We start from the raw sequence: 56667 nt of genomic DNA, 5'->3' as shown, positions 1-56667 counted from the left end.
GGGTTGGCGACAACAGCCTGTTCCAGCGCATGCTGGCCGAGAACGCGCTGCGCCAGAAACCACCGCTCGGCGGCCTGTTCCGCGACTTCAGCGTGGCGCGCAAGGGGGCGGAAAAGGACACCCTGGATCTCAAGGTGCAGGGCCTCACCCCTTTCGTCGACGGTGCCCGCCTGCTCGCCCTGGCGCATGGCGTAGAGGCCATCAGCACCCTCGAGCGCCTGCGCCAGCTGACCCAGCGCGGCATCATCGAGGCGCAGGACGGCGCAGCCTATGAGGAGGCCTATCACTACATCCAGCTGATCCGCATGCAGCACCACCAGGCCCAGGCGCGTGCCGCTCAGGCGTACTCCAACCGCATCGACCCGGACGACCTCAACCATCTGGACAGGCGCATCCTGCGCGAATCCTTTCGCCAGGCACAACGCCTGCAAAGCAGCCTGGCCTTGCGCTACCAGCTATGAAACAGTTCTTCGACTGGCTCAGCGGGCGCCAGGGCGCCGACCTCGACGAGCAGCAGCGTGCCCGCCGCGACGCCCTGCCGCCAGCCCAGGCGGCTGATCGGCGGCCTCTGCGCGAGCAGCGTCTGGTGGTACTTGATCTGGAAACCACCGGGCTGAATACCCAGCGCGACCAGGTACTGTCGATCGGCGCGGTGGTCATCGAAGATGGCGCCATCGACCTCGGTTGCCAGTACGCCAGCACCCTGCAACAGGACCACAAGGTCAGCGAAAGCATCCTCATCCATGGCCTGGCACCCAGCACCATCGCCGCCGGCCTGCAGCCCTGCGAGGCGCTGCTGGACTTCATGGAGTTCCTCGGCGACAGCCCCGTACTGGGCTTCCATGCGCCCTTCGACCAGCGCATGCTGGCCCGCGCCCTCAAACAAAGCCTGGGCTACACGTTGCGCCATCACTTTATCGACTTGGCCGAGCTGGCGCCCATCCTCTGCCCGCAGGCACAAGTGGGGCGTGGCGGTCTGGACGACTGGATCAGCCATTTCGGCCTGCAGGTCCTGCAACGCCACAGTGCCAGCGCCGACGCGCTGGTCACCGCCGAACTGGCGCTGATCCTGTTCAGCAAGGCGCGCCAGCAAGGCTGGGACAACCTGCTGGAGCTGGAAACGCAGATCGCCAGCCGGCGCCGGCGCCAGCGCGCCTATTCGCTCTAGAAGGTATCCACGCAAGGCCGCTTCTTGCCGGTACGCACGGTCGGCTGACCGGCTGCCTGCAGACCACGGCGCAACCAGGCGCGGGTTTCCGCCGGGTCGATCACCGCATCGATCTCCAGGTAACTGGCCATGTTCAGTCCTTTGCCGTTTGCGTAGGCCTTGGCCACCAGCGTGTCGAACAGTGCCTGTTGTGCCGCGGCGTCTGGCTGAGCCGCCAGTTCCTTGGCAAAGCCCAGACGCACCGCGCCTTCCAGGCCCATGGCGCCGAATTCGCCGCTGGGCCAGGCGATGGTGAACAGCGGCGAGTGGAAGCTGCCTGCGGCCATGGCCTGCGCACCCAGGCCATAGCCCTTGCGCAGTACCACGCTGAAAAACGGCACGCTGAGGCTGGCGGCGGCGACGAACATGCGCGCGACATGGCGCACCGTACCCTGTTGCTCCGCCTGCGGTCCGACCATGAAGCCGGGCGTGTCACACAGGGACAGGATCGGCAGGTCATGGGCGTCACACAGCTGCATAAAGCGCGCGGCCTTGTCGCCGGCCACCGCGTCGATGGCCCCGCCCAGGTGCGCGGGGTTGTTGGCGATCAGGCCGAATGGCTGCCCTTCGATGCGGATCAGCGCGGTAATCAGCCCCGGGGCGAACTGGCGGCGCAGCTCCAGCAGCGAGTCGCGGTCGGCCAGCAGCTCGATCACCCGGCGGATGTCGTAGACGCGCAGGCGGTTTTCCGGGATCACCTGGCGCAGCTCGCGCTGGTCGGCGCACGCCCAGTCGGCCAGCGGCCCCTGAAAGTAGGACAAGTACTGCTTGGCTACAGCGACGGCTTCAGCCTCGTCGGCCACCTGCACATCGATCACCCCGTTGGGCCCCTGCACCGACACCGGCCCCACCTCCTCGGGCCTGAAACTGCCGAGGCCGCCGCCTTCGATCATCGCCGGACCGGCCATGCCGATACTGGCGTTATCCGTGGCGATGATCACGTCGCAACAGCCCAGCAATGCGGCATTACCGGCAAAGCAGCGCCCGGAAGCGATGCCCACCGTAGGCACCAACCCCGACAGGCGGGCCATGGCCACGAAGGTGTGGCAGTCCAGCCCGGCCACGCCGACGAAGTCGCTATCACCCGGGCGACCGCCGCCGCCCTCGGCAAACAGCACCAGCGGCAGGCGCCACTGTTCGGCCAGCTGCAGCATGCGGTCGGTCTTCTTGTGGTTGATCACGCCCTGGGTGCCGGCAAACACCGTGTAGTCGTAGGCCAGGGCCATGCAGCGCGCCCTGTGCGTGCCGAACTGGGCGGCGTTGATCGTGCCGATGCCAGCGACCAGACCGTCGGCCGGGCTGAGCTCCATGAGTTCCTCGGCCGAACGCCGGCGGCGTTGTGCGGCCAGGGCCAGGGCGCCGTATTCGCTGAAGCTGCCGTCATCCAGCAAATCGGCGAGGTTCTCGCGCGCCGTGCGCTGGCCGGTCTTGCGCCGCTTGGCCACGGCTTGCGGGCGGCGTTGGTCGGTGAGACGCGCGTGGCGCTCGAGCACCTCCGCCAGGTCGGCGCGGATATGCGCCAGGTCCAGGCTCTGCTCGCTGAGGCCTTGCTCGGCGGCCACCTCGGCCGGCTCAAGGAACAACAGCACCTGGCCTTCGGCCAGGGTATCGCCCGGCTGGGCGGCCAAGGCGCGGACGATGCCGCTGTGGTTGGCGCGCACCTCGAACTCCATCTTCATCGCTTCCAGCACGGCGACGATCTGGCCGACAGCCACCGCATCGCCCTCGGCCACTTCAAGGCACACCAGCACGCCGCTGCTCGACGTGTTCAGCGGCTGGCTACCAGGCGGCGCGTCGACCGCCCGCAGGCCGGCCGTGGCCGGTGCCTGGCTGGCGGCGAAATAGTGGTGGGCGTGCGCCTCGGGCTGGGCAGCGAGCAGCTCGTCCAGGCGGCTCTCGACAAAGCGGGTGCTGACCTGATTGCCCTGCACCTCGGGCAGACGCAGCAGGTTTTGCAGCAGATGCAGGTTGCTCGCCACACCATCCAGGCGGAACTCGCACAGCGCGCGGTAGGCGCGGCGCAGGGCGGCCGGGTAGTCGGGCGCAGTGGCGATCAGCTTGGCCAGCAGCGAGTCGTAGCTGGGGCTGACCGGGTAACCGGCGTAGCCGTAGCCGTCCACGCGCAGGCCGGGGCCGCTGGGCGGCTGGTAAGCGCTGAGGGTGCCGACAGCCGGGCGCGTGCTGCCGTCGGGGTGCAGGGTTTCCAGGTTGATGCGTAGCTGCACGGCACAACCCTGCACGGCCGGCGGCTGGCGCAGGCCCAGCTGGTCGAGGGAAGCGCCGGCCAGCAAGCGGATTTGCGCATGCAGCAGGTCGACGCCGGTGACCTGCTCGGTCACCGTATGCTCCACCTGTACCCGTGGGTTGGCTTCCATAAAGTAGAACGTGCCGGGCTGACGCTCATCGAGGAGAAATTCGAAGGTGCCAATACCGCGGTAGTTCACCGCGCCGGCCAGCTGCAGGGCGCAGTCGATGATCGCCTTACGCAGCTCGGCATCGAGGTCGGGGCTGGGGACGATTTCCAGCAGCTTCTGGTTGCGCCGTTGCAGGCTGCAGTCACGCTCCCACAGATGGCTGACCGTGCTGCCGTCGCCGAGCACCTGCACCTCGATATGCCGCGCCTGGCCTACCAATTGCTCGACATACAGGGCACCGTTGCCGAACGCCGCCTGCGCCTCCGACTGGCAGCGCGCATAGGCCGCGTCCAGCTCGGCCGGCTCGAAGACCGCACGCATGCCACGCCCGCCGCCGCCGGCCAGGGCCTTGAGCATCACCGCACCATGCTCGGCGAGAAAGGCCTGCGCCTCGCTGAGGGTCACCGCACGGTTGATTCCGCCAACCAGCGGCACGCCGCAGCGTTCGGCCAACGCGCGGGCGGCGGCCTTGTCGCCGAACAGTTCGAGCACCTCCGGCGGCGGACCGATAAAGGTCAGGCCGGCAGCCTGGCAGCGCCTGGCGAACTCGGCATTCTCGGCGAGAAAGCCGTAGCCGGGATGGATCGCCTCGCAACCCTGGGCACGGGCCACGTCGATCAGCTGCTGCATGTCCAGGTAGGCCGCTACGCCACGCCCGCGCAGCGGCACGGCGAGATCGGCCTGACGCGTATGCAGGCTGGCGCTGTCGTCTTCGGCGAATACCGCCACCGAGCGAATGCCCAAGTCGGCGCAGGCGCGGGCGATACGAATGGCGATCTCGCCGCGGTTGGCAATCAGCATGGCTTGAAAGGGCGCACTCACAGCAGGCTCTCCAGTTCGTTCTTCTTCACCTTGCCAGTGGCGGTCATCGGCAGCGCCGCGACCACGCGGATTTCCGGCACCTTGTAGCTGGCCATGGCCTCCCTGCACCACGCGGTCAGGGTCTCGGCATCTTCGCTGCGGCCGGGCTTGAGCACGACGAAGGCCACCGGCTGTTGGCCGCGCAGCGCGTCAGGGCGGCCGATCACCGCGCTGGCCAGCAGGGCCGGGTGCTGGCCAAGCAGGGCCTCCAGCTCGCTGGGGAACACGCTCATGCCGTTGACCTTGAGCATTTCCTTGCGCCGGCCGAGGTAGCGGATGAAACCCTGCGTGGTGATCTGGCCGAGGTCGCCGGTGTGCAGCCAGCCTTCCCTCAGCGCGGCGGCGGATTCTTCCGGGCGTTGCCAGTAGCCGTGCATCAGCGCCGGGCTGCGCAGGCACAGCTCGCCTTCGCTGCCCAACGGCAGCAGCTCGCCCGTGGTGAAGTCGCAGACCTTGAACTGGGTGCCGGGCACCGGCAGGCCGACGAAGGTCGGCGCGCTGGTGAGGTCGAAGTCGGCGTCCTGCAGGCCCCAGGTAAAGGTGTCGCAGGTGTGGGTTTCGGTCATGCCAAAGCTGAACTCGAACAGCGTGCAGCCGGTCAGTGCGCGCCAGCGCGCGCGGTAGTCGCGGGTCAGTTTCTTGATGAAGGAAATGCTCCCGGTGCGCTGCAGCGAGCGCAGGTCGTAGTCAGCCACCTGCGGGTGGTCGAGCACCTCGGCGGCGCTGTCGACCAGCAGACCACAGTGGCTGACCCGGTAGTGCTGCACGGCGGCCATGAAGGCCGTGGCATCCCAGCGTGCCAGCAACACCAGGCGGCAACCGGCGAATACCGGGAACAGCAGGCCGGCGTTTTCCCCGGCGATCCAGAATTCCGGGAGGAAATTCAGCAATACGCTATCGGCCTGCAAGTGCATGGCCGTCGGCACAAAGCTGGCGCAGGTGTAGAGCATGTCGCGATGGCTGTGCATGCAGCCCTTGGGCAGGCCGGTGGTGCCGCCGGTGTAGTTCAGCGCGGCGAGATCATCCAGCTGCACACGGTGCGTCGGTGCTGCTGCCGTGCAGGCGGCCAGCGCCGCGTAGAAGTCGAGAAAGTCATCGCCGCTGACTTTCGCTGCCAGCAGCAGATCGGGTACGGGAATGCTCGGCTGCTCCGGGCGCAGTTCGCTGAGGCTGGTGGCCAGCACATGGCGCAGCGCGCAGTCCTCGCGCACCGCACGCACCACCGGCAGCAGCTGATCGAAACAGAGAATGACCCGGGCGCCGCTGTCCTTGAGCTGATAACTCAGCTCCAGCGCCTTGCTCAGCGGACTGACCGGCGCATATACCGCGCCACACTTGAGCAGCCCGTAAAAGGCGATGTGCAGCTGCGGGCAGTTGGGCATGAACAGGGCGACGCGGTCACCCGGCTGCACGCCCAGCTCGACCAGTAGCGCCGCGCAGCGGTCGGAGAGGTGGTCCAGCTCGGCCCAGCTCAGGCTGTACCCGTAGAAGTCCAGGGCGATGGCCTCGGGCTGCTGGCGCGCCCAGGTGCGCAGGTAGTCGCAGAGCGGCTGCTCACCCAGCGGGTAATGCACCTGACGCGGCACCCCGGCCGGCCAGTGAGCCTGCTGGAGCTGGTCGAGTTGGGCAAGGTAGGTCTGTTCGTCCATGGCAAGGGCTCCGCCTGTTGTTGTTTGCCGCCATGCTAGGCAGCCAGGCGCCCTGGGAGAACTGATGCTTATGCATTGCTATCCATGCAGCTGATGCATGATTACCAAGGCATGCCTGGCTGATAGCGTGAGGTTTCCGTGAGCTGCGAGCCAGACCATGAAAACTGCGCATGAAAGCGGCCTGCTCGGCCGCCTCGACCTTAACCTGTTCCGCGTATTCGCGATGATCTATCAGCAGCGCAACCTGACGCGTGCCGCCCAGCTGCTGCACCTCAGCCAGTCGGCGGTAAGCCACGCCCTGGCCCGCCTGCGCGAGCAGCTCGGCGACCCGCTGTTCATTCGCGAAGGGCGTGGCGTACTGCCTACCCCGCTGGCCGAGCAGCTGGCCCCGGGCATTCTCGACGCCCTGGACAGCCTGCAAGACAGCCTGCGCACCCTGCAAAGCTTCGACCCAGCTCAGGCGCGCCGGCGCGTACGCCTGAACATGCCGGAACAGATGGAACCGCTGCTGCTGCCGCAGGCCATCGCCTGCCTCGCCGAGCAAGCCCCGTTGCTCCAGGTGCATAGCAGCAGCCTGCACTGGGCCGAGCTGCGCCGCGAACTGGAACTGGGACGGATCGACCTGGCCGTGGAAATCGCCCGCCCCACCGACACCGAGCTGCGCCAGTGCCAGTTGCTGCAGGAGCCGCTGTGTGTGATGGCCCCCGCCGGGTTTGCCGGCGAGCTGGATGCCGCGCGCTACCTGCAGGCCGAGCATGTCGCCGTCACCTCGCGGCGCCGCGGCCTCTGCGTGGAAGACCTGGCCCTCGCCCAGCAGGGCCTGCAACGCCAGGTGCGGCAACGCTGCCAGCACTACCTGTCAGCCGCCCTGCTGGTCCGCCAGCGCGGCTGGCTGCTCAGCCTGCCACGACGCTATGCCGAACTGCTCAACGCCGGACTGGGCAACCGCCTGCTGGACATGCCCATCGCCCTGCCCGCGGTAACCCTCAACCTGTACTGGGCACGTCGCCTGGACAACGATCCGGCGCATCGCTGGCTGCGCCAAACCCTGCTGGAGCTGGCGCAGCGCCAGGCCGTGGATGAATAACTTTCACCCTCTTCGGTAAAAGCACCCATTTGGTGCGCGGCGCAACATCTGGCAGACTGCGCCCCTTTGCCGGAAACCCTTCACGTGCCACGCCTGTTTGACATTCTCCAGGTCAGCAACCTGCGCCACGCCCTGCGTGCCAGCCTCGGCTGCGCTGCCAGCCTGGCCCTGTGCAGTCTGTTGGGTAGCTACTGGCTGGACAACCTGAGCCTGCTGCATCTGCTCGGCCCACTGGCTGCGTCGGCCCTGCTGCTGTTTGCCGTCCCCTCCGGCGCCCTGGCGCAGCCCTGGGCGCTGCTCGGCAGCTACCTGTGCAGCGCGCCGCTGGCACTGTTGCTGAACAGCCTGCAACTACCCAGCCTATGGCTGGCTGGGCTGGCACTGGGCATGAGCCTGCTGTTGATGAGCCTGCTGCGTTGCGTACACCCACCCGCCGGCGCGCTGGCGGTGGTGCTGGCCCTGGCCGAACCACCCATGGCCGGTCAGGGCCCAGGCGTGCTGCTAGCGCTGCTAGTGATGTTGGCCTGCCTGCTGGGCTGTGCATTGTGCTATCTCAACCTCAGCGGTTCGCCCTATCCGCTGCGCCGCACCAACGAGCCGCGCCACGCTACGCAGGACCCGCCACCGCAAGGCAGGGCGGGTATTTCCAGTGACGACCTGGAGCAGGTACTCGCCGAATTCGATGCCTTCGTGGACATCACCCCGGAGGAGCTGGCCCGCCTGCTGCAGGCTGGCGAGCAGCTGGCCTTGCGCCGCCGGGTCGGCGACCTGCAGGCCCGCCACATCATGTCCCGCGACCTGCGCTGGATCAGCCCGCAGGCCAGCCGCACGCAAGCCATGGCGATGTTGCGTCGGCATCGTATCCGCAGCCTGCCGGTGCTCGACGAACAGGCCCGGCTGGTCGGTGTGGTCAGCCTGGTCGACCTGCTCAGCCGGCCGCGTGGCGTGCGCCGACAGCTGGCCTGGGGACTGCGCCAGCCATTGCGTGTGGCCGAGCTGATGAGTACCCCGGTGCGCAGCGTGCAGGAGACGCAGTCAGTCAGCGCAATGATCGGCCTGCTGTCCAGCCAGGGACTGCACAGCCTGCCGGTGCTCGACGACCAGCAGCGCCTGGTCGGCATCGTCAGTCAGAGCGACCTGATCGGCGCCCTGCAGGAGCAACTGCTGCGCTGAAACGCCTCAGTGACGGCGCGCGATGATGTAGCGCGCCAGCTCGCGCAAGGCATCCGCCTCGCCGGAGAAGGCAGCCAGCGCCTGCAGCGCCTCGTCGCACAGGCTCGCCGCATAGGCCTTGGCGCCGGCCAGACCAAGCAGCGCCGGGTAGGTCGGCTTGTCATGGGCCTGGTCCTTGCCCTGGGTCTTGCCCAGGGTGGCGGTGTCGCTTTCCACGTCGAGGATGTCGTCCTGCACCTGGAAAGCCAGGCCGATCGCCGCGGCATAGCGCTGCAAGGCCTGCAGCTGCTCCGCCCCGGCCTGGCCGCTGGCTAGCGCCCCCAGGCACACACTGGCCTCGATCAGCGCCCCGGTCTTGTGCCGGTGCATCAGCTCCAGTCCGGCCTGATCGAGCTGCACGCCCACCGCACCGAGGTCGATGGCCTGGCCGCCGACCATGCCGGCCGGGCCGGCAGCACGCGCCAGCTCGGCGACCATCTGCAAGCGCAGTTCAGCCGGCTGCGGGTTGTGCGCGGCATCGGCGAGCACGGCAAAGGCCAGGCTCTGCAAGCCGTCACCGGCGAGAATCGCCGCGGCCTCGTCAAACGCCCGGTGGGTAGTCGGCTGGCCACGTCGCAAGTCGTCATCGTCCATCGCCGGCAGGTCATCGTGCACCAGCGAATAGGCATGGATCAGCTCCACCGCGCAGGCGCCGGCATCAGCCTGTGCGGCCTGCCCGCCCAGCGCCTCGCAGGCGGCATACACCAACAGCGGACGGACACGCTTGCCACCATTGACCACGCTGTAGCGCATGGCGGCATACAGGCGCTCCAACTCACCGAGAGGCGCCTGCAGCAACGCCTGCAGGGCCGCATCGACACGCGCCTGGCAGCGCGCCTGATACTGCTGCAAGGCCTCGCTCATGGCTCGACCTCGAAGGGGCTGAGCTGCACCTCGCCATCGCGCTCGAGCAGTTGCTGAACCTTCTGCTCCGCCTGATTCAGCGCATCCTGGCAGTCACGGGTCAGCCGCACCCCCTGTTCGAAGGCCGTCAGCGACTCTTCCAGCGGCAACTCGCCACTTTCCAGGCGCTCGACCAGCGTTTGCAGTTCGGCAAGCGCCGTTTCGAAATCCAGCGGGGCTTTTTTACGGGCCATGGGGCAATACTCGGCAGGGCGAAAACCGGCGCGACACTAGCAGAGGCCGGCATGCCGGGCAAACCGCCGCGGTCAATCGACGGTGAAATAGTAGCCCGTCATCAGGCTGCCGATCAGCAGGACCAGAGCCCGCAGCAGGCGTGGCGACAGGCGCTCGCCAAGGCGCCCGCCCAGGTATCCTCCCAGCGTGGCGCCGCCCAGCAGCAGCAGGAAGGGATACAGGCTGACCCGCCCGGCGAACAGGAACGTCAGGCTGGCAACGCTATAGATCACCGCCGACAGCAGATTCTTCAGGGCATTGGCACGCGCCAGCGGGTGGCCCTCGATGCTCAACGCGGCCAATTGCAGGATCCCCATGCCGGCGCCGAAGTAGCCGCCATACAGGGACACCAGCAGATGACCGGTCAATGATCCTGGGCCATGCGCCGGCACGTCGCTAGCGCCGGCACGCCAGCGACTCAGCCAGGGACTGGCAGCAAACAGCAGGGTAGCCAGCAACAGCAACCAGGGGATCAGCCCGGCGAACAGTTCATCCCCACCAGCCAGCAGCAGCAAGCCACCGCCCAAACCGCCGAGCAGGGCCGCCAGCAGCAGAGGCCAGAGATAGTCGCGCAGTTCGGCCAGCCGCGCGCGTGCCGCCCAGGCACCGGCCATACTCGCCGGCCACAGGGCCACGGCATTGGTGGCATTGGCGGTGATCGGCGGCAAGCCGATGGCCAACAGCGCCGGGAAGGAAAAGAAAGTACCACCACCGGCCAGGGCGTTCATCGCACCGGCCAGCAGGCCGGCGCCCAGCAACAGGGCAATCTCGAACACGCGCTACGACCCCTGCACCCCAACCAGGCATCCCTGAGCCTGGCACTGCGCCGCTGGCAGCGGTCGCGCGTAATAGAAGCCCTGTAGCTGGTTACAGCCATTGAGGCGCAGGAAGGCCGCCTGACGTTCGTTTTCCACGCCTTCGGCGACGACCTGCAGGCCCAACTGGTGAGCCATGGTCAGCATGCCACGCACCAGCGCCACCGATTGCGTACAGTCGGGCAGGCCACTGACGAACTGACGATCGATCTTGATGCCATCGAAGGGGAAGCGACGCAGGTAGCTGAGCGAGGCATAACCGGTACCGAAATCATCGAGAAACAGCGGCAGCCCCGCTGCACGCAGACGCTGCAGGCAACTGAGCACACTGGCATCGGCATCCAGCAGGGCGCTTTCGGTGACTTCCAGCTCCAGCCAGTCGCTCTCTGCGCCTTCCTCGGCAAGGATCTGCAGCAGGCTGCCGGCCAGATCGCCCTGGCGAAAGTCCAGCGGCGACAGGTTGACCGCCACGCGCAGGCTAGCGCCCTGCTCGGCCCAGAGGCGCGCCTGTCGGCAGGCCTGACGGAACACCCAGCGTGTCGCCTCGATGATCAGGCCGCTTTCTTCGAGCACCGGGATGAACTGGTTGGGTGGCACCAGACCGCGACCGGGCGACTGCCAGCGCAGCAACGCTTCCATGGCTTTGACCCGCCCCTGGCCATCGACCTTGGCCTGATAGTGCAGCACCAGTTCATCATGCTGCAGGGCCTGGCGCAGCTCTTCTTCGAGCTGCTGGCGATCCTCGACGGCCTCGGCCAGCTGCGGCGTGAAACAGGCCACCCGGTTGCGACCGGCATCCTTGGCCGCGTACAGCGCCAGGTCGACCTGCTTGAGCAACTCACTGGCGCTACCCGGCTGACCGCTGGCCACCGCCAGGCCGATACTCGCGGATACCCGGCACTGGTACTGACGCACTCGGAACGGCTGCTCGAACAGCAGGCAGAGACGCTCGGCCAGTTGCATAGCCGGCTCCTCCGCGAAGCCTTCCAGGAGCAGGACAAACTCGTCGCCGCCAGAGCGGGCCAGCAAGGCACGCTCGGGTAGCAAAGTGCCCAGGCGCTCGGCAATTTCCACCAGCAGGCGGTCACCAATCTCGTGGCCCAGGCTGTCATTGATGCGTTTGAAATGGTCGATATCGAGAAACAGCAGACTCAGCGGACAACGCGCATCCAGCAACTGCTCCAGACGCTGCTGGACATAGTTGCGATTGGCCAGGCGGGTCAGCGGATCGAAATGCGCCAGAAAACGCAGGCGCTGCTCAGCCTGCAGACGCTCGCTGATATCGCGCAACAACACCAGGCGCAGCGACTGGCCATGCCGCTGGAAGGGCGTCAGGCTGATTTCCAGCGGCACCTGCTCGTCACCACGCCAGGCATTGAGCTGCACGGCACGACTGGGCGGCGCCTGCAGCAGGCGTTGACGGGCATTGCTCTGCACCAGGCGGTCTTCCGGGATCTGCCCGAGCAGCTCCTCGGCCGCACAGCCAAACAGCGCCGCCGCGGCGGGATTGGCCTGGATCACGCGCAGCTCGTCATCCACCACCAGCATGCCCACCGGCGCGGCATCAATCAGCTTGCGCAGCAGCTCCTCGCTTTCCTGCAAGGCGGCCTGACGCGCCTGCAGCTGCACCATCATCTGGTTGAAGGTTGCCGCCAGCTGGCCAATCTCGTCTGTCCCGTCGACATCCGCCGGCTGTTGCAACTGGCCACTGGCCAAGCGCCGTGCCGCATGCTCCAGGCGCGCCAGGCGGCGGGTTACCAGGCGGCTGTACAGGTAATTGAGCAATAGGCCCAGCAACAGCAAGAGCAACAGGGTCTGCCCGAGGTAGAGCCAGGCATTGCTCCGGGTATGCTGCAACACCGGGGCAAAGTCCAGGGAGACCAGCAGCACCTCGCCGCTTGGTGCGCCCTGTAGATCGACACGCCCCAGTGGATAGATGGCCAGGAAGCGCTGCTCGCCATGCGCCAGCCAGTCGCTGCGATTGTCCACCGCGTAACCGGCCAGCGTGACCTGATCCGGTATGCCCAGTTGGCCAGGGCGCAAACCCAGGCGGGTCGCCGCGATCACCTGCTGGCGGCCATCCAGGACCATGGCCCAGCGCACATCGGCCAGGCTGGCCAGATCGGCCAGATCGTTCTCCAGTTCGGCCTGGCGGCCCTGGCGCAGGTGATCGGCCAGGCTGCTCTGCAGCAGGATCAGACTCTGGTTGACGTGGTTGCGCCAGGTACGCTGCGCTTCATCCAGGCTACGCGGCAGCAGTGTGGTGACCAGCAATACGCTGAACAGCAAGGCTCCCAAGCCCAGCAACAGCGGCAGCGAACGACGCAGCGACAGGTGGGTCAGCATGGCGAGTCCTCGCGGCACTGGGGCAGTAGCGCGTCGGGATTACCTGGCTTGCGCAACAGGCCGATGCGCAGCAGGTAGTCGTGCAACTGCTGCAGGTTGTCTCGCAGCTGGCCCTGTTCGAGCCATTGCCTATTGAGTGCCGCATCGCCCAGCAACAGCCCTTCGCGGGTCAGCTGCAGGCCGGCAGCGTCCAGGCCGAGACGACGCTGCAGACGCTCCCCGCTGTTCTGCGGATTTTCCCGCCAGATGCGCAGGCTGTCATACCACAGCGCCTGCAAGGCCTTGCGCCGGGCCGGAGAGACCCGGTCGCGGCGCACTACCAGCACATCGATGATTTCATAAGGCAGCTCGCGGCTGTCGAAGATGCGCCGTGCGCCCAACGCCTGCAGGGCCGGCCCTTGCGAAGCAAAGCTGACCACCGCATCGATACGCCCGGCCGCCATGGCACTGACATGCTCATGCACCGGCAAGTCGACAATCCTGACCTGATCACGGCGCAGCTCGGCCAACTCCAGTACGCGGCTGAGAATGAACGCGCCCAACGCGGTGTTCTCCACTCCGATGCGCCGGTTACGTAAATCCGCCAGGTTGCGCAGCGGCGCACGGGCATACAGGGCATCGGCGCCCAGGGAGATATCCGTCACCAGCAGCAGTTCCAGGTCATGCCCTTCACTCTGCAGCTTGAAGGCTTCATCCAGGGTCAGCAGGCCGCCATCCAGCAGGCCATTGCGCACCCCGCGCAATACGCCGGTGGCGCTGGGGTATTCGACCAGGCGGATACGGCTGGACTCCAGCCAGTTGAGGTCATCGGCCAGGTAGAACGGTGCATAACCCAGCCAGCGATTGCTGCCCAGACGCAACTCGTCCTGCTCGCCCTGACAGGCCAGCAACGCAAGACAGCAGAGCAACAGCAGGCAGCGACGCATCCCGATACTCCCAAGGAGGTATAAAGCACCTTAGCTGAATGCTCAGCCCGGCGAAATACCCCGATGGTCTGCCAGGGTATGCTGAATCACCAGGCATAAAAAAACCGGCCTTGTGAGCCGGTTTTCGAGGGTGGTCCAGACTTATTTTTGGTAAGCCGCAACCGCCTTGGTAATTGCTGCACGGGCCTCGTCGGCGTTGCCCCAGCCTTCGACCTTGACCCACTTGCCCTTCTCCAGATCCTTGTAGTTCTCGAAGAAGTGCTTGATCTGCTCCAGCAGCAGGGCCGGCAGATCGGTGTATTCCTGCACGTGGGTGTACAGCTGGGTCAGCTTGTCATGGGGCACGGCGATCAGCTTGGCGTCGCCGCCTGCTTCGTCAGTCATGTTCAGGACACCCACCGGGCGGCAGCGGATCACCGAACCCGGCGCCACCGGATAGGGGGTGACGACCAGCACGTCGAGGGGGTCGCCATCGTCGGCCAGGGTATGCGGGATGAAACCGTAGTTGGCCGGGTAGAACATCGGCGTGGCCATGAAGCGGTCGACCATCAGGCAGTCGCTGTCATGGTCGATTTCGTACTTGATCGGCGCATGGTTGGCCGGGATCTCGATAGCCACGTAGATATCGTTGGGCAGGTCCTTGCCGGCCGGGATTTTGCTGTAGCTCATGGGGCGACTCCTGCGAGCGGGCCAAAAAAGTGCGGCGATTATAGGGGCAAGCCCCGCGCCCGGCTAGCGACTTATGGCTATATCGACGTAGCCGGCAGGCGCTGCAACGGGTCCTGCCGGTAGAACAGGCGCAGCTGCCGGTAGACCTGCGGATAAGCCTGCAGGAGCAGATCTGGCGCGCTGAAGAAGTACTCGCTGCACACGGCGAAGAACTCGCCTGGGCAACTCGCCGCGTAGGGATCGATCAGCGTATCTGCTGCCGGGTCGGCATCCAGTTGTGCATTGAGATCGTCGAACGCCGTTTGCAGGCTGTGGCTCCAGTCTTCCAGGCGCATGTCCGCATGCAGCGGCGGCAGACCGTTGACGTCGCCATTGAGCATGTCCAGCTTGTGCGCCAGCTCGTGGATGATCAGGTTGTAGCCGTGCCACTGGCCACTTTCCTGCACGCCAGGCCAGGCCAGGATCACCGGCCCCTGCAACCAGGCCTCGCCGCTGCGCGCATCGTCCCACTGGTGCTCGACACCCGTGCTGTCGCGGTAGCGCTGCGGGCTGAGGAAGTCGTCGGCATACAGGATGATTTCATGGAAGCCCTGGTACCAGTCCAGGTCATCCAGCGCCAGCAGCGGCAACTGGGCCTGGGCGGCCAGGCGCAGGCGCTGGTAATCGTCCAGCGGCAAATCGCCGACGCAGCTCAGGCGCTTGTCACGCAGAAACAGCAGGCTACGTTGGGCCAGGCAATGCAACTGGGCCTCGGTGAGGCCATGCAGCAAAGGCAGAGCGGCGACCACCTGCTGCCACAGCGCGGGATCGAGGGGATGGCGGGCCAGCCAGCGACGCTGGCGCCAGGCGCGAAACGACCACATGCGGGAACATCCGGACAATGTCGGCGCCCCATGCGCCAACCCGACGCACCTTAGAGACAGCGTCGGGCTGGAGCAAGCTCGGTAAGGTTGCCAGCCCCTCAGAAGGCCGCGTGGAAGATCGCCTCGATCTCCGCCTGGCTGGCCGGGCGTGGATTGGTCAGGCCGCAGGCATCCTTGAGGGCATTGGCGGCCAGGGTGGGGATGTCCTCGCGACGCGCGCCCAACTCGGCCAGGCCGGCGGGAATGCCGATATCCACCGACAGACGGCGGATAGCCGCCAGCGCACACTCCGCACCAGCCGCCTCGGACAACCCCTCCACCGATTCGCCCATCGCCTTGGCCACATCGCGCAGGCGTGCCGCGCTGACCTGGGCATTGAAGGCCTCGACATGCGGCAGCAACACCGCATTGCAAACCCCATGAGGCAGGTCGTAGAAACCGCCCAACTGGTGCGCCATGGCATGTACATAGCCGAGCGAGGCGTTGTTGAAGGCCATGCCGGCGAGGAACTGTGCGTAGGCCATCTGCTCACGGGCCTGCAGGTCATCACCCTGCGCCACGGCCTGGCGCAGGTGCCGGGCAATCAGCTCGATGGCTTTCAGCGCGCAAGCATCGGTGATCGGCGTGGCAGCGATCGATACGTAGGCCTCCACCGCATGCGTCAGTGCGTCCATGCCGGTGGCCGCCGTCAGCCCCTTGGGCATCGCGGCCATCAGCGCCGGGTCATTGACCGACAACAGCGGCGTAACGTTGCGATCGACGATGGCCATTTTCACGTGGCGGCTTTCGTCGGTGATGATGCAGAAACGGGTCATTTCGCTGGCCGTGCCGGCCGTGGTGTTGATCGCTACCAACGGCAACTGCGGCTTGCTGGAGCGGTCGACACCTTCATAGTCGGCAATCTCGCCGCCATTGGTGGCGCAGAGCGCGATGCCCTTGGCGCAATCGTGGGGCGAACCGCCGCCCAGCGAGATGATGAAGTCGCACTGGCTCTGGCGCAGCAGCGCCAGGCCCTTCTGCACATTGCCAATGGTCGGGTTGGGCTGCGCACCGTCGAAAATCACCGCGTCGATACGCTGCTCGGCCAGCAGGCCGGCAACCCGTTCCGCCACCCCGGCGCGGGCCAACCCGGCGTCGGTGACGATCAGCGCCTTGCGCAGGTTATAGCGGGCAATGGCCTGCATGGCTTCGCCGAGACTGCCCAGGCCCATCATGTTTACCGCGGGGATGAAAAATGTGCTGCTCATCAGAATTTCCTTATTGAGGCGTTGTGCCTATGCACAGGGTTAGAAACGCAGCCTCGGTAAAAAGTTGTCGAGGCTGCTTGCCACAGATCAACGCTGGCTCAGAAAAAGCCCAGCGGACGAGTGTCGTAGCTGACCAGCAGGTTTTTGGTCTGCTGGTAGTGATCGAGCATCATCTTGTGGGTTTCGCGGCCCACCCCGGACTTCTTGTAACCGCCGAAAGCGGCATGCGCTGGGTACAGGTGGTAGCAGTTGGTCCACACCCGCCCGGCCTGGATGGCCCGTCCCATGCGGTAGGCACGGTTGATGTCGCGCGTCCACAGCCCGGCGCCCAGGCCAAACTCACTGTCATTGGCAATCGCCAGGGCCTCGGCCTCGTCGCGGAAGGTGGTCACCGCCACCACCGGGCCGAAGATTTCCTCCTGGAACACACGCATGCCGTTGTGCCCCTTGAGCAAGGTCGGCTGGATGTAGAAGCCCCCCTGCAGCGCTTCCGCCTGTTCGGCCGCCGCACCACCGGTGAGCACCTCGGCGCCCTCGGCGCGGGCAATGTCGAAGTAGCCGAGGATCTTCTCGAACTGCTGGGCCGAGGCCTGGGCGCCGACCATGGTCGCGCTGTCCAGCGGATCACCCCGGCGGATGCGCGCGATCTTCTCCATCACCACAGCCATGAACTGTGGATAGATGGACTCTTCGATCAGCGCCCGCGACGGACAGGTGCACACTTCACCCTGGTTGAAGAAGGCCAGCACCAGCCCTTCGGCGGCCTTTTCGATGAACTCCGGTTCAGCCTGCATGATGTCGGCGAAGAAAATGTTCGGACTCTTGCCACCCAGTTCGACGGTGCTCGGAATAATGTTGTCCGCTGCACAGCGCAGGATGTGCGCGCCAACCGGGGTGGAGCCGGTAAAGGCGATCTTGGCGATACGCTTGCTGGTGGCCAGCGCCTCACCCGCTTCGCGGCCAAAGCCATGCACCACGTTGAGCACGCCGGGCGGCAGCAGATCGCCGATCACTTCCAGCAGCACGCTGATGCCCAGGGGGGTCTGCTCGGCCGGCTTGAGCACCACGCAGTTGCCGGCGGCCAGCGCCGGGGCGAGCTTCCAGGCGGCCATCAGCAGCGGGAAATTCCAGGGGATGATCTGTCCCACCACGCCCAGCGGCTCGTGGAAGTGGTAAGCCGCCGTGTGTTCGTCCAGTTCGGCCGCGCTGCCTTCCTGGGCGCGGATGCAGCCGGCGAAATAGCGGAAGTGATCGGCCGCCAGGGGAATATCGGCATTCAGGGTTTCGCGGATCGGCTTGCCGTTATCCCAGGTCTCGGTCACCGCCAACAGCTCCAGGTTGGCCTCGATGCGCTCGGCGATCTTCAACAGGATAAGGCTACGCGCCTGCACCGAGGTGCGCCCCCAGGCGGGGGCCGCGGCATGCGCCGCATCCAGCGCACGCTCGATATCGCTGGCATCGGAACGCGGAAACTCGGCAATTGCTGCGCCGGTAACCGGCGTGCTGTTGACGAAATACTGTTCCTGCAACGGCGGCACAAAGCGTCCGTTGATGAAATTGCCGTAGCGGGCCTTGTAGCTGACGATGGCACCGGGGGTGCCGGGATGGGCATAACGCATGAGGCTGCTCCTGGATCTTGTTGTTGGTTAGCGCCGGGCCGTCTGCACCCGCCAGTGGCAGGCGAGGACGCAGACGCACCCGTCCGATGCCCGGAGCAAGAGCCAGGCCAAGCGCTTAGAAGACCGGCCTAGAGCCTCTGCCGTCGGTGCCGAAGACGGCCCTGTGGCCGCCATGACACAGCTGTGCCATGACAGTGTCCCGGAAATGACACAGCTGCTGACCGTTCGGTCATTCGCGCATTGCCAGTTCGCTGACGATCGCCGATGCTGCCGCAGAACCCGCCGCGGAGCGCCCGACCATGTCCAGCCTGCAACCTGCCAGCGACCCGCTGATCGCCCGCTCCTGGCAGCGCTGCGCCGAGCAGCACCAGCTCGATCCCGGCCAGTGGCTGGCACCCTGCGTGCTGGAGCACGGCCGTATGCTGGAGCGCCGCGAATACCTGCAACCCCTGTTGCGCGTAGCCAGTGGTGAGATGCACAACCTGCAGCGCCAACTGGCCGGCGACGGCCATGCCTTGCTACTCACCGATGCCCAGGGGGTAATCCTCGAATGCCTGGCGGCCGCGGGCGACCGTCCGCTGTTCCAGCGCGCCGGCCTGTGGCTGGGCGCCGACTGGAGCGAAGCCGGCGAAGGCACCAACGGCATCGGCACCTGCCTGGTCGAGCGCCAGCCATTGACCATTCATCGCCAGGAGCACTTCCGCCAGTGCCACAGCAGCCTGAGCTGCTCGGCCGCCCCGCTGTTCGATGACCAGGGCGAACTGCTCGCCGTACTCGACCTGTCCTCGGTGCGCGAAGCTCCCAGCCGCCAACAGCAGTTCCACAGCATGGCGCTGGTCAACCTGTCGGCCAAAGTGATCGAAAGTGCCTACTTTCTGCGTTGCCATGAGCAGCATTGGCTGCTGCGTTTCCATCCCCAGGGCGAATGCCTGGGCCTGTTCAGCGAGGGCCTGCTGGCCTTCGACGAGCAGGGCCGGGTGCTGGCGGCCAATGCCGCCGCGGTCAACCTGCTGGGGCACAGCCAGCAGGCGTTGCGCGGCCAGTCACTGGAGCAGTTGTTTGCCTGCACGCTGGGCCAGCTGCTGGCCCAGGCACGCCGCCAGCCTCGCCTGGGCTGGCCGCTGTACCGCCACGATGGCCACGCCCTGTTTGCCCTGTTGCGCCAGCCGGCCCGCCAGGCAAACCCGGCAACACGCTGTGCACCGTTACCTGGCCAGGTGGTCGCACGGCGCGGGCCGTGCCTGCGCGACCCACGCCTGCAACGCGCCCTGAAGCAGGGCCTGCGCGCCTACGAACGTGACCTGCCACTGCTCTTGCAGGGCGAAACCGGTGTCGGCAAGGAAGTCTTCGCCAAGGCCCTGCACCAGATCAGCTCACGAGCCCAGCAGCCCTTTGTTGCCCTGAACTGCGCGGCGCTGCCGGAAAGCCTGATCGAGAGTGAGTTATTCGGTTACCAGGGCGGCAGCTTTACCGGAGCACGCAAGGAAGGCATGCGCGGCAAGCTGCTCCAGGCACAGGGCGGCACCCTGTTGCTCGACGAGATCGGCGATATGCCCCTGGCCCTGCAGACCCGCCTGCTACGGGTGCTGGAAGAACGTCAGGTAGAACCCTTGGGTGGGCACAGCCAGGCGCTGGATGTGCGAGTCATCAGCGCCAGCCATCACGACCTGGCGCAACGGGTGGCCAGCGGCCAGTTCCGCGCCGACCTGTACTACCGCCTGCATGGCCTGGCCCTGGCGCTGCCGGCCCTGCGCGAGCGCGAGGACCGCGCTGCGCTACTGGACAGCCTGCTGGCCGAGGAAGCCCAGGGCAGCCCGCCGCCGCTCAGCGAGGCCTGTCGCCGTACCTTGCTCGACTATTCCTGGCCGGGCAATGTGCGTCAGCTGCGCCATGTATTGCGCGGTCTGTTGGCCCTGCATGAAGGCGGCACGCTGCACTGGCAGGCCCTGCCGGCAGAACTGCGCCAGGCCAGCCCGCCCGCCGAACAGGCCAGCGCAGGGGCACTGCAACAGGCCGAGCGCCAGGCACTGCTCGACACCCTGCAGGCGCACGCCTGGAATGTCAGCGATTGCGCGCGGCAACTGGGCCTGAGTCGCAACACGCTGTACCGCAAGCTACAACGGCATGGCATTCGCCGACACTGACGCTCAGTCCTGGCTGATCGGCAGGATGAAGTTCTTGAACTCGTGGTCTTCGACGAAGCCCAGCGACTCATAGAGTTTGTGCGCCACGTCGTTGTTGATGCTCGAAGAAACCCGCATGCGGATCGCCTGGGTCTCCTTGGCCATCTTCTTCGCGGCCTGGATGAGATGGTCACCGACCAACTGGCGACGGGCCTCCTCGCAGACGTAGATGTCGTTGAGGATCCACACGCGCTTCAGCGACAGCGAGGAGTAGCTGGGATACAGCTGGCAAAAACCGAGGATGCGCTCCTCGTCATCCGGCATGGCCAGGTAGATCACCGACTCCTTGCGGCTGATACGGGTGGAAAGAAACTTGCGCGAAGACTCCGGGTAGGCCACCTGGCCAAAGAGTTCACGGTACTTGATGAACAGCGGAGTGAGCTGGTCGAGGTGTTCCAGGGTGGCTTGGACGATTCGCATGCTGGCTCTCGCAGTAGGGTCAAGGGACATCGCCACCTGAGCGCAGGCGACAACGTGCAGGGATGCTGCATTAACTCTAGTGGAAAGCGCAATCCAAACAAGCGTTTGCCCGCCTGCCCCGGACTGGGGCGGCTGCCGGGGGCTGTGCTACTCTCGCGGCCATCTGGCGCGCCCTGGCGCGGTACACCCTGGAGTTTCCATGCACATTCATATCCTCGGCATCTGCGGCACCTTCATGGGCTCGCTGGCAGTGCTGGCCAAGGAACTTGGTCACCGCGTCACCGGCTCCGATGCCAATGTCTACCCGCCCATGAGCACCCAGCTGGAAGCCCAGGGTATCGAGCTGATCCAGGGCTACGACCCGGCCCAGCTGGAGCCGGCGCCGGATCTGGTGGTGATCGGCAATGCCATGAGCCGCGGCAATCCGGCGGTGGAATATGTACTGAACAAGGGCCTGCCCTATGTCAGCGGCCCGCAATGGCTGGCCGACCATGTGCTGCAGGGCCGCTGGGTCATGGCCGTGGCCGGTACCCACGGCAAGACCAGCAGCTCCAGCATGCTCGCCTGGGTGCTGGAACAGGCCGGCATGAGTCCGGGCTTCCTGATCGGCGGGGTGCCGCAGAACTTCGGCATTTCCGCGCGCCTCGGCGGCACGCCGTTCTTCGTGGTGGAAGCCGACGAATACGACAGTGCCTTCTTCGACAAGCGCAGCAAATTCGTCCATTACCGCCCACGCACCGCCATTCTCAACAACCTGGAGTTCGACCACGCGGATATCTTCCCGGACCTGGCGGCCATCGAGCGGCAGTTCCATCACCTGGTGCGTACCGTACCGGGCGAAGGCCTGGTCATTCATCCGGCCAACGACACCGCCCTGCAACGTGTCATCGCCATGGGTTGCTGGACCCCCGTGCAGACCACCGGCGCAGCCGGACAGTGGCAGGCACGCCTGCTGGCCGCCGACGGCTCGCGCTTCGAAGTGCATTACGACGGCAAGCTGGCAGGCATCGTCGAGTGGAACCTGACCGGCCAGCACAACGTGGCCAACGCCCTGGCGGTGCTGGCCGCAGCGCGCCATGTCGGCGTAGCGCCCGCCCTGGGGATCAGCGCACTGGGTTCGTTCATCAATGCCAAACGGCGCATGGAGAAGGTCGCCGAAGTACAGGGTGTGACCCTCTACGACGACTTCGCCCACCATCCGACCGCCATCGCCACCACCCTGGACGGCCTGCGCCAGCGTATCGGCAGCGCCAAACTGATCGCCATTGTCGAGCCGCGCTCCAACTCCATGAAGCTGGGCGCGCACCGCGATGGGCTGCCGCAGTCCGTGGTACAGGCCGATTCGGTGTACTGGTACGCGCCGCCGAATCTCGGCTGGGATCTGGCTGGCACCGTGGCGACCTCGACCGTACCGACGCAGGTTTGTGATTCTCTGGAAGCGATCATTGCCGGGGTCAAGGCCGAAGCCACGCCCGGCACCCAGATCGTGGTAATGAGCAACGGCGGCTTTGGCGGCCTGCATGGCAAGCTGGCCAAGGCGCTGGAGGCCTGACGCGCATATCGGCTTACGGAGGCAGGCATGGATGACTTCAACCCCTATCGGACACCAGGCAGTCTTTCCACCACGGAAACGTTGCCCGGCTCTGCTGCCCAGGGCTGGGTCTATCGGCTAGTGAATCTGCTGTATGCCTTATTGATGGTGCTGGCCACCCTGATTCTGGTAACCAGCAACCGGCAAATCTTGACCGATACGCGCGCGCCCCTGGCGCTGCTGATGTTCTATGCACCCGTGCTGTGCTACCTGCTGGTAGGCCGGGGCACTCCGCGGCTGGTGCGATTCGGCCTGAGCCTGCAGGCCCTGCTGGTGCTGTGGCTGATCTACCGATGCCTCGACCACCTGCTCATTGCCAGCCCGCAGTTGCGCATCGGCAGTTTCCTGCTCGCAGTCAACCTGCTGGCCCTGCTTGGCGGCCTGCGCCAAGCCAAGCTCAAACCTTTTGCCAAGGAGCACGCATGAACGGTCCCGAACGCATCACCCTGGCCATGACCGGCGCCTCTGGCGCGCAGTACGGCCTGCGCCTGCTCGACTGTCTGGTGCAGGAAGAGCGCGAGGTGCATTTCCTGATTTCCAAGGCCGCGCAACTGGTCATGGCCACCGAAACCGATGTGGCGCTGCCCAGCAAGCCGCAGGCCATGCAGCAGTTTCTCAGCGAATACACCGGCGCCGCCCCCGGACAGATTCGCGTCTACGCCAAGGAAGACTGGATGGCCCCGCCGGCTTCCGGCTCCAGCGCGCCGGCCGCCATGGTGGTGGTGCCCTGCTCCACCGGCACCCTCTCGGCGATCGCCAGTGGCGCCTGCAACAACCTGATCGAGCGGGCGGCCGATGTCGCCCTCAAGGAACGCCGGCCGCTGATCCTGGTGCCGCGCGAAGCGCCCTATTCGAGCATCCATCTGGAGAACATGCTCAAGCTGAGCAACCTCGGCGCCACCATACTGCCCGCCTCGCCGGGCTTCTATCACCAGCCGCAGACCCTCGACGACCTGGTGGATTTCGTCGTGGCGCGCATCCTCAACTGCCTGCAGATTCCCCAGGACCTGCTGCCGCGCTGGGGCGAGCACCACAACGGCAGCCATGACTGAGCGCACGCTGGCCGCCTGCCTGCTGCTGGCCTGCCTGCAGCTCGGCGGCTGTGCCAGCCTGCGCACCCTGGATGCCGCCCAGGCCGATGCACCGATCATCTACTCCGGCACCCGCCTGGACTGGTACAGCCTCAACGACGGTTGCTGCCCGCTGCAGCGCTTCGGTGCACTGCCACCCCGCTATGCGGCACTGGACCTGCCAGCCAGCCTGCTACTGGATACCCTGCTGCTGCCGCTGGCCATCGCCGCCGAACTGGGCGTGACCCTGAATATCCGCGGCGGGCGCTGATCCCGGTCAGGCGGCGTCACGGCTTTCTGCGCATAATGGCGGCCTGGCCCATGACGCGATGGAACGGTTGATGAGACAGCACGCCCCTTTCCACATCAGTTACTGGCTGATCGCCGTGATCGCCTTTCTGCTCCTGCAAAGCCTGCTGGACAACCAGCAGCCGGTCGCACGCATTCCCTACAGCGAGTTCGTCAGCCAACTCAAGGAAGGCCGCATCAGCGAACTGGCCATCAGCGAACGGCAGATCGAAGGCCGCCTCAAGGAACCCCTCAGCGGTGGCCAACTGCGCTTCACCACCTTGCGCGTGGAACCCCAGCTGGCCGCCCTGCTCGAACAGTACCCGGTGCGCTACAGCGGCAAGCTGGAAAGCACCCTGCTGCGCGATGTGCTGTCCTGGGTGGTGCCGGCCCTGCTGTTCTTCGCCATCTGGCTGTTCCTGCTCAAGCGCCTGGGCAGCATGGGCGGCAGTGGCATGCTGCAGATCGGCAAGAGTCGCGCGCGGGTCTATGTGGAAACCGACATCCGGGTGAGCTTTGCCGATGTCGCCGGTGTCGACGAGGCCAAGCAAGAACTGCAGGAAATCGTCAACTTCCTCAAGGACCCCCAGGGCTATGGCCGACTCGGTGGACGCATGCCCAAGGGCATCCTGCTGGTTGGCCCACCCGGCACCGGCAAGACCCTGCTGGCCAAGGCTGTGGCCGGCGAGGCCGGGGTGGCCTTCTTCTCCATCTCCGGCTCGGAGTTCGTCGAAATGTTCGTCGGTGTCGGCGCCGCACGGGTCCGCGACCTGTTCGAGCAGGCCCGCGCCCAGGCACCAGCGATCATCTTCATCGACGAGCTGGACGCCCTCGGCCGTGCCCGTGGCGTTGGCCCGCTGGGCGGCGGGCATGACGAGAAGGAGCAGACCCTCAACCAGTTGCTGGCCGAGCTCGACGGCTTCGACAGCCGCGGCGGCCTGGTGCTGCTCGCCGCAACCAACCGCCCGGAGATCCTCGACCCGGCGCTGTTGCGCGCCGGACGCTTCGACCGCCAGGTGCTGGTCGATCGCCCGGACCGTGCCGGGCGTGTGCAGATTCTCGCCGTGCACCTGCGCAAAGCGCAGCTGGCCGACGATGTCGACCCCCAGCAGATCGCCGCACTGACCCCCGGTTTCACCGGCGCCGACCTGGCCAACCTGGTCAACGAAGCGACCCTGCTGGCGACCCGCCGCCAGGCCGATGCGGTGGCGATGGATGATTTCACGGCGGCCATCGAGCGCATCGTCGCCGGCCTGGAGAAGCGCAATCGCCTGCTCAACCCCCGCGAGCGCGAAGTGGTCGCCTATCACGAAATGGGCCACGCCCTGGTGGCCATGGCCTTGCCGGGCAGCGACAAGGTACACAAGGTATCGATCATTCCGCGCGGCATGGGTGCGCTGGGCTACACCATCCAGCGGCCTACCGAAGACCGCTTCCTGATGACCCGTGACGAGCTGCAGGACAAGATGGCCGTACTGCTTGGCGGGCGCGCCGCGGAATGGCTGGTGTTTGGCCAGCTGTCCACCGGCGCCGCCGATGACCTGGCCAAGGTAACCGACATCGCACGGGCCATGGTGACCCGCTACGGGATGAGCGAACGCCTCGGACATATCGCCCTGGAACGCGAACCGCAGGCCTTCCTGGCGAACGACCTGGCGGGCTGGCAGGCGCGGCACGACTACTCGCCCAACACCGCTACGGCAATCGACGAAGAGATCCGCGCGCTGATCGACCATGCCTTTGCACGCAGCCTGCAACTGCTTGAAGCCCGCCGTGCCCTGCTGGAGCGCGCCGCCCGCCAGCTGCTGGCCACGGAAACCCTGGATGCCACGGCCTTGCAGCAACTCGTCACGGAGGCCGTATGAATATCAGTCAGGCCGCCCGGCGCAGCGGGCTTTCCGCCAAGATGCTGCGCCACTACGAACAGATCGGCCTGCTGCCGGCCGCCGGGCGCAGCGCCAACGGCTACCGGCAGTACGGCGAAGACGACCTGCGCCGGCTCAACTTCATCAAGCATGCCCGTGACATGGGCTTTTCCCTGGAGGAAGTCGGTCAGCTGCTCGGCCTGTGGCAGGACCAGCAGCGCAGCAGCGCCGAGGTCAAGGCCCTGGCCCTGCAACATATCGCCAATCTGGAGCAGCGCATCGCCGAACTGAGCAGCCTGCGCGACACCCTGCGCCAGTTGGCCGATAGCTGCCAGGGCGACCAGCGGGCCGACTGCCCGATCCTCAGGGGCCTGGAGCAGGGAGCCTGTTGCGCCTCCTGAGCGCCAGGCGCACCTCGTTCTGCAAGGCATAGGCCGGACGCTCCAGGCTGTCCGGGTCACTCAGGTAACGTGCGGCAAAGCCCTCCACGCCCAGTTCCAGGTACTGCTGCACATGCAGCAGCTCGTGCGCCCAGAGCGCCACGTCCTGCTCGGCCTCGTGGGCATGCTGGAAGATCACGACGTCGATCAGGGTGATGGCATTGATGTCCGGGTTCTGCAGCACACCATGGCTGAGGCTGGTCGGGTTGGGATCGCCGACCCGGTAGCGCACCTGCTCCAGCAGGGCGCGATCGAAATAGCCAGCCAGGGCTTCCCGCAGGGCGGCGGGGATCGGCTGGGTGCCCGCCGCCAGGGCGCGCTGCCGGGAAGCGATGATCCAGTCGCGCAAGCCTGGCACGGCCACTTCCTGCACACCGCGATGCAGCGGCGACTGCTCGTCCACACACAGACACAGCCCGACACAGACCAGCGCCTGACCAGCCGGGCAGCGCTGTGCCGCCGTCCAGGCGAAGCTCGGCAGGCTCAGGCAGCACAGCAGGCAAAACAGGCGCAGCAACATGGCAAGACTCGACAGCAGGAACCTGGCGACTGGGACAACGCCGCCGTTTAGCCGTTCAACGCGCCCAGGGCGGCGTCGGCTCCGGCGCTTCCTGGTCATCGGCCTGCAGGGCGGCCTGACGGCGCGCCTCGTCGGCCAGCGCCGCCTTGATCTCACGCAGTACGGCCTGCACATCGGCACTGTCCTGCGTTTCCTCGACCTTACCGGTCAGCGGGCTGTCGGGCGTCAGCTTGCCTTCTTCGAACAGCGCCCACATTTCCTCGGCATAACGGGTGTCGAGCAGCTCGGGGGCAAACTGGCCGAAATACTCGGCCATGTTGCGCACGTCACGCTGCAGCATGCTGAAGGCGTGATTGTTGGCCGCCGCGTCCACCGCCTGCGGCAGATCGATGATCACTGGCCCGTAAGGGTCGAGCAGCACGTTGAACTCGGAAAGGTCGCCATGTACCAGGCCGGCACAGAGCATCTTGACGATCTCGCCGATCATGAAGGCGTGGAACTCGCGGGCATCCTCGGGCAGCAGGTCGACATCGTTGAGGCGCGGCGCGGCATCACCGTAACCGTCATCGACCAGCTCCATGAGCAGCACGCCGTCCAGGTAGTCATAGGGCTTGGGCACCCGCACCCCGGCATTGGCCAGGCGGAACAGCGCGGCCACCTCGGCGTTCTGCCAGGCTTCCTCCTGCTCCTTGCGCCCGTACTTGCTGCCGCGCGCCATGGCCCGTGCATCACGCGAGTTACGCGTCTTGCGCCCTTCCTGATACTGCACGGCCTGGCGAAAACCGCGCTTGTTGGCCTCCTTGTAGACCTTGGCGCAGCGCAGCTCGTCGCCACAGCGCACCACGTACACCGAAGCTTCCTTACCGCTCATCAGCGGGCGAATCACTTCGTCGATCAGGCCGTCTTCCAGCAACGGCTGCAGGCGTTTCGGGGTCTTCATGGAGTTCGGCGCAGGGCTCGGCAACGGCACATGGCGCCTGTTATACGGCAATTGCCGACAGCGCGATAGCCGCACGGCTTGACCCAACGCGCCGCAGGCGCACACTGTAGCCCAGGCCTGGCCATGGAGACCCCCGGCATGACGCCCACCCTGCACTACCAACTGGCGCCCTGTGCGCTGGGCCAGCTGTTGCTGGCCGCTTCCCCGCGCGGCATTGCCTGGCTGGCACTGGGCGATCAGCCGCAAGCCCTGTGCGCTGAACTGCTGGCCGCCTATCCGGACGCCGCGCTATGCAGCGACGGCAGCCTGCACGACGCATTGACGGCCATACAGCAGTACCTGCAGGCCCCCAGACACCCCCCTGCCCTGCCCCTCGACCTAACCGGCACGCCCTACCAACAGCGCGTCTGGAGCGCCCTGCAGGAGATTCCCTGCGGCCGCACCGAAAGCTACAGCCAGTTGGCGGCCCGCCTGGGCAGCCACCCACGTGCGGTCGCCCGCGCCTGCGCCAGCAATCGGGTGGCCCTGCTGGTGCCCTGTCACCGCGTGCTGGCTGCCGATGGCGGCCTGGCCGGCTATCGCTGGGGCCTGGCCCGCAAGGCGGCATTACTCGCCAGCGAGGCCGACGGATGCACGATGGAATAGCCTGCCGGAGCGCACTACGCTTGCAGTATTTCCTTCTGAATGAGTCCTGTGGATGAGCGATCCGTCTGCCGACCGCATGCTTGAAGCGCTTTCACGACCACTGCTCAGGCTGGTCAAAGACTTGTGCGGCATGCAGGCCAGCTTCATCACCGTGATCGACTGGAATACCCAGCTGCAGCGGGTCATCCTGGTCGATGCCGACCCGGAGCTGCCTCTGTGCGAAGGTGCCGAGAGCGCCTGGAGCCAATCGTTGTGCCGGCACATGTTCAGCCAGGGGATACAGCACAGCGACTGCATGGAGCAATTGTTTCCTGACACCCCCGGGGTGGCCATGGGCATTCGCAGCTTCATCGTCTTGCCGGTGGTCCACGGCGAGAAAACCCTTGGCACACTGTGTGCGGCCAGCCAGCAACGGCGGCCGCTGGATGACGCCACCCGGCAACGCCTGCAACTGATCAGCGAAGCCATCTCCTTGCAGCTGCACCTGACCCTGGAGTTACAGCAACTGCGCCAGGAAGCCGCCAGTCGCCAGCAGCAGATCAGCGACCTCAAGGAACTGGCCGACACCGATCCGCTCACCGGATTGCTCAATCGTCGTGGTTTCGCGCGCTGCTGGCAGCAACTACAAAGCGAGCCAAGTGGCCGCCTGGCCGTGATGGTCATCGATATCGATCATTTCAAGCGAATCAATGACCAGCATGGCCATGAACGTGGCGACCAGGCGCTGCAGCTGCTGGCTGCAGCCCTGCGCACATTGTCACGACAGCAGGATTACCTGGCCCGATTAGGTGGTGACGAGTTCGTGTTAGCCGCCCGCGACAGCAACGCGACCGGCCTGGCCAGCCTGGCACAACGCCTGCAATGCTATCTGCAAGAACACTGTGCGCCAGGGAGCGCGCCCATCGAGCTGAGCATTGGCATAGCCGACAATACCCGACAGGCCACCGACGACCTGTTGCGCCTGGCCGACCAGGCGCTCTACCAGAGCAAGCAGCAGGGCCGTAATCGCATCCAGATCAGCCCAACGCCCGAGGCCTGAACAGGCCGCCTTGCCCTATACGCGACACCAACAAAAACGCCCCGGCAAGCCGGGGCGTTGAAGGTCATGCTGGTCTACTCAGTGGTCGATGGCGGCACCGGCACCACGCGGTACACGGATGTCTTCGACCAGGTGCTGGATACGCTCCGGCGGTGCCGAGGTCAGCTTGGCAACGATAACCGCAGCAGCGAAGTTGAACAGCATACCCAAGGTACCGATGCCTTCCGGCGAGATACCGAACCACCAGTCGGCTGCGGTGGCAGTCGGGTTGATGAACTTGAAGTAGACGATGTAGCTGAAGGTGAAGGCCAGGCCCACCACCATGCCGGCAATCGCCCCTTCCTTGTTCATCTTCTTCGAGAAGATCCCCATGACGATGGCCGGGAAGAACGACGCAGCCGCCAGACCGAAGGCAAAGGCCACCACCTGGGCAACGAAGCCCGGCGGGTAGATACCGAACAAACCGGCGACCACCACAGCCACGCCGGCCGCCAGACGCGCAGCCAGCAGTTCACCCTTCTCGCTGATGTTCGGACGCAGGGTGCTCTTCAGCAGGTCATGGGAGATCGACGTGGAAATCACCAGCAACAGACCCGCAGCGGTAGACAGGGCGGCAGCCAGACCACCGGCGGCGATCAGCGCGATTACCCAGCCCGGCAGATTGGCGATTTCCGGGTTAGCCAGAACCATGATGTCGTTGTCCACGTACAGCTCGGTCTCGGCCGGAGTCGCCGGGTTCTTCAGCAGGCGTTCGCCATTCTCGCCGCGCTCGCCGGTGAATTCCGGCTTGCCGGCAAAGGCAGCGCCCGGACCGTACTGGATGATGCCGTCGTTGTTCTTGTCCATCCAGCCGATCAGGCCGGCGTTTTCCCAGGTCTTGAACCAGCTCGGCAGTTCCTGGTAGCTGGCATTGGGTACGCTGGACAACAGGTTGGTGCGCGCAAAGGCCGCCAGGGCCGGCGCGGTAGTGTAGAGAATGGCAATGAACAGCAGCGCGTAACCCGCCGACTTGCGCGCGTCACGCACGGTCGGCGTGGTGAAGAAGCGCACGATCACGTGCGGCAGACCCGCAGTACCGACCATCAGCGCCATGGTGATGAAGAACATGTCGGTCATCGACTTGCTGCCATCGGTGTAGGCGGTAAAGCCCAGCTCGGCACCCAGCCCGTTGAGGCGTTCAACAACGCTCTGCCCGGTACCGCTAACCTCGCTGCCAAAGCCCAGCTGCGGAATCGGGTTGCCGGTGATCATCATCGACACATAGATAGCCGGCACCATGTAGGCAAAGATCATCACGCAGTACTGTGCCACCTGGGTATAGGTGATGCCCTTCATGCCACCGAGTACGGAGTAGAAGAACACGATCGCCATGCCGATCACCACGCCGGTCTCGATGCTCACTTCCAGGTAGCGCGAGAAGACGATACCGACGCCACGCATCTGCCCGGCGACGTAGGTGAAGGAGATGAAGATCACGCAGACCACGGCGACCAGCCGTGCGGCCTTGGAGTAATAGCGCTCACCAATGAAGTCCGGCACGGTGAACTTGCCGAACTTGCGCAGGTAGGGCGCCAGGCACATGGCCAGCAGCACATAACCGCCGGTCCAGCCCATCAGGTAGACCGAACCATCGTAACCGGCGAAAGCGATGATCCCGGCCATGGAAATGAAGGACGCCGCGGACATCCAGTCGGCACCGGTGGCCATGCCGTTGAGTACCGGGTGTACGCCTTTGCTGGCCACATAGTACTCGCTGGTGGAGCCGGCACGGGTCCACAAGGCAATGCCGATGTACAGCGCGAAGGTCGCACCGACAAACAGGTAAATCAGGGTTTGGGTAGCCATGCTCGTCGACTCACTCTTCGTGCAGATCGTATTTGCGATCGAGCTGATTCATCTTCCACACGTAGAAGAAGATCATCAGCACGAACACGTAGATGGAACCCTGCTGGGCAAACCAGAAGCCCAGGGGGAAGCCGAAGAACTGAATAGCGTTGAGCTGCTCGACGAACAGGATGCCGGCGCCGAACGACACCGCGAACCACACCGCCAGCAGCCCCAGCATGAGCCGTAGGTTTTCTTTCCAGTAGGCAGTTGCTGCCTGTTCTTTTGACAAGGACATGAGGGACCTCCGCGTGTTGTTTTTGTTATACAGAGCTCAAGTTAGCAGCCGCCGGCAATTCAACCAGTCAGACTTTCGTCGCAGGATTTCCCTGGCGGCCGCCCATCAAGCGACGCCCAGGCCCGCGCTAGAGGCCTGGCGCACGGTTCGCAACGGCATGCCCCTCCTTTGGTCGCAACCCGCCAGTGGCTGACCAGCCAGCAGGCCAGGCGGCGACCCTGCCGGCGCTCTTCGCGCAGGCCACTCATCGCCGATACCACAGCCAGTAACACAGCCCTGCCGGCAGGCAGGCCAGCTGCGCGTAGGCCAGCAGAAACTGCAGCAACGAACGCAAGGCCACGGGCTGGCTGTGCAGCGGCAGGCCCAGCAGGGCCTGCCAGAACTCGCCAGGCAGACGCTCCAGAAGCAGCGCCAGGGGCAGGCCACTGGCCTGCCAGAGCGCCACCACACGGAACTGCCCGGTCATCAGCAACGCCACCAGCAGCAGCCCTACGGCAATCAGGCCGAGCAGATAACAGCCGCCCAGACGCACCAGGCGCAACCACCACGCGGGAGACGCAGGCATGCTCACGCCCCCCTGCCCAGGCTGTACCAGTCCAGCCGGCGCGTCAGCAGCATGACCCCGGCCAGCAGGCCGAATACCAGCAGCGAGCCCATCAGCAGGGCGTAGTCCTCGGCATCCAGCAGGACATACAGCAAGCCATACAGCAGCCCCAGGGCCAGGGCAAAGGCACCGCCCCGCCAGGCACTGCGCAATACCGCGCTGAGATAGATGCCCAGCAGCAACACGCAGGCTGCCGCCGCCAGCAGGTAGGCCAGGGCAAACGGCACATGCTCGGCCAGCGACAGCAGCAGCAGGTAAAACAGCGCCAGGGCCAGCCCGACCAGGCCGTATTGCATAGGGTGTACCGCCAGGCGCTTGAGCACCTCGAAAAGAAAGAAACCGGCAAAGGTCAGGGCGATAAACAGCAGCGCGTATTTGATCGCCCGCTCGCTCTTCAGGTACTGATCGACCGGGTTGATGAAGCTCACCGCAAAGGGGTTGTCGCTGTCGCTCAGGCAATGCCGGTGCCCCAGGCAGGCCTGCAGGCGCTCCTCATAGTTGGTGGCAAAGAAACTGCTCTGCCAGTGTGCCGTGAAGCCCTCTGCCGTCACTTCACGACGCTGCGGGAGGAACTGGCCGACGAAGCTCGGATGCGGCCAGTCGGCTCGCATCTGCCACTGACTGTCCCGCCCCAGGGGGCTCAGGGCGAGCTGCCGGGTACCCTGCAGGGCCAGGTCGAAGGTAAACGCCAGCTGTTGCCCGGCGGTCGATGGCAATGGCAGATCGGCGTGCACACCGGACTCCAGCAACAGCTCCCCCGAACCCGGGGCAAACGCCAGGGTCTGTTCGTTCCAGCGCAGCTGCAGGCTGCTTTCAATGCCACGGATATCGCTGATTCCCACGCTCAGATAGGGCGTATCGAAGACATAGTCGGCCCAGTCGGCGCTAATCCCGTAGTTCGCCGGCACCTGGAAATGCCCGCTGAACTGGTTGCGGCTGTGGTACAGCAGGGCCTGGTAGATACCCCGGCTGCGTGGCTCACTACTCACCTCGCTGGTCACCTGCAGGCGTTCCGGAAGGAAATACAGGCGTCCCTGGCGGACATGGCTTTCCTCATAGCGCTGCCCGGTCTTGGCGTGGGTTTTCCATTCGCGCACGGTCTTGCGATAGGGCAGCACCAGCAACGGGCCGATCACCTGCTGCTGGCGACTGGCGCTGTTGGCGATATCCTCCAGGACCCGATCACGCAGTCCCTGGCGCTCCTCGACCAGGCCGCCGATCAGCAGCAGCGGGATCATCAGTAACATCATCAGCAAGGCGACCAGGCCCAGCTTCACAGTCATTTCTCGGTTCATCGCGGCACTCCTGCACAAGGCCCTAGGGGCAGACAGGCCTAGCGTGCAGGCGCCCGATGCAGGTTTTATGCAGGTCTGGTGCAGAGTGTGTGTAGAACCTGTGCAGGCCGGCTCAGGCCGCCGGCAACCACAGAGAGGCCTGCACGCCACCGGCCACGTTACCCACCTCCAGGCGCCCACCATGCAGCGCGGCGACCTCGGCAACGAAGTTCAGGCCCAGGCCGGTGCTCTTGCGCCCGCTGCCCGGCCGCGGCAGCGAGTAGAAGCGCTCGGTCAGGCGTGCCAGGGCATACTCGGGAATCGCCTGGCCAGGATTGAACAGCCGCACGCACAGCTGTTCGCCCTGGCGCTCGGCACGCCATTCCAGGGTAGCGCCGGACGGACTGAAGTCGATGGCGTTGTCCAGCAGGTTGGCCAGCGCCTGCTGCAACAGGAAGGGCTCGCCGAGCACCTGCAGCGACTCATCCATCTGCCAGGTACAGTGCAGCCCGGCACGCTGCAAGCGCGCGGCCTGTCCCTGGCAGAGCTGCTCGCACAGCGCCCGCAGCGCCACCGGCTGAACCTGCTGCAGGCTCTGTTGCTGCTCCACCAGGGCCAGCCCCAACAGGCGTTCGATCAGCTGCTGCAGACGGGCGCTTTCCTGCTGGATATTGCCCAGGAAACGCTGGCGTTGCGCCGCCGGCATCTCGCCCTCGAGCAGTTCGGCGGCACCTCGAATCGCCGCCAGCGGGCTTTTCAGTTCATGGGTCAGGGTATGTACGTAGTGCTCGACGTAGGCCTTGCCGTCCAGCTCGGCGCGCATCTGCTCCAGGGCGCGGGCCAGCTGGCCCAGTTCGCCACCCCGCCCCTGCGGCAGGCTGGCACGCTGGCCGGCGGCCACCGCCACGGCATAGCCGGTCAGGCGGCGCAACGCCGCACTCAGCCACCAGGACAGCGCCGCACCGACGAGCAGGCCGAGCAGGCTGAAACCTGCGGCAAACCAGGCCAGGCGCCGTTGCGAGCGTTCGATGTAGGGTTGCAGGGTACGGCTGGGCTTGCTCACCGAGACCACGCCAATGATCCGCCCGGCGTCGCGGATCGGCGCTGCCACATACATCACCGAGGATTGCGGGTCATCGGCAACCTCGCGACTGGAGCGCGCGCCATACTGGCCACGCAGGGTCAGGTAGACATCATTCCAGCGTGAATAGTCCTGGCCCACCGCCACACCGCTGGAATCGAGCAGCACGCGGCCCTGTGCATCGGTGACATAGATACGGTGGCTGACACTGTTCTTGGCGATGTCCCAGATCTGCGCCTGCGGCTGGCGCTGCCCATAGGCCTGGAACAAGGCCTGCCAGTCGCGCTCGTGCAGGCGGCCGTCACGCAGGTCGTCGCGCAGCAGTTCGGCCAGCAGGTTGGCGGTGTCGACCAGGGTTTCCTCGGTGCTTTGCCGGACTCCGGGGCGAATTTCCTCCATCACCGTGGACAGCACGAACCAGCCGGCCAGCCCGACGAAACAGAAGTACACCAGAAAGATGCGTACCCCCAGCGGCATGCCGGGCAGGCGCAGCCCGCTCATTGCAGCCTCAGGCTGTAGCCCAGGCCACGATGGGTATGGATCGCCTCACTGCTGTCGCGTACCTGACGCAGCTTGCTGCGCAAGGCGCGAATATGACTGTCGATGGTTCGCTCATAGCCGGCTTCGGCACTCACGCCACTGGCCTGCAGCAGCTGCTCGCGGCTGAACACCCGCTCCGGCTGTTGCAACAGGCAGTGCAGCAGGCGCAATTCATGGCGAGTCAGGGCCAGCACCTGGCCGTGATAGCTGATCTGCTGACGCAATGCATCGTAGTGGAAGACCTCGGGTGCGGCGGCCGCTGGCTGCGCGACAGCCGGGCGTACCCGTTTGAGGATGGCCTTGACCCGCGCCGCCACCTCGCGCGGACTGAACGGCTTGCTGACATAGTCGTCGGCACCAATCTCCAGGCCGACCACGCGATCGATCTCGCTATTGCGCGCGGTGAGGAACAACACCGGCACCTCGCTGCTGCGCCGCAACTGCTTGCACGCCTCGAAACCGCTCATGTCGGGCAAGCCGACATCGAGAATCCACAAGTCGGCCGGCTCACGCGCATGCAGTGCCAGTGCGTCGCCCGCCAGGCTTACCCAACTGGTGCGAAAGCCCTCACCCTGCAGGGCAAACAGCAGGGTATCGGCAATCGCGGCTTCGTCTTCGACAATCAGAATGTGCTGCATGGCTGGGCGCGGTGCGTGGAAAACATCGCCGCACGGTGCCGCAGTGCCGCGCGGCGGTCAAATCATCCCGCGCATTTTGCCAGACGTGCCGCAGCGCGCAGCCGTCTGCTCAGGTACGCGGCTCGGGCAAACCGCTCCACAACTCGTCGAGGTTGCGGAACCCCCACTCCTGTGGGTCTTCGCGTCCGATGATCTTCTCCTGGCCGGCCCATTTGGCCAGGTCGACGATTTCCTGCGGCAACGGCAGGCGTGACTTGGCGGAAAAGAACACCTTGACCTTGGGCGTCAGCAGCGACTTCTCGTGCTGCTCCACCACCACCGCCAGGCGCCCGCTCTGCAAACGTACCAGCGCGCCCACCGGGTAGATGCCCACCGACTTGACGAAGGCCTGGAAGACCGCCTCGTCGAAATGCCCCTTGCTCCATTCGGCCATCTTGCGGATCGACTCCGCCGGGTCCCAGCCTTTCTTGTAGGGGCGATCCGAGGTAATCGCATCGTAGACATCGCACACGGCGCCCATCTTGGCGAACAGGCTGATCTGCTCGCCATTCAGGCGATGCGGGTAGCCCGTACCGTCGACTTTTTCATGGTGGTGCAGGCAGACATCCACCACCAGCGCGCTGACCTGTTTGCTCTCCAGGAGAATGCGACTGCCTGCCTCGGGATGCGCCTTGACCGCAACGAACTCGGCATCGGTGAGCTTGCCAGGCTTGTTGAGAATCTGATCGTCCACCGCCATCTTGCCGATGTCGTGGAGCAGCCCGGCCAGCCCGGCTTCACGCACCTGGCGCTCCTCCAGTCCCAACTGGCGAGCCAGGGCAATCATCAGCGCACAGACCGCCACCGAGTGCATGTAGGTGTATTCATCGGCATTTTTCAGGCGCGCCAGGCTGATCAGCGCATTGGGGTGACGGATGATCGATTCGGTGATTTCCTCAACCAGCTCGCCGGCCTGTTCGACGCCAATTGCCCGGCCCATGCGCGCATCGCTGAACATGGCCATCACCGCCTGCTTGGAGCGCTGGCAGAGCTTCAGCGCACGCTGGGCTTCCTCGGCCATGCTGGCGCGCGGTGGCGGAGTATCCTGCGCGGCAGCCAGCAGCCGCTGCTCGACCTCGGCAGCGGCCTCCTCAGCCGTCTGCGCCTGCACACCCGCGGCGACATCCAGGCCCTTGCTGGTATCGATCCACAGCTCGCCAATACTGCTCTCGCGAATCCGCCGCAGGTCCGCCTGGCTGGACAGCACGAACTTGCTCCTCCAGAACGGATGGTCCATCCATGACCCGCAGAACTCCTGGATGTACATGCCGACACGCACATCGGCTACCGCAATTCGCTTCAGCATCAAGCCACCTGCCAGGATATCGCCTTGTCACCAGACCGGCAGAACAGCCGCCCGGTACAGGGGTACAGACATACTCCCACCCCTTATCCGATGCATGATACCAGCGCCCTGCGCTGGCCGCCGCTGGCAAATGGTCGCCCAGTGCCGGTGATCGCCGGCTCAAGCAGGCTGGTCGCCAGCTGTTACACTAGCGCCTCCTTATTCTGCAGGCTGCATCGTGACCCTCGCCTTTTCTTCCCTGTCCCTGAGCCCGGCCATGCTGGCCAACCTGTCCAGCCTGGGCTACCAGCAGATGACCGAGATCCAGGCCGCCAGCCTGCCGCTGATCCTCAAGGGGCGCGACCTGATCGCCCAGGCCAAGACCGGCAGCGGGAAAACCGCCGCCTTCGCCCTCGGCCTGCTGCAGCCGATCAACCCGCGCTACTTTGGCTGCCAGGCGCTGGTACTCTGCCCGACTCGCGAACTGGCCGATCAGGTGGCCAAGGAAATCCGCCGCCTGGCGCGCGCCGCCGAGAATATAAAGGTGCTGACCCTGTGTGGTGGCGTCCCCTTCGGCCCACAGATCGGTTCACTGGAGCATGGCGCACACATCATCGTCGGCACGCCAGGGCGTATCCAGGAACACCTGCGCAAGGGCACGCTGAGCCTCTCCGGGCTGAATACCCTGGTGCTTGACGAAGCCGACCGCATGCTCGACATGGGTTTCATCGACAGCATTGCCGAGGTCATCGCGCAAACCCCGACGCGCCGCCAGACCCTGCTGTTCTCGGCCACCTACCCGCCAGCCATCGAGCAACTGGCGGCCCGCTTCCTGCGCGACCCGGCGCGTGTCGAAGTACAGGCTCAGCACGACAATACGCAGATCGAGCAACGTTTCTACGAGATCCAGGCCGAACAGCGCTACGACGCCGTACTGCACCTGCTGCGGCATTTCCGCCGGCAACCCGCGGTGGCCTTCTGTGCCACCCGCCTGCAATGCGACGAGCTGGTGGCCCACCTGGAAGCCGCAAAAATCTCCGCCGCCGCCCTGCATGGCGACCTCGAACAGCGCGAACGCGACCAGGTACTGGCACTGTTTGCCAACCGCAGCCTGAGCGTTCTGGTAGCCACCGATGTGGCGGCGCGCGGCCTGGACATCGAAGGCCTGCAACTGGTGCTGAATGTCGAACTGGCCCGCGACCCGGAAGTGCATGTACACCGTATCGGACGTACCGGGCGGGCCGGCGAAACGGGGCTGGCGGTGAGTCTGGTAGCCCCCGCCGAAGCGCGTCGCGTGCAGGCCATCGAGGCACTGCAAGGCCAGGCCGCCGCCTGGTTCCCGCTGGCCGGCCTGAAAACCAGCCTGGAGCCGCTGCTGCCGCCCATGCACACCCTGTGTATCGCCGCCGGACGCAAGGACAAGCTGCGTCCCGGCGACATCCTCGGCGCGCTGACCGGCAACGGCGCAATCGCCGCCGACAAGATCGGCAAGATCAGCCTGTTCGACCACCAGGCACTGGTCGCCGTGGAACGCGCGCTGGCCCGCCAGGCGCTGGAGCAGCTGAGCAACGGGCGCATCAAGGGCCGCAGCCTGCGCGTACGCCAGCTCTAAGCCGCTAACGCAGGCTATCGAGAATCGCCTGGATCTCCTCGGCATGCGCGGAGACCAGGTTCAGCTGGCCGCGCTCATCCATGAAATCCAGTGCTGCCGGCAGTTTGGCATAGGCGGCCAGGCTTTGCAGTGCGGGCAACGCCGCTTCGCCCTGCGCGCGCAGCGTATGCCAACGCGCCAGGTTGAGCACATCCAGCAGGCCCAGCGGCAGCGCGTCGCCATGCTGCCAGTCGCCGGCATGACGGATGACCTCGACGTACTCATCCGCGACCCCCCACTTGCGCAGCATGATCACCCCCAGGCCACCGCGATACTCATCGCACAGCCGCTGGTAGATACCCTGCTCCGCTTCGCCCATGCTCTGGCGAAAGGCCGAAAGCACCGCCAGGCTGCCAATCTCGCTGAGCAGGCTGACCAGCATGGCCTGTTCCACCGGCAACACCACCAGACGCCGGGCCAGAAAACAGCACAGGCTGGTCTGCAAGAGCAGGCGCTCCCACACCTGCAGGAACACCTTCTTGTGCCCGGCACTGTGCAGGGTGAACAGGCTGCGCACGCTGTGCAGCATGGTAATGCTGTCGACCTGCGGCAAACCCAGGGTGTTCAGCGCCTCGACCAGGTTGCGAGCCGGCCGGCGCAAGCGCTGCAGCGGATTGCTGGCGTACTTGATCAGCAGTGCCGTCAACGCCGGATCGCGACTGATCAGCCGCGCCAGCTCGGCCAGGCTGGCTTGCCCCTGGCTCAGCGCGCGGCGAATCTCCAGGGTAATACTCGGCAGGCTGGGTAACTGCTCTTCGCCGGCCAACAGCTGCGACACCAGTTGCCGATAGATTGCATAATCACTGGACACCACCGCACTCCCCGTCACCCTGCGTGCCTAGAGCATAGCCTGCCCGGGCCATGCTGCCGGAGCCCTGCCATGTCCAAACCCACCTGTACCTGCCCAAACACCTGCGCGGCAACCGCGCCGGGCGCTGAGGCTCCGCTGCCCGCCGAGGGCTGGCTGCTGCGCTACGAATTACGCCGGATGGATTGTCCGGCCGAGGAACGCCTGGTGCGCCTGGCCCTGGCTGATATCGCGGGTATCGAACAACTGCGTATTGATCTGTCACAGCGCCAGCTGCTGCTCTGCCTTGCCGCCCCCAACAGCGCCGTGGAGCAAGCCGTGGAAAACCTCCAACTGGCGGCGCGCTGCCTGGAGTCACGCCCCCTGCGCAGCGATGACCACGCAACGGACAACCCGACAACTGCGCAGGCACAACGCCAGACCCTCTGCATTCTGCTGGCGCTGAATGGGCTGATGTTTGTCGCCGAGCTGCTCGGCGGCTGGTGGGCGCAGTCCAGCGGCCTGCTGGCCGACAGCCTGGATATGCTGGCCGATGCCAGCGTGTATGGCCTGGCACTATGGGCCGTGGGTCATGATCTGCTACGCCAGCGCCGCGCCGCCCATTATGCCGGCTGGGTTCAGGCCGCACTGGCAGTACTGATCCTGGCGGATGTCGTGCGCCGCTTCCTGTATGGCAGCGAGCCGCAGTCCACGTTGATGCTGGCCATGGGCGGTGCAGCGCTGGCCGTGAACCTGACCTGTCTATGGCTGGTACACCGCCAGCGCCATGGCGGTACGCACATGCGCGCCTCGCTGATCTTCTCAGCCAATGACGTCCTGGCCAATCTAGGACTGCTGCTGGCCGCCGGCCTGGTCGCCTGGAGCGGCTCGGCCTACCCGGATCTGCTGATCGGCCTGCTGATCGTCGCCCTGGTACTGTTCGGCGCATGGCGAATTCTGCGCCTGCCTTGAAAGCGGGCGCGATGGCAGGCCTGCGCGGGCTGTGCCATCATCGGCCCGTCGTCGTGGAGAATATCGTGCGTAATATCCTGGTCATCGAAGACAGTCCACTGGTGCTCAAGGTACTCGAGCATCTGTTCCGCCAGGATGGCGCACTACAACCGGTGTTCTGCGCCAGTTTTGGCGAGGCACAGCTGTTGCTGGAAACCTCGGCCAACCTGTTCTTCGCGGCCATCGTCGACCTCAACCTGCCCGACGCGCCCAACGGCGAAGTGGTTGATCTGGTCTTGCAGTACAGCCTGCCGTGCATCGTGCTCAGTTCTTCCTATAACGAACAGCGTCGCGACGAGCTGCTGCTCAAGGGCGTGGTCGACTATGTGCTGAAGGAAAGCCAGCACTCCTACGACTACGTGCTGCGCCTGATTCACCGTCTGGAACGCAATTGCCAGGTGAAGATCCTGATTGCCGAGGATTCCGAGGCAACCCGCCACTACATTCGCCGGGTACTCACTCCGCACCTGTACCAGATCATCGATGCCGTGGATGGCGACGAAGCCCTGCGCATCCTCCAGGAGCAGCCGGATATCGACCTGTTTCTGGTCGACCACAGCATGCCCGGTCTCAGCGGCTTCGAGCTGGTCAAACTGCTGCGCCAGCAGATGCGCCGCAGCGAACTGATCATTCTCGGCCTGTCCGCCGACGCCAAGGGTTCGCTCAGCGCACTATTCATCAAACACGGTGCCGATGACTTCCTGCGCAAACCCTTCTGTCCGGAAGAGCTCAACTGCCGGGTCATGTCGACGCTGGAACGTCGTGACCTGCTGCGCGCACTCAAACAGGCGGCGCAGTTCGACTCGCTGACCGGCCTGCACAACCGTCGCTCGTTCTATGACAACGCCTGCCGCCAGCTGCAACAGGCCGCACGCAAGGGCCAGGGTCTGAGCGTAGCCATGCTCGATCTCGACCTGTTCAAACAGATCAACGACCAGTTTGGCCATGCCAGTGGCGATGCCGCCCTGGTGGGCTTTGCCCAGGCCGCTCGGCAGTGCCTGCCACACGCCTTGATCGGCCGCCTGGGAGGAGAGGAATTCGCCCTGCTCAGCACGCTACCCGCCGCCCAACTGGCGGACAGCCTGCAACAGCTGCGCGCACAGTGTGCGCACATCAAGTACGCCATCGGCGCACCGCCACTGTCGTTCAGCGCGGGTATCCATCAGACCACGGGAGAGGAACTGGAACAGTGCCTGCAGCAGGCCGACCAGCAGCTCTATCGCGCCAAGAGTGACGGCCGCGGCCGCAGCTATTGGCAAGCCTGATGTTCGACAAGACGCTGCTGCTGCAACAGTTGCACGAGCACCTGCAGGATGATCTGCAGCTGGCCGAACGTGCCTTGCAGGCCAGCCACGAGGCGGCCACCCACGAGCAGAGCAAAGCCGAAAACAAGTACGACACGCGCGGCCTGGAGGCCGCCTACCTGGCCAACGGCCAGCAGCAGCGCTGCCTGGAAATACGCCAGGCCCTCCAGCAATTACACAACCTGCAACTGCGCCCGGTCGATCAGCAAGGCCGCGTTCAGCTGACCAGCCTGGTCGCCCTGCAGGATGCCCAGGAGCAGTGCCAATGGTTATGGCTGCTGCCCATGGCCGCCGGCACACGGCTGCAGCAAAACGCCCTGCGCGTGCAAGTGATCAGCCCCCAGGCGCCGCTGGGCCAGGCACTGCTCGGCCTGCAGGAAGGCGATGAAGTCAGCCTGCAACGGGAAGGCACGCCACGCTACTGGCAGGTCGTGGCAGTCTGCTGAGTCGCTTCGCGCCAGCATAGCCAGGCACGCAGGTCGAACTCGATCTGCGCGTAACCCGGCAGCATGTGTTGGCACAGCTGGTAGAAGGCCTTGTTGTGCTCACTCTCGCGCAGATGAGCCAACTCATGCACCAGGATCATGTCGAGAAAGGCCGCCGGCGCTTCGCGAAACAGGCTGGCCACGCGAATTTCCTTCTTGGCCTTGAGTCGTCCGCCCTGCACCCGGGAAATCGCCGTATGCAGGCCCAGCGCATGCCGCAGCACATCCAGCTTGCTGTCGTAGAGCACCTTGTCGATGGCCGGCGCGCTGCGCAGGAAACGCTGCTTGAGTTGCAGGCAATGCGCGTACAACGCCTTGTCGCTCTGCACGGCGTGACGCTCTGGATAACGCTGGGCCAGGTAGTCACCCAGACGCTGCTGCTGTAGCAGCACGCCTACCTGCTGTTGCAGGTGGGGCGGATAACCCTGCAGATAACGCAATGCCGTCATGCACTGCTCCGGGCAAAGCCGCTAGCCGTCAGCTCGACACAAGAGCCTGGCGCTGCTGATAACGGCGCCGCACACCCAGATCGATACGCAGACAGAGCGCCGTCAGCAGCATGAAAGCCAAACCCAGCTGGCCACGACTGACCGCAGTACCCAGCCACTGGGACAGCGCATCAGCCACCAGCTGCGGGTAACTGGCAAGGAAAGCACCGAGCGGCGCGACTAGCAGAAGAAAACAGAAACCGATGGCGCGTAGCAGGGCCATAAGCACCTCCGTGACAGGACCTGCCTACAGCATGGCAGGCCCCGGCACGGATGCCACTAGACCATCGGCCAGGCTCAGTTGACCTTGGCGGCCAGCTCGCCCTTGGCATAGCGCTGGTACATACCTTCCAGGGAGATCGGCTTGATCTTCGAGGCGTTGCCGGCGGTACCGAAGGCTTCGTAGCGGGCGATGCAGATGTCGCGCATGGCCTCGATGGTCTTGGCGAAGAACTTGCGCGGGTCGAACTCGCTCGGCTGCTCGGCCATCATGCGACGCATGGCACCGGTGGAGGCCAGGCGCAGGTCGGTATCGATGTTGACCTTGCGTACACCGTACTTGATACCTTCGACGATTTCCTCGACCGGCACGCCGTAGGTTTCCTTGATGTCGCCACCGTACTGGTTGATGATCGCCAGCCACTCCTGTGGCACCGAAGACGAGCCGTGCATCACCAGGTGGGTGTTGGGGATGCGCTTGTGGATCTCCTTGATGCGCTCGATGGCGAGGATGTCACCGGTCGGCGGCTTGGTGAACTTGTAGGCACCGTGGCTGGTGCCGATGGCGATGGCCAGGGCATCAACCTGGGTCTTCTTGACGAAGTCAGCGGCCTCTTCCGGGTCGGTGAGCATCTGGCTGTGGTCGAGAATACCCTCGGCACCGACACCATCCTCTTCACCGGCCTGGCCGGTTTCCAGGCTGCCCAGGCAGCCCAGCTCGCCTTCCACCGATACACCGCAGGCGTGGGCGAAGGCTACGGTCTGCTGGGTCACGCGGACGTTGTAGTCGTAGTCGGCCGGGGTCTTGCCGTCTTCACGCAGCGAGCCGTCCATCATTACCGAGGAGAAGCCCAGCTGGATCGAGCGCTGGCAGACGTCCGGGCTGGTGCCGTGGTCCTGGTGCATGCACACCGGGATATGCGGGAACTCTTCGATGGCCGCGAGGATCAGGTGACGCAGGAACGGCGCGCCAGCGTACTTGCGGGCGCCAGCGGAAGCCTGGACGATCACCGGGGAATCGGTCTTGTCGGCCGCTTCCATGATCGCGCGCATCTGCTCGAGGTTGTTGACGTTGAAGGCCGGCACGCCATAGCCGAATTCGGCGGCGTGGTCGAGCATCTGACGCATGCTGATAAGTGCCATGAGTTTCCAGTCTCCCGATGGGGGTCGTTAATCGTGTGCAAGCCTGCCGCAGCGGCAGACTCGGTTCAAGCCTTGAAAACAGCGACAAGCTGCAAGCCCGCAATAAACAGCCCAGGCGGCACTCTCGCGTCTACTTGCAGCGTGCCGCGCGGTTTGCTGCTGCCCTATTGCGCCTTGCAGTCGCGGCCGATCAGGTCATCGTCGGCCACCCAGTACAGCAAGCCCTGTTCGCCCTTGGTGTGCAGGGCCAATTCGCCGTCGCTGTACAGCGCGCCTGAGGCTGCCGGTTGCTGTGCCAGACGGTACAAGCGCTGGGCACCGTCAAGACGCAGTTCGGCCTGCTCGTCAACCAGCCGCCAATGCAGCTCCACGCCACTGTCGCACTGCCAATGCTGCCAGGGGCCGGGCTGCGGAGTAGTCGCACAACCTGCCAATACCGCGCCCGACAGCCAGAGACTGACCTGTTTGCGCATAAACCTGCTCCTCAGCAACAGGCCACGGACCAGCCGGCCCATGGCCGTCCACGCCATCAGGCGCGTGATTCCAGAACAGCCACTGCCGGCAGCACCTTGCCCTCGACGAATTCGAGGAAAGCGCCGCCGCCGGTGGAGATGTAGCTGATCTGCTCGGCCACGCCGTACTTGTCGATCGCCGCCAGGGTGTCGCCGCCACCGGCAATCGAGAACGCCGGGCTCTCGGCGATGGCCTGGGCCAGCGCCTGGGTGCCGTTACCGAACTGATCGAATTCGAACACACCGACCGGGCCGTTCCACAGAATGGTCTGCGAGGCCTTGAGCAGCTCGGCGAACTGCGCGGCGGTCTGCGGGCCAATGTCGAGGATCATGTCGTCCTCGGCTACATCGGCCACCCGCTTGACGGTCGCTGCGGCGTCTTCGGCGAAGGCTTTGGCCACCACCACATCCACCGGCAGCGGCACGCTGACCTTGGCGGCGATGGCCTTGGCGGTGTCAACCAGATCGGCTTCGTACAGCGACTTGCCGACCGGGAAACCGGCAGCGGCGAGGAAGGTGTTGGCGATGCCGCCACCGACGATCAGCTGGTCGCAGATCTGGCTCAGGCTGTTCAGCACGTCCAGCTTGGTCGACACCTTGGAACCGGCGACGATGGCCGCCATCGGCTTGGCCGGGTTACCCAGCGCCTTGCCCAGGGCTTCCAGCTCGGCGGCCAGCAGCGGGCCGGCACAAGCGACCGGGGCGAACTTGGCTACCCCGTGGGTCGAACCCTCGGCGCGGTGGGCGGTACCGAAGGCATCCATGACGAACACGTCGCACAGCGCCGCGTACTGCTGGGCCAGCTCGTCGGCATTCTTTTTCTCGCCCTTGTTGAAGCGCACGTTCTCGAACAGCACGACCTCGCCAGGCTTGATCTCGACACCGCCGAGGTAGTCCTTGACCAGCGGGACTTCGCGGCCCAGCGCCTTGCTCAGGTAGGCGGCAACCGGCGCCAGGCTGTTCTCTTCGGAGTATTCGCCCTCGGTCGGACGACCCAGGTGCGAGCAGACCATGACCGCAGCGCCCTTCTCCAGCGCCAGCTTGATGGTCGGCAGCGAGGCGACGATGCGTGCGTCGCTCTTCACTACGCCCTCTTTAACCGGGACGTTGAGGTCTTCGCGGATCAGCACACGCTTACCAGCGAGGTCGAGGTCAGTCATCTTCAAAACAGTCATGGCATCAGTCCTTCATCTGGGCTGGTTGGTAGCAGCGGCAACGTCGAGCCAGTGGGCCGCGACGTCGAGCATTCGGTTGGCAAAACCCCATTCGTTGTCGAACCAGGCCAGCAGGTTGACCAGGCGCGGGCCGGACACACGGGTCTGGCTGCCATCGACGATGGCGGAATGGGGATCATGGTTGAAATCACAGCTGGCGTGCGGCAACTCGGTATAGGCCAGCAACCCCTTGAGCGGCCCAGCCTGGGCAGCCTCGCGCAGCAACTGGTTGATCTCCTGGGCCGTGGCGTCGCGGGCCATCTGCAGGGTGATGTCGAGGCACGACACATTCACCGTCGGCACGCGGATGGCCTTGGCCTGAATGCGCCCGGACAGCTCCGGGAGCAGGCGCTCGATACCACGGGCCAGGCCGGTCGACACCGGGATCACCGACTGGAAGGCCGAACGCGTGCGGCGCAGGTCTTCATGGTGGTAGGCGTCGATCACCGGCTGATCGTTCATCGCCGAGTGGATGGTGGTGATCGAGACGAACTCGATACCCACTGTCTCGTTGAGCAGCTTGAGCAGCGGTACACCACAGTTGGTGGTGCAGGAGGCGTTGGACACCAGCTTCTCCGCGCCGCTCAGGCACTGCTGGTTGACCCCGAACACCACGGTGGCATCAATGTCCGCCTCACTGGCCATCGGCTGCGAGAGCAACACGCGCGGTGCGCCAGCGTTGATGAAACGCCTGGCCTGTTCGCGGTTGGTGTACTGTCCGGAGCACTCCAGCAGCAGGTCGATGCCCAGCGCCGCCCAGTCGATGGCTTCCGGCGTGCTGTGGCGCAGCACCTTCACGCACTCACCATTGATGTGCAGGCAGTCGCCGTCTACCTCCACCGCGCCGGGAAAGCGCCCATGGGTGGAATCGAAGCGCGTCAGGTACTCGACGCTGGCCTGGTCGGCCAGGTCGTTGAGCGCGACGATCTCCAGGCCAGCCGCCGGCCCACGCTCATGCAGGGCGCGCAGCACGCAACGACCGATACGGCCATAGCCGTTGAGAGCGACGCGATAAGATCGATTCTGCATGGGGCCTGCCTGGTCACAAGCCGCTCGAAAGCTGGAGGCTGAAGGCTGAACGAGAAAGCAGCGCGTGCCGCTTATCGTTCAGCCTTCAGCCTCCAGCCTCCAGCGTCTTTTAGCTGTCGAGAAGTTCGTCGGCGGTGGCAACGATGTTCTCGACGGTAAAGCCGAACTCCTCGAACAGCTGCGCGGCCGGGGCCGACTCGCCGAAACTGGTCATGCCGATGATGCGTCCTTCCAGACCGACGTACTTGTACCAGTAGTCGGCATGCGAAGCCTCAATGGCGATGCGCGCGCCCACCTCGACCGGCAGCACGGCCTGCTTGTAGGCGGCGTCCTGACGGTCGAACACACTGCTCGATGGCATGGACACCACGCGCACCTGCTTGCCCTGCGCGGTCAGCTTGTCGAACGCCTGCACGGCCAAGCCGACTTCCGAACCGGTGGCGATGAGGATCAGCTCCGGCTCGCCGGCGCAGTCTTTCAGCACGTAGGCGCCACGGGCCACATCGGCCAGCTGCTGGGCATCACGGGCCTGGTGCGGCAGGTTCTGGCGGCTGAAGATCAGCGCGGACGGGCCGTCGGCGCGCTCGATGGCGTACTTCCAGGCCACCGCGGACTCCACGGCATCAGCCGGGCGCCAGGTGTCGAGGTTCGGCGTGCCACGCAGGCTGGCCAGCTGCTCGATCGGCTGGTGGGTCGGGCCGTCTTCACCCAGACCGATGGAGTCGTGGGTGAACACATAGAGCACGCGCTGCTTCATCAGCGCGGACATGCGCACGGCGTTGCGCGCGTATTCCATGAAGATCAGGAAGGTCGCGCCGTACGGGATGAAACCGCCGTGCAGGGCCACGCCGTTCATGATCGCGCTCATGCCGAACTCGCGTACGCCGTAGAACAGGTAGTTGCCCGAAGCATCGCCGGCTTCTACGCCCTTGCAGCCCTTCCACAGGGTCAGGTTGGAACCGGCCAGGTCGGCCGAACCACCGAGGAATTCCGGTAGCAGCGGGCCGAAGGCGTTCAGCGCGTTCTGGCTGGCCTTGCGGCTGGCGATGGTTTCACCCTTGGCGGCAACGTCGGCGACATAGGCGGCGGCTTTCTCGGCGAAGTCGGCTGGCAGCTCACCGGCCATGCGCCGCTTGAACTCGGCAGCCAGCTGCGGATGGGCAGCGGCGTAGGCCGCAAAGCGCTCATTCCACTCGGCTTCGCGGGCAGCGCCGGCGGCCTTGGCATCCCACTCGGCATAGATGTCGGCGGGAATCTCGAACGGGCCATGGTTCCAGCCGAGCTGGGCACGGGTCGCGGCAATTTCATCATTGCCCAGCGGCGCACCGTGGCACTCTTCCTTGCCCTGCTTGTTCGGCGAGCCGAAACCGATCACCGTCTTGCAGCAGATCAGCGTCGGACGCTCGCTTTCCGCACGGGCGGTTTGCAGCGCGGTCTGGATTTCCTCAGCGTCATGACCATCGACATTGCGGATCACCTGCCAGCCGTAGGCTTCGAAACGCGCCGGGGTGTCGTCGGTAAACCAGCCGTGCACCTCGCCGTCGATGGAGATGCCGTTGTCGTCGTAGAAGGCGATCAGCTTGCCCAGGCCGAGGGTGCCGGCCAGCGAGCAGACCTCGTGACTGATGCCTTCCATCATGCAGCCATCACCGAGGAACACGTAGGTGTGGTGGTCGACGATCTGGTGACCAGGACGGTTGAACTGCGCGCCCAGTACCTTCTCGGCGAGGGCGAAACCCACGGCGTTGGCAATGCCCTGACCCAGCGGGCCGGTGGTGGTTTCCACGCCCGGGGTGTAGCCGTATTCCGGGTGCCCCGGAGTCTTGCTGTGCAGCTGGCGGAAGTTCTTCAGGTCGTCGATCGACAGGTCGTAGCCGCTCAGGTGCAGCAGCGAGTAGATCAGCATCGAACCATGGCCGTTGGACAGCACAAAGCGGTCGCGGTCGGCCCACTGCGGGTTCTGCGGGTTGTGCTTGAGGTGGTCGCGCCACAGCACTTCGGCGATATCCGCCATACCCATGGGCGCGCCCGGGTGGCCGCTGTTGGCTTTCTGCACAGCATCCATGCTGAGGGCGCGGATGGCATTGGCTCGGTCACGACGGCTGGGCATCGCTAATCTCCTGCGGGGGGCTGATCACGGAAAAGGCCGGCATTTTCCCCCACCACCCCCTGCCGGGGCAAACAGTAAAAGCAGGCGACGCGCCGCACGGCGCCTTTGCGCAATATCAAGAATTTTTGATATTGCCGTTGCTGACCACGAAATGTCCGACTAGACTGCCCGGACTATGAGCCTGCCGCTGCCTTCGCTCGACCACGAGCCCGCCGACGACCTGGCTGCCCTTTGCAAAGCGGCAGGCGACCCCCTGCGCCTGCAGGTACTGCGCGCGCTGGCCAATGACTCGTTCGGCGTGCTGGAGCTGGCGCAGATCTTCGCCATCGGCCAATCCGGCATGAGCCACCATCTCAAAGTGCTGGCCCAGGCTGGTTTGCTGGCGACACGCCGCGAAGGCAATGCGGTGTTCTACCGTCGCGCCCTGCCGGGTGGTGCGCTGCATGCTGCGCTGCTTGAGGAGCTGGATAGGCTGCCTGTGCCGGACAACCTGCAGGCGCGCATCCGCGCGGTGCATGGCCAGCGCGCCGAAGCCAGCCGCGAGTTCTTCGCGCGCATGGCCAGCAACTTCCAGGCCCAGCAGGACCTGATCGCCAGCCTGGCGCAGTATCGCGACAGTCTGCTCAGCCTGCTCGATGCGCTGCCGCTGACCCGTCAGGCCACCGCACTGGAAGTCGGCCCCGGCGACGGCGCCTTTCTCCCCGAGCTGGCCCGGCGTTTTGCCCAGGTCAGCGCACTGGACAACAGCCCGGCCATGCTCGAACTGGCCCGCCAGCGCTGCGAGCGCGAAGGCCTGGGCAATGTTCAGCTGCAACTGGCCGACGCCCTGCAGCAACCGCACAGCCCCGTCGATTGCGTGGTACTGAACATGGTGCTGCACCACTTCGCCGCACCAGCCGAAGCCATGCGCCAGCTCAGCCCGTTGATCAACAGCGGCGGGCATCTGCTGATCACCGAGTTATGCAGCCATAACCAGGCCTGGGCCCGCGAAGCCTGTGGCGACCTGTGGCTGGGTTTCGAGCAGGACGACCTGGCCCGCTGGGCCGAGGCAGCCGGGCTGCGGGTAGGGGAAAGCCTCTACCTGGGCCTGAAGAACGGTTTCCAGATCCAGGTGCGGCACTTCGCCAAACCCTGACCCACTCACCCCAGGACTGACCCTTGCAGGACAGATAGGACCAAGAAATGAGCGAATACTCCCTGTTTACCTCCGAATCCGTGTCCGAAGGCCATCCGGACAAGATCGCCGACCAGATCTCCGATGCCGTCCTCGACGCCATCATCGCCCAGGACAAGCACGCCCGCGTCGCGGTGGAAACCCTGGTCAAGACCGGCGTGGCCATCGTCGCCGGTGAAGTCACCACCAGTGCCTGGGTCGACCTCGAGCAGATCGTCCGCGGCGTGATTTGCGACATCGGCTACACCAACTCCGACGTCGGCTTCGACGGCGCCACCTGCGGCGTGCTGAACATCATCGGCAAGCAGTCCCCAGACATCAACCAAGGTGTCGACCGTGCCAAGCCGGAAGACCAGGGCGCCGGTGACCAGGGCCTGATGTTCGGCTACGCCAGCAACGAAACCGACGTACTGATGCCGGCGCCCATCGTGCTCTCGCACCGCCTGGTCGAGCGCCAGGCCGAGGCGCGCAAGTCCGGCCTGCTGCCGTGGCTGCGCCCGGACGCCAAATCCCAGGTCACCTGCCGCTACGAGAACGGCAAGGTGGTCGGCATCGACGCCGTGGTGCTGTCGACCCAGCACAACCCGGAGATCAGCCAGGCCGATCTCAAGGAAGCGGTGATGGAGCTGATCGTCAAGCACACCCTGCCGGCCGAACTGCTGCACAAGGACACCCAGTTCCACATCAACCCGACCGGCAACTTCGTGATCGGCGGCCCGGTGGGCGACTGCGGCCTGACCGGGCGCAAGATCATCGTCGACTCCTACGGCGGCATGGCCCGTCACGGCGGCGGCGCCTTCTCCGGCAAGGACCCGTCCAAGGTCGACCGCTCGGCGGCCTACGCCGGCCGCTACGTGGCCAAGAACATCGTTGCCGCCGGCCTGGCCGAGCGCTGCGAGATCCAGGTCTCCTACGCCATCGGCGTGGCTCAGCCGACCTCCATCTCGGTGAACACCTTCGGCACCCACAAGATTGCCGAAGAGCGGATCATCCAGCTGGTGCGCGAAGTCTTCGACCTGCGCCCCTACGCCATCACCCGCATGCTCGACCTGCTGCACCCGATGTACCAGGCCACTGCCGCCTACGGTCACTTCGGCCGCACTCCGCAACAGAAGACCGTCGGCAACGACAGCTTCACTACCTTTACCTGGGAACAGACCGACAAGGTCGAAGCCCTGCGCGCCGCAGCCGGCCTGTAAGCCCCCGCCCGTGCTATAAGAAAGCCCCGCTCCGGCGGGGCTTTCTGCTTCATGGCCCCAAGGGATTGTCCATGCCCAGCCTCCCCCTGCTGTCATTCCACTGCTTCCAGACCCAGCGCCTGCAGCGCACGCCGATTTTTGGTCCGTTACTGATCGCGGTGACCCATGGCGAGAAAACCCTGCGCATCGGCGAACGCCTGTGGCGTTGTCCGGCCGGCAGCTGGCTGGCCCTGCGCGGCCCGCAACGGGTAGAGCTGATCAACCAGCCGGATACCGCCAGCGGGACCTATCAGGCCTGGGCATTGGGCGAGCAGGACGGCTGGCTGCAACGCCTGCACGAGCTGTATGGCGCACAACTGGCCGGGCTCGGCAGCAGCGAGCCGGCTCAGCTTTTTGCGCCAAATGCCAGCGCCCTTCACGCCTTCGAACAGCTGCTCGGATTATTGCCCGAGGCCCAGGCCGGCAGCCTGCGGGGCGCCCGCGCCGAGCATGCCTGGCAGGGCTTGATGCTGGCGCTGGCCGAGGCCGGCCAGGCCGGGGTGCTGTTCAACCGCCGCCCCCTGCACTGGCACGAACGCGCGCTGCACCTGCTGCGCGGCGATCTGAGTCGCCACTGGCAAGCCGAAGAGCTGGCCACCCACCTGGCCATGAGCCCAGCCACATTGCGCCGCAAGCTGGCCAGCGAAGGCATCTCCTTTCGTCGCCTGCTGCAGGATGCCCGCATGGAGCAGGCCCTCGGCCTGGTCAGCGCCTCGTCCGAACCGCTCGGCGCGATCGCTGCGAGCTGCGGCTACCAGTCACCATCACGCTTCGCCGCGGCCTTCCAGCGCCACTACGGGATGAGCCCCAGCCAGCTGCGGCAAACGCGCGAAACGGGCTAACACTTGAGCGATTCGGGCGCGCCAGCATAACGCTGCGCCGGCAGACTACAGCTACCCCTAGCTGACAATGGAGTCGCCAATGAAACCCCTTGCATGCGCCCTGATCATGACCGGCCTGGGCATGGCCGGCCACACCCTGGCCTTCGAACTGAACAGCCCGCAACTGCAGGAGGGCCAGCCCCTGAGCAAGGCTCAGGAGTATCAAGGCTTCGGCTGTAGCGGAGACAACCGCGCGCCAGCCCTGAGCTGGCAGAACCCACCAGCCGGTACCCGCAGTTTTGCTGTCACGGTCTACGACCCGGATGCCCCGACCGGCTCTGGCTGGTGGCACTGGCTGGTCTTCAACCTGCCAGCTGACAGCCGCGGCCTGCCTGAAGGGAGCGGGCAGCCCGGCGGCGCGACCCTGCCGGCGGGCAGCGTGCAGAGCCTGACCGACTTCGGCCAGCCCGGCTTCGGTGGCGCCTGCCCACCTGCCGGCGACAAGGCCCACCGCTATGTGTTCACCGTGCACGCACTGAAGGTTCCGCGTCTGGAGCTGGACGAAAAAGCCATGCCGGCACTGGTCGGCTACATGCTCCACGCCAACAGCTTGGGCAGTGCCAGCCTGACCGCCAGCTACGCGCGCCCTGCCGAGATGCAGGCTCAACAATAACCTGCATCCCCGCGCGAGCATCCCTTGACCAGCGTGCTCTGACCCAGAACGGCCAATTCCAGCAACCTGAATGGCAGAGCAAAAACAACATCCTGCCAGCTGCAGTTAGTTGAATTGCCCAGGCCTTCATGCGCTCGTTCTTTACGCTACGGGGCCAAGGAAATTGTGGCACCTGAACAAGGCGCCCCAAGAAGAGCATCCCGCTGGCACGTCACACATTCGAGCCGATCTGAAAGGACTGTAGGCAGAAAAAACCTCGCCAGATCGCTCTGGCGAGGTTTTTGACGTTACGGCTGGCTTAGTTGCCGAATACCGAGCCGAGGCTTTTCAGGGCATCGCCAGCGGCATTGACCTTGTCCAGGGTGGCGTTGGCCTGACCGGCCTGTTGCGAACCGGCCGCCTGAGCGGCCAGCTGATCACAACCGCCTTCAGCCTGAGCCACCGCGCCGCTGAGTTTTTCATTGTTGAGCGCCTGACCCAACGCCTTGAGCTGCCCCAGGGTTTCCTGGTTGGCGGAAAGCTGCTCTTCGCACTTGGCCTTGGCCTGATCAAGACCAGCGGCTTCAATACCCGCCGCCTGGGCGTGGGCGCCCACCAGGCAGAAAGCAGCAATGCAGAACAGGGAAGAGAAACGCATGAGGTGACCTCGCAATCAATGAGGCCCGGCTTTCCATAGCCCCCCAGCCGGGCAAATCCATTTGCATGGGGGATAAGGCGCGGCACTCTAACAGCGCTGGCGGCGTTCGACAAACCCGGCTCAGTAGCGGCGGAACTCACTGTGACAGGCTTTGCAATCAGCCTCCACGCGGGCAACCAGAGGTGCCAGAGTCTTGGCCTGCAACGGTGGCCGCGCCGCAGCCTCGGCAAGCGCCCGGGTACTGGCCATCTGCGCATCGGCCAATTCCTGGAAGCGCGCCTGACGCTGCCAGACTTCGTCACGCGCGCGACTATCTCCCTCGTCACGCACCTGCGGGAAATGCTGCCAGGGCTGTGCCGTCAGCTCGTCCAGACGCACCGCACCGCTGGCGAACGCCTGCTCGTCGAAAGGCAGGCGGCCACGCAGCATGCCGCCAAGGTCTTCGCTGGTACGCAGCATCTCCTTGAACAGCGCCTGGCGCTTGCCCAACGGCGAATTCGGGTCCACCGAATCACAGCCCAGCAAACCTAGACCAGCCAGAACAAGCAACACCAGCGGATATTTCATGACACGACAACCTGTGGGCAGAAAACGCCCGCCAGTATCGCCACATCGGCCCGGCCGTCAACGCCCAGGGCGTTACCAGGGATGACCCGCCGCCAATCCGGCTAACGCCCTAATACCCTGGCAGGCGGCGCGCCCAGCCTCGCCAGGCTCAGGCCGACACCACGAACAACGCCACGATCATTGCCATGCCAAAGGCCCAGACCAGAGAGCGCAGCGGCCCCCAGTCGGCCAGGTAGCAAACGAAGTACAACAGCCGGCTGACCACAAAGGCCACGGCCAGCTGATCAAGCAGCAACTGTTCGGCAACGCCGACCTGATGGGCGATCAGTACGGCAGCGGCAAACGCCGGGGTCACCTCGAACGCATTCTGCTGGGCATTGTTAGCGCGCCGCCGCCAGCCCTGCAGGCCGGCCAGAAAGGCCCGCGGATCACTGTTGGCCTGCGGCCCGTAACCGGCACCAAAAAACTTCGCCGCCCCCGTGGCCAGGTAGGGCAGAAAAATGGCGATCAACACACACCAGTAAGCGGTCGTCATGCAGGGCTCCTTGACTCGGCAACAGGCGCCGACCCCTGCCGGCGCTTCCTGCACGGTAGGCCGGCAGGCGGTAAAACGCCACTAGCAGAGCCGACCGAAGGCACTAAAAAGCATGGGCTTGCCGCCTGCCGCTCGCTATACTGCATGGGCTTTGCGCGACGGGCTCAGCCCCGCCGCTCCCGCCACCTGTCCGAGGGGCGCTGCAGCAGACGCCAGAGCTGTTTCGAATCACCCGCCGCTCGGCAACAGATTCGCCTCAGCCTCACGTCTGTCAGGCTCGGTCAGGGCGTTACCCATACGCATCAACGGCGCCCATTCGCAGACAACGAATGGAGACTCATCCTATGAGCGCTGTACTGACGCCTGCCGGTTTTACCGACTTCAAGGTGGCCGACATTTCCCTGGCCGCCTGGGGTCGCAAGGAAATCATCATTGCCGAGTCCGAGATGCCTGCCCTGATGGGCCTGCGTCGCAAGTATGCGGCCAGCCAGCCGCTGGCCGGCGCGAAGATCATCGGCTGCATTCACATGACCATCCAGACCGCAGTGCTGATCGAAACGCTGATCGCCCTCGGTGCCGAAGTGCGCTGGTCGTCCTGCAACATCTTCTCCACCCAGGACCAGGCCGCTGCCGCCATCGCCGCCGCCGGCATCCCGGTATTCGCCTGGAAGGGCGAGACCGAGGAGGAGTACGAGTGGTGCATCGAGCAGACCATCCTCAAGGACGGTCAGCCGTGGGATGCCAACATGATCCTCGACGACGGCGGTGATCTGACCCAGATCATCCACGAGCGTTACCCGGCCATGCTGGAGAAGATCCACGGCATCACCGAGGAAACCACCACCGGCGTGCACCGCCTGCTCGACATGCTCAAGGCCGGCACCCTGAAAGTCCCGGCGATCAACGTCAACGACTCGGTGACCAAGAGCAAGAACGACAACAAGTACGGCTGCCGTCACAGCCTCAACGACGCCATCAAGCGCGGCACCGACCACCTGCTGTCCGGCAAGCAGGCGCTGGTGATCGGTTACGGCGACGTGGGCAAGGGCTCGGCCCAGTCGCTGCGCCAGGAAGGCATGATCGTCAAGGTCAGCGAGATCGACCCGATCTGCGCCATGCAGGCCTGCATGGACGGTTTCGAAGTGGTATCGCCCTACCTGAACGGCCTTAACGACGGCAGCGAGGCGAGCATCGACAAGGCCCTGCTGGGCAAGATCGACCTGATCGTCACCACCACCGGCAACGTCAACGTGTGCGACGCCAACATGCTCAAGGCGCTGAAGAAGCGCGCCGTGGTGTGCAACATCGGCCACTTCGACAACGAGATCGACACCGCCTTCATGCGCGCCAACTGGGGCTGGGAAGAGGTCAAGCCGCAGGTGCACAAGATCCACCGCACCGGCAAGAGCGTCGACCCGAGCAACGATGACTACCTGATCCTGCTCGCCGAAGGCCGCCTGGTGAACCTGGGCAACGCCACCGGCCACCCGAGCCGCATCATGGACGGCTCGTTCGCCAACCAGGTACTGGCGCAGATTTTCCTCTATGAGCAGAAGTTCGCCGAACTCTCCGCCGAGAAGAAAGCCGAGCGCCTGACCGTGGAAGTGCTGCCGAAGAAACTGGACGAAGAAGTGGCCCTGGAAATGGTCAAGGGCTTCGGTGGGGTTGTCACCCAACTGACCACCAAGCAGGCCGAATACATCGGCGTAACCGTCGAAGGCCCGTTCAAGCCGGACGCCTATCGCTACTAAGAAGGCCGCTGGAGGCTGGAGGCTGGAGGCTGAACGGAAGAGCACCGCCGAGTTGCTTTTACGTCCAGCCTCCAGCCTCCAGCCTTCAGCGATCAAAGGACTCCCAGACCATCACTGGCCTGCAAGCCTCCAGGATTCGCTTATGAGTACCTCCGATCGACGCTATAGCTTCGAGTTCTTCCCCACCAAGACCGATGCGGGCCATGAAAAGCTGCTCACCGTAGCCCGCCAACTGGCCAGCTACCAACCCGACTTTTTCTCCTGCACCTACGGTGCCGGGGGCTCTACCCGCGACCGTACACTGAACACCGTGCTGCAACTCGACGGCGAAGTGAAGGTGCCCACCGCGCCGCACCTGTCCTGCGTTGGTGACAGCAAGGCCGAACTGCGCGAACTGCTCAATACCTACCAGGCGAATGGCATTCAGCGCATCGTTGCCCTGCGTGGCGACCTGCCCTCGGGCATGGGCATGGCTTCAGGCGAGTTGCGCTACGCCAACGAACTGGTCGAGTTCATCCGCGCCGAGACCGGTGATCACTTCCACATTGAAGTGGCCGCCTACCCGGAAGTGCATCCGCAGGCACGTAGCTTCGAAGACGATTTGCACAACTTCGTGCGCAAGTGCCAGGCCGGTGCCGACAGCGCGATCACCCAGTATTTCTTCAGCGCCGACTGCTACTTC

The 56667-nt window shown here is 65.2% G+C and carries 55 protein-coding genes and 1 riboswitch (2 of these 56 running past the window's edge); of the genes, 23 read left to right on the top strand and 32 right to left on the bottom strand.

Annotation, left to right across the window (positions count from 1 at the left end; genetic code table 11):
* Together CFY91_RS02390 and CFY91_RS02385 are read left to right on the top strand one after the other, a co-directional pair.
* A protein-coding gene (locus CFY91_RS02390; RefSeq protein ID WP_093984820.1) for a putative nucleotidyltransferase substrate binding domain-containing protein crosses the window boundary here: on the top strand, positions 1-461 show its 3' portion. 1477 nt of this gene lie to the left of the window's left edge; the window shows 461 of its 1938 coding nt (coding positions 1478-1938); its start codon lies off the left edge, out of view; the stop codon is at positions 459-461.
* Positions 458-1168 (top strand): 3'-5' exonuclease, encoded by a 711-nt coding sequence (locus tag CFY91_RS02385; RefSeq protein WP_093984738.1) that lies wholly within the window; start codon positions 458-460, stop codon positions 1166-1168. The genes CFY91_RS02390 and CFY91_RS02385 overlap by 4 nt, the downstream gene beginning before the upstream one ends.
* Here the strand turns inward: CFY91_RS02385 and CFY91_RS02380 are convergent.
* On the bottom strand, positions 1165-4443 hold the full coding sequence (locus tag CFY91_RS02380; protein WP_093984737.1) for a carboxyl transferase domain-containing protein: 3279 nt from the start codon (positions 4441-4443) through the stop codon (positions 1165-1167). The two genes, CFY91_RS02385 and CFY91_RS02380, sit on opposite strands and share 4 nt — an antisense overlap.
* A complete protein-coding gene (locus CFY91_RS02375; RefSeq protein WP_093984736.1) occupies positions 4440-6131 on the bottom strand; it encodes an AMP-binding protein in 1692 nt (563 codons plus the stop codon). Before CFY91_RS02375 ends, CFY91_RS02380 begins: the two co-directional genes overlap by 4 nt.
* Before the next feature lie 157 nt (positions 6132-6288).
* Between CFY91_RS02375 and CFY91_RS02370 the strand changes: the two genes are divergently transcribed.
* Both CFY91_RS02370 and CFY91_RS02365 read left to right on the top strand, forming a co-directional pair.
* A complete protein-coding gene (locus CFY91_RS02370) occupies positions 6289-7218 on the top strand; it encodes a LysR family transcriptional regulator (protein WP_093984735.1) in 930 nt (309 codons plus the stop codon).
* 84 nt (positions 7219-7302) lie between these two features.
* Positions 7303-8391, top strand: a complete 1089-nt coding sequence (locus CFY91_RS02365) for an HPP family protein (RefSeq protein WP_133063656.1) — start codon at positions 7303-7305, stop codon at positions 8389-8391.
* A 6-nt stretch (positions 8392-8397) separates the two neighbouring features.
* On the opposite strand, the gene ispA is transcribed toward CFY91_RS02365, so the two are convergent.
* The 9 genes from ispA to exaC form a co-directional block, all read right to left on the bottom strand.
* Positions 8398-9294: a (2E,6E)-farnesyl diphosphate synthase gene (gene ispA, locus CFY91_RS02360; protein ID WP_093984733.1), complete on the bottom strand. Its 897-nt coding sequence runs from the start codon at positions 9292-9294 to the stop codon at positions 8398-8400.
* The gene (locus CFY91_RS02355; protein WP_093984732.1) at positions 9291-9527 is read right to left on the bottom strand and encodes an exodeoxyribonuclease VII small subunit; all 237 of its coding nucleotides are present in this window, start codon (positions 9525-9527) and stop codon (positions 9291-9293) included. The genes ispA and CFY91_RS02355 overlap by 4 nt, the downstream gene beginning before the upstream one ends.
* 72 nt (positions 9528-9599) lie before the next feature.
* Complete coding sequence (locus CFY91_RS02350) at positions 9600-10343, bottom strand: sulfite exporter TauE/SafE family protein (protein WP_268237301.1); 744 nt, start codon at positions 10341-10343, stop codon at positions 9600-9602.
* Positions 10344-10346: 3 nt separating this feature from the next.
* Positions 10347-12728: an EAL domain-containing protein gene (locus CFY91_RS02345; RefSeq protein WP_093984731.1), complete on the bottom strand. Its 2382-nt coding sequence runs from the start codon at positions 12726-12728 to the stop codon at positions 10347-10349.
* Positions 12722-13654: an ABC transporter substrate-binding protein gene (locus CFY91_RS02340; protein WP_093984730.1), complete on the bottom strand. Its 933-nt coding sequence runs from the start codon at positions 13652-13654 to the stop codon at positions 12722-12724. The genes CFY91_RS02345 and CFY91_RS02340 overlap by 7 nt, the downstream gene beginning before the upstream one ends.
* Before the next feature lie 141 nt (positions 13655-13795).
* Positions 13796-14323 carry an inorganic diphosphatase gene (gene ppa, locus CFY91_RS02335; RefSeq protein WP_093984729.1) on the bottom strand — a complete coding sequence of 176 codons (528 nt, stop codon included), beginning with the start codon at positions 14321-14323 and terminating at the stop codon, positions 13796-13798.
* A 77-nt stretch (positions 14324-14400) separates the two neighbouring features.
* On the bottom strand, positions 14401-15186 hold the full coding sequence (locus CFY91_RS02330) for a M90 family metallopeptidase (protein ID WP_093984728.1): 786 nt from the start codon (positions 15184-15186) through the stop codon (positions 14401-14403).
* Positions 15187-15284: 98 nt separating this feature from the next.
* Entirely contained in the window at positions 15285-16433 is a 1149-nt protein-coding gene (gene yiaY, locus CFY91_RS02325) for an L-threonine dehydrogenase (RefSeq protein WP_093984727.1), read from the bottom strand.
* A 98-nt stretch (positions 16434-16531) separates the two neighbouring features.
* Positions 16532-18052 (bottom strand): acetaldehyde dehydrogenase ExaC, encoded by a 1521-nt coding sequence (gene exaC / locus CFY91_RS02320; protein WP_093984726.1) that lies wholly within the window; start codon positions 18050-18052, stop codon positions 16532-16534.
* A 299-nt stretch (positions 18053-18351) separates the two neighbouring features.
* Here exaC and CFY91_RS02315 point away from each other — a divergent pair, with 299 nt between their 5' ends.
* Positions 18352-20196 (top strand): sigma-54-dependent Fis family transcriptional regulator, encoded by a 1845-nt coding sequence (locus CFY91_RS02315; RefSeq protein ID WP_093984725.1) that lies wholly within the window; start codon positions 18352-18354, stop codon positions 20194-20196.
* A gap of 3 nt (positions 20197-20199) precedes the next feature.
* On the opposite strand, the gene CFY91_RS02310 is transcribed toward CFY91_RS02315, so the two are convergent.
* Entirely contained in the window at positions 20200-20655 is a 456-nt protein-coding gene (locus tag CFY91_RS02310; RefSeq protein WP_093984724.1) for a GNAT family N-acetyltransferase, read from the bottom strand.
* 199 nt (positions 20656-20854) lie between these two features.
* On the opposite strand from CFY91_RS02310, the gene mpl reads away from it, so the two are divergent.
* The 6 genes from mpl (at position 20855) to cueR (ending at position 25870) form a co-directional block, all read left to right on the top strand.
* A complete protein-coding gene (mpl, locus tag CFY91_RS02305) occupies positions 20855-22207 on the top strand; it encodes a UDP-N-acetylmuramate:L-alanyl-gamma-D-glutamyl-meso-diaminopimelate ligase (protein WP_093984723.1) in 1353 nt (450 codons plus the stop codon).
* Between the two features lie 27 nt (positions 22208-22234).
* The gene (locus tag CFY91_RS02300; RefSeq protein ID WP_093984722.1) at positions 22235-22672 is read left to right on the top strand and encodes a hypothetical protein; all 438 of its coding nucleotides are present in this window, start codon (positions 22235-22237) and stop codon (positions 22670-22672) included.
* Positions 22669-23298: a flavin prenyltransferase UbiX gene (gene ubiX, locus CFY91_RS02295; RefSeq protein ID WP_093984721.1), complete on the top strand. Its 630-nt coding sequence runs from the start codon at positions 22669-22671 to the stop codon at positions 23296-23298. Before CFY91_RS02300 ends, ubiX begins: the two co-directional genes overlap by 4 nt.
* The gene (locus tag CFY91_RS02290; RefSeq protein ID WP_093984720.1) at positions 23291-23587 is read left to right on the top strand and encodes a YceK/YidQ family lipoprotein; all 297 of its coding nucleotides are present in this window, start codon (positions 23291-23293) and stop codon (positions 23585-23587) included. Before ubiX ends, CFY91_RS02290 begins: the two co-directional genes overlap by 8 nt.
* A 70-nt stretch (positions 23588-23657) precedes the next feature.
* Positions 23658-25469, top strand: coding sequence for an ATP-dependent zinc metalloprotease FtsH (gene ftsH, locus CFY91_RS02285; RefSeq protein WP_093984719.1), 1812 nt, complete (start codon positions 23658-23660; stop codon positions 25467-25469).
* On the top strand, positions 25466-25870 hold the full coding sequence (gene cueR / locus CFY91_RS02280) for a Cu(I)-responsive transcriptional regulator (protein ID WP_093984718.1): 405 nt from the start codon (positions 25466-25468) through the stop codon (positions 25868-25870). Before ftsH ends, cueR begins: the two co-directional genes overlap by 4 nt.
* Here the strand turns inward: cueR and CFY91_RS02275 are convergent.
* Together CFY91_RS02275 and CFY91_RS02270 are read right to left on the bottom strand one after the other, a co-directional pair.
* The gene (locus CFY91_RS02275) at positions 25833-26429 is read right to left on the bottom strand and encodes an eCIS core domain-containing protein (RefSeq protein WP_093984717.1); all 597 of its coding nucleotides are present in this window, start codon (positions 26427-26429) and stop codon (positions 25833-25835) included. The two genes, cueR and CFY91_RS02275, sit on opposite strands and share 38 nt — an antisense overlap.
* A 55-nt stretch (positions 26430-26484) precedes the next feature.
* Positions 26485-27369: a PA4780 family RIO1-like protein kinase gene (locus CFY91_RS02270; protein WP_093984716.1), complete on the bottom strand. Its 885-nt coding sequence runs from the start codon at positions 27367-27369 to the stop codon at positions 26485-26487.
* A 138-nt stretch (positions 27370-27507) separates the two neighbouring features.
* On the opposite strand from CFY91_RS02270, the gene CFY91_RS02265 reads away from it, so the two are divergent.
* Positions 27508-28014: a methylated-DNA--[protein]-cysteine S-methyltransferase gene (locus CFY91_RS02265; RefSeq protein WP_165765290.1), complete on the top strand. Its 507-nt coding sequence runs from the start codon at positions 27508-27510 to the stop codon at positions 28012-28014.
* Between the two features lie 52 nt (positions 28015-28066).
* The gene (locus tag CFY91_RS02260) at positions 28067-29053 is read left to right on the top strand and encodes a sensor domain-containing diguanylate cyclase (RefSeq protein WP_093984714.1); all 987 of its coding nucleotides are present in this window, start codon (positions 28067-28069) and stop codon (positions 29051-29053) included.
* Between the two features lie 78 nt (positions 29054-29131).
* Here the strand turns inward: CFY91_RS02260 and CFY91_RS02255 are convergent, their stop codons facing one another.
* The 7 genes from CFY91_RS02255 to CFY91_RS02225 form a co-directional block, all read right to left on the bottom strand.
* A complete protein-coding gene (locus tag CFY91_RS02255) occupies positions 29132-30898 on the bottom strand; it encodes a sodium:solute symporter family protein (protein ID WP_093984713.1) in 1767 nt (588 codons plus the stop codon).
* A gap of 10 nt (positions 30899-30908) precedes the next feature.
* Positions 30909-31175 (bottom strand): DUF4212 domain-containing protein, encoded by a 267-nt coding sequence (locus CFY91_RS02250; RefSeq protein ID WP_093984712.1) that lies wholly within the window; start codon positions 31173-31175, stop codon positions 30909-30911.
* Positions 31176-31419: 244 nt separating this feature from the next.
* Positions 31420-31740 (bottom strand): hypothetical protein, encoded by a 321-nt coding sequence (locus CFY91_RS02245; RefSeq protein WP_133063655.1) that lies wholly within the window; start codon positions 31738-31740, stop codon positions 31420-31422.
* 2 nt (positions 31741-31742) lie between these two features.
* Positions 31743-33074: a cell envelope integrity protein CreD gene (creD, locus tag CFY91_RS02240; protein WP_093984710.1), complete on the bottom strand. Its 1332-nt coding sequence runs from the start codon at positions 33072-33074 to the stop codon at positions 31743-31745.
* A 112-nt stretch (positions 33075-33186) separates the two neighbouring features.
* On the bottom strand, positions 33187-34611 hold the full coding sequence (gene creC, locus CFY91_RS02235) for a two-component system sensor histidine kinase CreC (RefSeq protein WP_093984818.1): 1425 nt from the start codon (positions 34609-34611) through the stop codon (positions 33187-33189).
* A 20-nt stretch (positions 34612-34631) separates the two neighbouring features.
* Positions 34632-35312: a two-component system response regulator CreB gene (gene creB, locus CFY91_RS02230; RefSeq protein WP_093984709.1), complete on the bottom strand. Its 681-nt coding sequence runs from the start codon at positions 35310-35312 to the stop codon at positions 34632-34634.
* Between the two features lie 109 nt (positions 35313-35421).
* A complete protein-coding gene (locus CFY91_RS02225; protein ID WP_093984708.1) occupies positions 35422-36657 on the bottom strand; it encodes a cyclic di-GMP phosphodiesterase in 1236 nt (411 codons plus the stop codon).
* 214 nt (positions 36658-36871) lie between these two features.
* Here CFY91_RS02225 and dbpA point away from each other — a divergent pair, with 214 nt between their 5' ends.
* Complete coding sequence (gene dbpA, locus CFY91_RS02220) at positions 36872-38248, top strand: ATP-dependent RNA helicase DbpA (protein WP_093984707.1); 1377 nt, start codon at positions 36872-36874, stop codon at positions 38246-38248.
* Positions 38249-38252: 4 nt separating this feature from the next.
* On the opposite strand, the gene CFY91_RS02215 is transcribed toward dbpA, so the two are convergent.
* Complete coding sequence (locus tag CFY91_RS02215; RefSeq protein WP_165765289.1) at positions 38253-39098, bottom strand: HDOD domain-containing protein; 846 nt, start codon at positions 39096-39098, stop codon at positions 38253-38255.
* A 69-nt stretch (positions 39099-39167) separates the two neighbouring features.
* On the opposite strand from CFY91_RS02215, the gene CFY91_RS02210 reads away from it, so the two are divergent.
* The 3 genes from CFY91_RS02210 (at position 39168) to CFY91_RS02200 (ending at position 41835) form a co-directional block, all read left to right on the top strand.
* Positions 39168-40046 (top strand): cation efflux transmembrane domain-containing protein, encoded by an 879-nt coding sequence (locus tag CFY91_RS02210; protein WP_188390279.1) that lies wholly within the window; start codon positions 39168-39170, stop codon positions 40044-40046.
* 65 nt (positions 40047-40111) lie between these two features.
* Positions 40112-41350 (top strand): GGDEF domain-containing response regulator, encoded by a 1239-nt coding sequence (locus CFY91_RS02205; RefSeq protein WP_093984816.1) that lies wholly within the window; start codon positions 40112-40114, stop codon positions 41348-41350.
* The gene (locus tag CFY91_RS02200; RefSeq protein ID WP_093984705.1) at positions 41350-41835 is read left to right on the top strand and encodes a GreA/GreB family elongation factor; all 486 of its coding nucleotides are present in this window, start codon (positions 41350-41352) and stop codon (positions 41833-41835) included. The genes CFY91_RS02205 and CFY91_RS02200 overlap by 1 nt, the downstream gene beginning before the upstream one ends.
* Here the strand turns inward: CFY91_RS02200 and CFY91_RS02195 are convergent.
* The 7 genes from CFY91_RS02195 to tkt form a co-directional block, all read right to left on the bottom strand.
* Positions 41808-42323 carry a YgjP-like metallopeptidase domain-containing protein gene (locus CFY91_RS02195; protein WP_093984704.1) on the bottom strand — a complete coding sequence of 172 codons (516 nt, stop codon included), beginning with the start codon at positions 42321-42323 and terminating at the stop codon, positions 41808-41810. The two genes, CFY91_RS02200 and CFY91_RS02195, sit on opposite strands and share 28 nt — an antisense overlap.
* Positions 42324-42351: 28 nt before the next feature.
* On the bottom strand, positions 42352-42585 hold the full coding sequence (locus CFY91_RS02190) for a hypothetical protein (RefSeq protein ID WP_093984703.1): 234 nt from the start codon (positions 42583-42585) through the stop codon (positions 42352-42354).
* Between the two features lie 74 nt (positions 42586-42659).
* Entirely contained in the window at positions 42660-43724 is a 1065-nt protein-coding gene (gene fba, locus CFY91_RS02185) for a class II fructose-bisphosphate aldolase (RefSeq protein ID WP_093984702.1), read from the bottom strand.
* 164 nt (positions 43725-43888) lie between these two features.
* On the bottom strand, positions 43889-44197 hold the full coding sequence (locus CFY91_RS02180) for an MliC family protein (protein WP_093984701.1): 309 nt from the start codon (positions 44195-44197) through the stop codon (positions 43889-43891).
* Positions 44198-44253: 56 nt separating this feature from the next.
* A complete protein-coding gene (locus tag CFY91_RS02175; protein ID WP_093984700.1) occupies positions 44254-45411 on the bottom strand; it encodes a phosphoglycerate kinase in 1158 nt (385 codons plus the stop codon).
* 12 nt (positions 45412-45423) lie between these two features.
* Positions 45424-46479, bottom strand: coding sequence for an erythrose-4-phosphate dehydrogenase (epd, locus tag CFY91_RS02170; protein ID WP_093984699.1), 1056 nt, complete (start codon positions 46477-46479; stop codon positions 45424-45426).
* A 109-nt stretch (positions 46480-46588) separates the two neighbouring features.
* Positions 46589-48589, bottom strand: a complete 2001-nt coding sequence (gene tkt, locus CFY91_RS02165) for a transketolase (RefSeq protein WP_093984698.1) — start codon at positions 48587-48589, stop codon at positions 46589-46591.
* Between the two features lie 175 nt (positions 48590-48764).
* Here tkt and CFY91_RS02160 point away from each other — a divergent pair, with 175 nt between their 5' ends.
* From CFY91_RS02160 to CFY91_RS02145, 4 genes are all read left to right on the top strand, one after another.
* Complete coding sequence (locus tag CFY91_RS02160) at positions 48765-49724, top strand: ArsR/SmtB family transcription factor (protein WP_093984697.1); 960 nt, start codon at positions 48765-48767, stop codon at positions 49722-49724.
* Positions 49725-49771: 47 nt separating this feature from the next.
* Positions 49772-50962, top strand: a complete 1191-nt coding sequence (gene metK, locus CFY91_RS02155) for a methionine adenosyltransferase (RefSeq protein WP_093984696.1) — start codon at positions 49772-49774, stop codon at positions 50960-50962.
* A 71-nt stretch (positions 50963-51033) separates the two neighbouring features.
* Positions 51034-51843: a helix-turn-helix transcriptional regulator gene (locus tag CFY91_RS02150; RefSeq protein WP_093984695.1), complete on the top strand. Its 810-nt coding sequence runs from the start codon at positions 51034-51036 to the stop codon at positions 51841-51843.
* Between the two features lie 79 nt (positions 51844-51922).
* Complete coding sequence (locus CFY91_RS02145) at positions 51923-52495, top strand: YbhB/YbcL family Raf kinase inhibitor-like protein (RefSeq protein ID WP_188390280.1); 573 nt, start codon at positions 51923-51925, stop codon at positions 52493-52495.
* A 298-nt stretch (positions 52496-52793) separates the two neighbouring features.
* On the opposite strand, the gene CFY91_RS02140 is transcribed toward CFY91_RS02145, so the two are convergent.
* The 3 genes from CFY91_RS02140 to CFY91_RS02130 form a co-directional block, all read right to left on the bottom strand.
* Positions 52794-53132: a hypothetical protein gene (locus CFY91_RS02140; protein ID WP_093984694.1), complete on the bottom strand. Its 339-nt coding sequence runs from the start codon at positions 53130-53132 to the stop codon at positions 52794-52796.
* 120 nt (positions 53133-53252) lie between these two features.
* The gene (locus CFY91_RS02135; RefSeq protein WP_093984693.1) at positions 53253-53699 is read right to left on the bottom strand and encodes a c-type cytochrome; all 447 of its coding nucleotides are present in this window, start codon (positions 53697-53699) and stop codon (positions 53253-53255) included.
* A gap of 148 nt (positions 53700-53847) precedes the next feature.
* Positions 53848-54234 (bottom strand): MAPEG family protein, encoded by a 387-nt coding sequence (locus CFY91_RS02130; protein ID WP_093984692.1) that lies wholly within the window; start codon positions 54232-54234, stop codon positions 53848-53850.
* A 186-nt stretch (positions 54235-54420) separates the two neighbouring features.
* Positions 54421-54555: riboswitch (S-adenosyl-L-homocysteine riboswitch) on the top strand.
* Between the two features lie 23 nt (positions 54556-54578).
* Here CFY91_RS02130 and ahcY point away from each other — a divergent pair.
* A complete protein-coding gene (gene ahcY / locus CFY91_RS02125; protein ID WP_093984691.1) occupies positions 54579-55985 on the top strand; it encodes an adenosylhomocysteinase in 1407 nt (468 codons plus the stop codon).
* Between the two features lie 142 nt (positions 55986-56127).
* Positions 56128-56667, top strand: partial view of a methylenetetrahydrofolate reductase [NAD(P)H] gene (metF, locus tag CFY91_RS02120; RefSeq protein ID WP_093984690.1) — the 5' portion only. Its footprint extends 309 nt past the window's final position; 540 of the gene's 849 nt are visible here — the first part of the coding sequence; it begins with the start codon at positions 56128-56130; the stop codon falls past the right edge of the window.

The sequence above is a fragment of the Pseudomonas fluvialis genome (genome assembly GCF_002234375.1).
Taxonomy (GTDB): Bacteria; Pseudomonadota; Gammaproteobacteria; order Pseudomonadales; family Pseudomonadaceae; genus Aquipseudomonas; species Aquipseudomonas fluvialis.
This window is presented reverse-complemented; position numbering and strand designations above follow the sequence as displayed.

Coding starts and splice junctions, on each gene's coding strand:
- CFY91_RS02130 (WP_093984692.1), bottom strand. CDS start 54,234: ATGACGACCGCTTACTGGTGTGTGTTGATCGCCATTTTTCTGCCCTAC.
- CFY91_RS02265 (WP_165765290.1), top strand. CDS start 27,508: ATGACGCCCACCCTGCACTACCAACTGGCGCCCTGTGCGCTGGGCCAG.
- CFY91_RS02345 (WP_093984731.1), bottom strand. CDS start 12,728: ATGCTGACCCACCTGTCGCTGCGTCGTTCGCTGCCGCTGTTGCTGGGC.
- CFY91_RS02245 (WP_133063655.1), bottom strand. CDS start 31,740: ATGCCTGCGTCTCCCGCGTGGTGGTTGCGCCTGGTGCGTCTGGGCGGC.
- CFY91_RS02160 (WP_093984697.1), top strand. CDS start 48,765: ATGAGCCTGCCGCTGCCTTCGCTCGACCACGAGCCCGCCGACGACCTG.
- cueR (WP_093984718.1), top strand. CDS start 25,466: ATGAATATCAGTCAGGCCGCCCGGCGCAGCGGGCTTTCCGCCAAGATG.
- CFY91_RS02150 (WP_093984695.1), top strand. CDS start 51,034: ATGCCCAGCCTCCCCCTGCTGTCATTCCACTGCTTCCAGACCCAGCGC.
- mpl (WP_093984723.1), top strand. CDS start 20,855: ATGCACATTCATATCCTCGGCATCTGCGGCACCTTCATGGGCTCGCTG.
- metK (WP_093984696.1), top strand. CDS start 49,772: ATGAGCGAATACTCCCTGTTTACCTCCGAATCCGTGTCCGAAGGCCAT.
- CFY91_RS02385 (WP_093984738.1), top strand. CDS start 458: ATGAAACAGTTCTTCGACTGGCTCAGCGGGCGCCAGGGCGCCGACCTC.
- creB (WP_093984709.1), bottom strand. CDS start 35,312: ATGCAGCACATTCTGATTGTCGAAGACGAAGCCGCGATTGCCGATACC.
- fba (WP_093984702.1), bottom strand. CDS start 43,724: ATGGCACTTATCAGCATGCGTCAGATGCTCGACCACGCCGCCGAATTC.
- CFY91_RS02225 (WP_093984708.1), bottom strand. CDS start 36,657: ATGCTGAAGCGAATTGCGGTAGCCGATGTGCGTGTCGGCATGTACATC.
- CFY91_RS02250 (WP_093984712.1), bottom strand. CDS start 31,175: ATGTCCTTGTCAAAAGAACAGGCAGCAACTGCCTACTGGAAAGAAAAC.
- CFY91_RS02135 (WP_093984693.1), bottom strand. CDS start 53,699: ATGAAATATCCGCTGGTGTTGCTTGTTCTGGCTGGTCTAGGTTTGCTG.
- CFY91_RS02370 (WP_093984735.1), top strand. CDS start 6,289: ATGAAAACTGCGCATGAAAGCGGCCTGCTCGGCCGCCTCGACCTTAAC.
- CFY91_RS02195 (WP_093984704.1), bottom strand. CDS start 42,323: ATGACGGCATTGCGTTATCTGCAGGGTTATCCGCCCCACCTGCAACAG.
- ubiX (WP_093984721.1), top strand. CDS start 22,669: ATGAACGGTCCCGAACGCATCACCCTGGCCATGACCGGCGCCTCTGGC.
- CFY91_RS02275 (WP_093984717.1), bottom strand. CDS start 26,429: ATGTTGCTGCGCCTGTTTTGCCTGCTGTGCTGCCTGAGCCTGCCGAGC.
- CFY91_RS02300 (WP_093984722.1), top strand. CDS start 22,235: ATGGATGACTTCAACCCCTATCGGACACCAGGCAGTCTTTCCACCACG.
- CFY91_RS02175 (WP_093984700.1), bottom strand. CDS start 45,411: ATGACTGTTTTGAAGATGACTGACCTCGACCTCGCTGGTAAGCGTGTG.
- CFY91_RS02315 (WP_093984725.1), top strand. CDS start 18,352: ATGTCCAGCCTGCAACCTGCCAGCGACCCGCTGATCGCCCGCTCCTGG.
- CFY91_RS02255 (WP_093984713.1), bottom strand. CDS start 30,898: ATGGCTACCCAAACCCTGATTTACCTGTTTGTCGGTGCGACCTTCGCG.
- CFY91_RS02210 (WP_188390279.1), top strand. CDS start 39,168: ATGTCCAAACCCACCTGTACCTGCCCAAACACCTGCGCGGCAACCGCG.
- CFY91_RS02330 (WP_093984728.1), bottom strand. CDS start 15,186: ATGTGGTCGTTTCGCGCCTGGCGCCAGCGTCGCTGGCTGGCCCGCCAT.
- yiaY (WP_093984727.1), bottom strand. CDS start 16,433: ATGAGCAGCACATTTTTCATCCCCGCGGTAAACATGATGGGCCTGGGC.
- CFY91_RS02270 (WP_093984716.1), bottom strand. CDS start 27,369: ATGAAGACCCCGAAACGCCTGCAGCCGTTGCTGGAAGACGGCCTGATC.
- CFY91_RS02190 (WP_093984703.1), bottom strand. CDS start 42,585: ATGGCCCTGCTACGCGCCATCGGTTTCTGTTTTCTTCTGCTAGTCGCG.
- ispA (WP_093984733.1), bottom strand. CDS start 9,294: ATGAGCGAGGCCTTGCAGCAGTATCAGGCGCGCTGCCAGGCGCGTGTC.
- creC (WP_093984818.1), bottom strand. CDS start 34,611: ATGCCGCTGGGGGTACGCATCTTTCTGGTGTACTTCTGTTTCGTCGGG.
- ppa (WP_093984729.1), bottom strand. CDS start 14,323: ATGAGCTACAGCAAAATCCCGGCCGGCAAGGACCTGCCCAACGATATC.
- ahcY (WP_093984691.1), top strand. CDS start 54,579: ATGAGCGCTGTACTGACGCCTGCCGGTTTTACCGACTTCAAGGTGGCC.
- CFY91_RS02355 (WP_093984732.1), bottom strand. CDS start 9,527: ATGGCCCGTAAAAAAGCCCCGCTGGATTTCGAAACGGCGCTTGCCGAA.
- CFY91_RS02140 (WP_093984694.1), bottom strand. CDS start 53,132: ATGCGTTTCTCTTCCCTGTTCTGCATTGCTGCTTTCTGCCTGGTGGGC.
- epd (WP_093984699.1), bottom strand. CDS start 46,479: ATGCAGAATCGATCTTATCGCGTCGCTCTCAACGGCTATGGCCGTATC.
- CFY91_RS02200 (WP_093984705.1), top strand. CDS start 41,350: ATGTTCGACAAGACGCTGCTGCTGCAACAGTTGCACGAGCACCTGCAG.
- CFY91_RS02290 (WP_093984720.1), top strand. CDS start 23,291: ATGACTGAGCGCACGCTGGCCGCCTGCCTGCTGCTGGCCTGCCTGCAG.
- creD (WP_093984710.1), bottom strand. CDS start 33,074: ATGAACCGAGAAATGACTGTGAAGCTGGGCCTGGTCGCCTTGCTGATG.
- exaC (WP_093984726.1), bottom strand. CDS start 18,052: ATGCGTTATGCCCATCCCGGCACCCCCGGTGCCATCGTCAGCTACAAG.
- tkt (WP_093984698.1), bottom strand. CDS start 48,589: ATGCCCAGCCGTCGTGACCGAGCCAATGCCATCCGCGCCCTCAGCATG.
- ftsH (WP_093984719.1), top strand. CDS start 23,658: ATGAGACAGCACGCCCCTTTCCACATCAGTTACTGGCTGATCGCCGTG.
- CFY91_RS02145 (WP_188390280.1), top strand. CDS start 51,923: ATGAAACCCCTTGCATGCGCCCTGATCATGACCGGCCTGGGCATGGCC.
- CFY91_RS02340 (WP_093984730.1), bottom strand. CDS start 13,654: ATGCGTCGCTGCCTGCTGTTGCTCTGCTGTCTTGCGTTGCTGGCCTGT.
- CFY91_RS02310 (WP_093984724.1), bottom strand. CDS start 20,655: ATGCGAATCGTCCAAGCCACCCTGGAACACCTCGACCAGCTCACTCCG.
- CFY91_RS02375 (WP_093984736.1), bottom strand. CDS start 6,131: ATGGACGAACAGACCTACCTTGCCCAACTCGACCAGCTCCAGCAGGCT.
- CFY91_RS02260 (WP_093984714.1), top strand. CDS start 28,067: ATGAGCGATCCGTCTGCCGACCGCATGCTTGAAGCGCTTTCACGACCA.
- CFY91_RS02180 (WP_093984701.1), bottom strand. CDS start 44,197: ATGCGCAAACAGGTCAGTCTCTGGCTGTCGGGCGCGGTATTGGCAGGT.